The 57,671-nt window shown below is 65.6% G+C and carries 50 protein-coding genes and 1 tRNA gene (1 of these 51 running past the window's edge); 29 read left to right on the top strand and 22 right to left on the bottom strand.

Annotated elements, in window-relative coordinates; translation table 11 throughout:
* The 4 genes from AC1DYM_RS11165 to AC1DYM_RS11150 all read left to right on the top strand — a co-directional run.
* Positions 1 to 940, top strand: the 3' portion of a protein-coding gene (locus AC1DYM_RS11165) for a M20 family metallopeptidase (RefSeq protein WP_477338253.1). The gene continues 503 nt to the left of window position 1, outside the view; 940 of the gene's 1,443 nt are visible here — the last part of the coding sequence; its start codon lies beyond the left edge, outside the window; it ends in the stop codon at positions 938 to 940.
* Positions 937 to 1,641, top strand: a complete 705-nt coding sequence (locus AC1DYM_RS11160; RefSeq protein ID WP_477338251.1) for a YggS family pyridoxal phosphate-dependent enzyme — start codon at positions 937 to 939, stop codon at positions 1,639 to 1,641. The genes AC1DYM_RS11165 and AC1DYM_RS11160 overlap by 4 nt, the downstream gene beginning before the upstream one ends.
* A 266-nt stretch (positions 1,642 to 1,907) precedes the next feature.
* On the top strand, positions 1,908 to 2,630 hold the full coding sequence (locus AC1DYM_RS11155; RefSeq protein WP_477338249.1) for a C40 family peptidase: 723 nt from the start codon (positions 1,908 to 1,910) through the stop codon (positions 2,628 to 2,630).
* 77 nt (positions 2,631 to 2,707) lie between these two features.
* The gene (locus AC1DYM_RS11150; RefSeq protein WP_477338247.1) at positions 2,708 to 3,472 is read left to right on the top strand and encodes a pseudouridine synthase; all 765 of its coding nucleotides are present in this window, start codon (positions 2,708 to 2,710) and stop codon (positions 3,470 to 3,472) included.
* Between the two features lie 725 nt (positions 3,473 to 4,197).
* Here the strand turns inward: AC1DYM_RS11150 and kbl are convergent.
* The 3 genes from kbl to tdh all read right to left on the bottom strand — a co-directional run bounded on the left by kbl (position 4,198) and on the right by tdh (position 10,184).
* Positions 4,198 to 5,397, bottom strand: a complete 1,200-nt coding sequence (gene kbl / locus AC1DYM_RS11145; RefSeq protein WP_477338245.1) for a glycine C-acetyltransferase — start codon at positions 5,395 to 5,397, stop codon at positions 4,198 to 4,200.
* A gap of 79 nt (positions 5,398 to 5,476) precedes the next feature.
* The gene (locus tag AC1DYM_RS11140) at positions 5,477 to 9,064 is read right to left on the bottom strand and encodes a DUF748 domain-containing protein (protein WP_477338243.1); all 3,588 of its coding nucleotides are present in this window, start codon (positions 9,062 to 9,064) and stop codon (positions 5,477 to 5,479) included.
* An 85-nt stretch (positions 9,065 to 9,149) separates the two neighbouring features.
* Complete coding sequence (gene tdh / locus AC1DYM_RS11135) at positions 9,150 to 10,184, bottom strand: L-threonine 3-dehydrogenase (RefSeq protein WP_181016735.1); 1,035 nt, start codon at positions 10,182 to 10,184, stop codon at positions 9,150 to 9,152.
* A 160-nt stretch (positions 10,185 to 10,344) separates the two neighbouring features.
* Between tdh and AC1DYM_RS11130 the strand changes: the two genes are divergently transcribed.
* On the top strand, positions 10,345 to 12,495 hold the full coding sequence (locus tag AC1DYM_RS11130) for a S46 family peptidase (RefSeq protein WP_477338241.1): 2,151 nt from the start codon (positions 10,345 to 10,347) through the stop codon (positions 12,493 to 12,495).
* 133 nt (positions 12,496 to 12,628) lie between these two features.
* Here the strand turns inward: AC1DYM_RS11130 and AC1DYM_RS11125 are convergent, their stop codons facing one another.
* Complete coding sequence (locus AC1DYM_RS11125; RefSeq protein WP_477338239.1) at positions 12,629 to 12,994, bottom strand: hypothetical protein; 366 nt, start codon at positions 12,992 to 12,994, stop codon at positions 12,629 to 12,631.
* Between the two features lie 479 nt (positions 12,995 to 13,473).
* Here AC1DYM_RS11125 and miaA point away from each other — a divergent pair, with 479 nt between their 5' ends.
* The 11 genes from miaA (at position 13,474) to AC1DYM_RS11070 (ending at position 25,342) form a co-directional block, all read left to right on the top strand.
* The gene (gene miaA, locus AC1DYM_RS11120) at positions 13,474 to 14,454 is read left to right on the top strand and encodes a tRNA (adenosine(37)-N6)-dimethylallyltransferase MiaA (RefSeq protein ID WP_477338237.1); all 981 of its coding nucleotides are present in this window, start codon (positions 13,474 to 13,476) and stop codon (positions 14,452 to 14,454) included.
* 90 nt (positions 14,455 to 14,544) lie between these two features.
* Positions 14,545 to 14,805: an RNA chaperone Hfq gene (gene hfq, locus AC1DYM_RS11115; RefSeq protein ID WP_477338235.1), complete on the top strand. Its 261-nt coding sequence runs from the start codon at positions 14,545 to 14,547 to the stop codon at positions 14,803 to 14,805.
* Between the two features lie 91 nt (positions 14,806 to 14,896).
* Positions 14,897 to 16,204 (top strand): ribosome rescue GTPase HflX, encoded by a 1,308-nt coding sequence (hflX, locus tag AC1DYM_RS11110; protein ID WP_477338233.1) that lies wholly within the window; start codon positions 14,897 to 14,899, stop codon positions 16,202 to 16,204.
* Between the two features lie 125 nt (positions 16,205 to 16,329).
* Positions 16,330 to 17,460 (top strand): FtsH protease activity modulator HflK, encoded by a 1,131-nt coding sequence (gene hflK, locus AC1DYM_RS11105; protein WP_477338231.1) that lies wholly within the window; start codon positions 16,330 to 16,332, stop codon positions 17,458 to 17,460.
* Complete coding sequence (hflC, locus tag AC1DYM_RS11100) at positions 17,457 to 18,326, top strand: protease modulator HflC (protein ID WP_477338229.1); 870 nt, start codon at positions 17,457 to 17,459, stop codon at positions 18,324 to 18,326. The genes hflK and hflC overlap by 4 nt, the downstream gene beginning before the upstream one ends.
* Before the next feature lie 51 nt (positions 18,327 to 18,377).
* Positions 18,378 to 19,682 carry an adenylosuccinate synthase gene (locus tag AC1DYM_RS11095; RefSeq protein ID WP_477338227.1) on the top strand — a complete coding sequence of 435 codons (1,305 nt, stop codon included), beginning with the start codon at positions 18,378 to 18,380 and terminating at the stop codon, positions 19,680 to 19,682.
* 221 nt (positions 19,683 to 19,903) lie between these two features.
* Positions 19,904 to 21,175, top strand: coding sequence for a bifunctional tetrahydrofolate synthase/dihydrofolate synthase (gene folC / locus AC1DYM_RS11090; RefSeq protein WP_477338333.1), 1,272 nt, complete (start codon positions 19,904 to 19,906; stop codon positions 21,173 to 21,175).
* Between the two features lie 86 nt (positions 21,176 to 21,261).
* Positions 21,262 to 22,329: an SPOR domain-containing protein gene (locus AC1DYM_RS11085; protein ID WP_477338225.1), complete on the top strand. Its 1,068-nt coding sequence runs from the start codon at positions 21,262 to 21,264 to the stop codon at positions 22,327 to 22,329.
* 42 nt (positions 22,330 to 22,371) lie between these two features.
* Positions 22,372 to 23,007 (top strand): CvpA family protein, encoded by a 636-nt coding sequence (locus tag AC1DYM_RS11080; protein WP_477338223.1) that lies wholly within the window; start codon positions 22,372 to 22,374, stop codon positions 23,005 to 23,007.
* 12 nt (positions 23,008 to 23,019) lie between these two features.
* The gene (purF, locus tag AC1DYM_RS11075) at positions 23,020 to 24,498 is read left to right on the top strand and encodes an amidophosphoribosyltransferase (RefSeq protein ID WP_477338221.1); all 1,479 of its coding nucleotides are present in this window, start codon (positions 23,020 to 23,022) and stop codon (positions 24,496 to 24,498) included.
* Between the two features lie 43 nt (positions 24,499 to 24,541).
* Positions 24,542 to 25,342 carry a ferritin-like domain-containing protein gene (locus tag AC1DYM_RS11070; protein WP_477338219.1) on the top strand — a complete coding sequence of 267 codons (801 nt, stop codon included), beginning with the start codon at positions 24,542 to 24,544 and terminating at the stop codon, positions 25,340 to 25,342.
* 56 nt (positions 25,343 to 25,398) lie between these two features.
* Here the strand turns inward: AC1DYM_RS11070 and AC1DYM_RS11065 are convergent, their stop codons facing one another.
* The 9 genes from AC1DYM_RS11065 to AC1DYM_RS11025 form a co-directional block, all read right to left on the bottom strand.
* A complete protein-coding gene (locus AC1DYM_RS11065; protein WP_477338217.1) occupies positions 25,399 to 26,127 on the bottom strand; it encodes a UDP-2,3-diacylglucosamine diphosphatase in 729 nt (242 codons plus the stop codon).
* A complete protein-coding gene (locus tag AC1DYM_RS11060; protein ID WP_477338215.1) occupies positions 26,124 to 26,864 on the bottom strand; it encodes a peptidylprolyl isomerase in 741 nt (246 codons plus the stop codon). Before AC1DYM_RS11060 ends, AC1DYM_RS11065 begins: the two co-directional genes overlap by 4 nt.
* A gap of 65 nt (positions 26,865 to 26,929) precedes the next feature.
* Positions 26,930 to 28,447: a Ppx/GppA phosphatase family protein gene (locus AC1DYM_RS11055; RefSeq protein ID WP_477338213.1), complete on the bottom strand. Its 1,518-nt coding sequence runs from the start codon at positions 28,445 to 28,447 to the stop codon at positions 26,930 to 26,932.
* Positions 28,448 to 28,516: 69 nt separating this feature from the next.
* A complete protein-coding gene (locus AC1DYM_RS11050) occupies positions 28,517 to 29,020 on the bottom strand; it encodes a hypothetical protein (protein ID WP_477338212.1) in 504 nt (167 codons plus the stop codon).
* Positions 29,017 to 30,162 (bottom strand): MGDG synthase family glycosyltransferase, encoded by a 1,146-nt coding sequence (locus AC1DYM_RS11045; RefSeq protein WP_477338210.1) that lies wholly within the window; start codon positions 30,160 to 30,162, stop codon positions 29,017 to 29,019. The genes AC1DYM_RS11050 and AC1DYM_RS11045 overlap by 4 nt, the downstream gene beginning before the upstream one ends.
* Positions 30,159 to 32,255: a polyphosphate kinase 1 gene (ppk1, locus tag AC1DYM_RS11040; protein WP_477338209.1), complete on the bottom strand. Its 2,097-nt coding sequence runs from the start codon at positions 32,253 to 32,255 to the stop codon at positions 30,159 to 30,161. The genes AC1DYM_RS11045 and ppk1 overlap by 4 nt, the downstream gene beginning before the upstream one ends.
* Before the next feature lie 78 nt (positions 32,256 to 32,333).
* Positions 32,334 to 33,611 carry a phosphate regulon sensor histidine kinase PhoR gene (gene phoR / locus AC1DYM_RS11035; RefSeq protein ID WP_477338207.1) on the bottom strand — a complete coding sequence of 426 codons (1,278 nt, stop codon included), beginning with the start codon at positions 33,609 to 33,611 and terminating at the stop codon, positions 32,334 to 32,336.
* A gap of 34 nt (positions 33,612 to 33,645) precedes the next feature.
* Positions 33,646 to 34,335 (bottom strand): phosphate regulon transcriptional regulator PhoB, encoded by a 690-nt coding sequence (phoB, locus tag AC1DYM_RS11030; protein WP_046967346.1) that lies wholly within the window; start codon positions 34,333 to 34,335, stop codon positions 33,646 to 33,648.
* Between the two features lie 102 nt (positions 34,336 to 34,437).
* A complete protein-coding gene (locus tag AC1DYM_RS11025; RefSeq protein WP_477338204.1) occupies positions 34,438 to 36,054 on the bottom strand; it encodes a M48 family metalloprotease in 1,617 nt (538 codons plus the stop codon).
* A gap of 159 nt (positions 36,055 to 36,213) precedes the next feature.
* Between AC1DYM_RS11025 and grxC the strand changes: the two genes are divergently transcribed.
* From grxC to AC1DYM_RS11010, 3 genes are all read left to right on the top strand, one after another.
* On the top strand, positions 36,214 to 36,483 hold the full coding sequence (grxC, locus tag AC1DYM_RS11020) for a glutaredoxin 3 (protein WP_477338202.1): 270 nt from the start codon (positions 36,214 to 36,216) through the stop codon (positions 36,481 to 36,483).
* Entirely contained in the window at positions 36,483 to 36,872 is a 390-nt protein-coding gene (locus AC1DYM_RS11015) for a carboxymuconolactone decarboxylase family protein (RefSeq protein WP_046967343.1), read from the top strand. Before grxC ends, AC1DYM_RS11015 begins: the two co-directional genes overlap by 1 nt.
* 103 nt (positions 36,873 to 36,975) lie before the next feature.
* Positions 36,976 to 37,998, top strand: coding sequence for an isocitrate dehydrogenase (locus AC1DYM_RS11010; protein ID WP_477338200.1), 1,023 nt, complete (start codon positions 36,976 to 36,978; stop codon positions 37,996 to 37,998).
* 101 nt (positions 37,999 to 38,099) lie between these two features.
* Here the strand turns inward: AC1DYM_RS11010 and AC1DYM_RS11005 are convergent, their stop codons facing one another.
* The 5 genes from AC1DYM_RS11005 to AC1DYM_RS10985 all read right to left on the bottom strand — a co-directional run bounded on the left by AC1DYM_RS11005 (position 38,100) and on the right by AC1DYM_RS10985 (position 42,855).
* Positions 38,100 to 39,056, bottom strand: a complete 957-nt coding sequence (locus tag AC1DYM_RS11005; protein ID WP_477338198.1) for an aspartyl/asparaginyl beta-hydroxylase domain-containing protein — start codon at positions 39,054 to 39,056, stop codon at positions 38,100 to 38,102.
* A 76-nt stretch (positions 39,057 to 39,132) separates the two neighbouring features.
* The gene (gene thiD, locus AC1DYM_RS11000; protein WP_477338196.1) at positions 39,133 to 39,906 is read right to left on the bottom strand and encodes a bifunctional hydroxymethylpyrimidine kinase/phosphomethylpyrimidine kinase; all 774 of its coding nucleotides are present in this window, start codon (positions 39,904 to 39,906) and stop codon (positions 39,133 to 39,135) included.
* A 404-nt stretch (positions 39,907 to 40,310) separates the two neighbouring features.
* On the bottom strand, positions 40,311 to 41,699 hold the full coding sequence (locus AC1DYM_RS10995) for a PhoH family protein (protein ID WP_477338194.1): 1,389 nt from the start codon (positions 41,697 to 41,699) through the stop codon (positions 40,311 to 40,313).
* Between the two features lie 81 nt (positions 41,700 to 41,780).
* A complete protein-coding gene (locus AC1DYM_RS10990) occupies positions 41,781 to 42,242 on the bottom strand; it encodes a peroxiredoxin (RefSeq protein ID WP_477338192.1) in 462 nt (153 codons plus the stop codon).
* Between the two features lie 37 nt (positions 42,243 to 42,279).
* Positions 42,280 to 42,855: a glycine cleavage system transcriptional repressor gene (locus AC1DYM_RS10985; protein WP_046967334.1), complete on the bottom strand. Its 576-nt coding sequence runs from the start codon at positions 42,853 to 42,855 to the stop codon at positions 42,280 to 42,282.
* Between the two features lie 132 nt (positions 42,856 to 42,987).
* Here AC1DYM_RS10985 and dapA point away from each other — a divergent pair, with 132 nt between their 5' ends.
* Both dapA and AC1DYM_RS10975 read left to right on the top strand, forming a co-directional pair.
* The gene (dapA, locus tag AC1DYM_RS10980; RefSeq protein ID WP_477338190.1) at positions 42,988 to 43,914 is read left to right on the top strand and encodes a 4-hydroxy-tetrahydrodipicolinate synthase; all 927 of its coding nucleotides are present in this window, start codon (positions 42,988 to 42,990) and stop codon (positions 43,912 to 43,914) included.
* A 29-nt stretch (positions 43,915 to 43,943) separates the two neighbouring features.
* Positions 43,944 to 44,534, top strand: coding sequence for a hypothetical protein (locus AC1DYM_RS10975; RefSeq protein ID WP_477338188.1), 591 nt, complete (start codon positions 43,944 to 43,946; stop codon positions 44,532 to 44,534).
* 208 nt (positions 44,535 to 44,742) lie between these two features.
* On the opposite strand, the gene fdxA is transcribed toward AC1DYM_RS10975, so the two are convergent.
* Positions 44,743 to 45,066, bottom strand: coding sequence for a ferredoxin FdxA (gene fdxA / locus AC1DYM_RS10970; protein ID WP_477338186.1), 324 nt, complete (start codon positions 45,064 to 45,066; stop codon positions 44,743 to 44,745).
* A 28-nt stretch (positions 45,067 to 45,094) separates the two neighbouring features.
* A tRNA-Glu gene (locus tag AC1DYM_RS10965) sits at positions 45,095 to 45,170 on the bottom strand.
* 182 nt (positions 45,171 to 45,352) lie between these two features.
* Between AC1DYM_RS10965 and pcnB the strand changes: the two genes are divergently transcribed.
* From pcnB to pgi, 6 genes are all read left to right on the top strand, one after another.
* Positions 45,353 to 46,720 (top strand): polynucleotide adenylyltransferase PcnB, encoded by a 1,368-nt coding sequence (pcnB, locus tag AC1DYM_RS10960; protein WP_477338184.1) that lies wholly within the window; start codon positions 45,353 to 45,355, stop codon positions 46,718 to 46,720.
* Positions 46,720 to 47,202 carry a 2-amino-4-hydroxy-6-hydroxymethyldihydropteridine diphosphokinase gene (folK, locus tag AC1DYM_RS10955; protein ID WP_477338331.1) on the top strand — a complete coding sequence of 161 codons (483 nt, stop codon included), beginning with the start codon at positions 46,720 to 46,722 and terminating at the stop codon, positions 47,200 to 47,202. The genes pcnB and folK overlap by 1 nt, the downstream gene beginning before the upstream one ends.
* A 65-nt stretch (positions 47,203 to 47,267) precedes the next feature.
* Entirely contained in the window at positions 47,268 to 48,095 is an 828-nt protein-coding gene (gene panB, locus AC1DYM_RS10950) for a 3-methyl-2-oxobutanoate hydroxymethyltransferase (protein ID WP_477338182.1), read from the top strand.
* Positions 48,096 to 48,105: 10 nt separating this feature from the next.
* Positions 48,106 to 48,951, top strand: coding sequence for a pantoate--beta-alanine ligase (gene panC / locus AC1DYM_RS10945; protein ID WP_477338181.1), 846 nt, complete (start codon positions 48,106 to 48,108; stop codon positions 48,949 to 48,951).
* A gap of 138 nt (positions 48,952 to 49,089) precedes the next feature.
* Positions 49,090 to 49,470, top strand: a complete 381-nt coding sequence (gene panD, locus AC1DYM_RS10940; RefSeq protein ID WP_046967327.1) for an aspartate 1-decarboxylase — start codon at positions 49,090 to 49,092, stop codon at positions 49,468 to 49,470.
* Between the two features lie 286 nt (positions 49,471 to 49,756).
* Positions 49,757 to 51,391 carry a glucose-6-phosphate isomerase gene (pgi, locus tag AC1DYM_RS10935; RefSeq protein WP_477338179.1) on the top strand — a complete coding sequence of 545 codons (1,635 nt, stop codon included), beginning with the start codon at positions 49,757 to 49,759 and terminating at the stop codon, positions 51,389 to 51,391.
* A gap of 90 nt (positions 51,392 to 51,481) precedes the next feature.
* Here the strand turns inward: pgi and parE are convergent, their stop codons facing one another.
* Entirely contained in the window at positions 51,482 to 53,371 is a 1,890-nt protein-coding gene (gene parE / locus AC1DYM_RS10930) for a DNA topoisomerase IV subunit B (RefSeq protein WP_477338177.1), read from the bottom strand.
* 240 nt (positions 53,372 to 53,611) lie between these two features.
* On the bottom strand, positions 53,612 to 55,411 hold the full coding sequence (locus tag AC1DYM_RS10925; RefSeq protein WP_477338176.1) for an aminopeptidase P family protein: 1,800 nt from the start codon (positions 55,409 to 55,411) through the stop codon (positions 53,612 to 53,614).
* A gap of 104 nt (positions 55,412 to 55,515) precedes the next feature.
* Here AC1DYM_RS10925 and AC1DYM_RS10920 point away from each other — a divergent pair, with 104 nt between their 5' ends.
* Both AC1DYM_RS10920 and kdsA read left to right on the top strand, forming a co-directional pair.
* Positions 55,516 to 57,195 (top strand): CTP synthase, encoded by a 1,680-nt coding sequence (locus tag AC1DYM_RS10920; protein WP_477338175.1) that lies wholly within the window; start codon positions 55,516 to 55,518, stop codon positions 57,193 to 57,195.
* A partial coding sequence (kdsA, locus tag AC1DYM_RS10915; RefSeq protein WP_477338173.1) for a 3-deoxy-8-phosphooctulonate synthase occupies positions 57,192 to 57,671 on the top strand: 480 nt, incomplete at its 3' end. The genes AC1DYM_RS10920 and kdsA, both read left to right, overlap by 4 nt.

The raw sequence follows: 57,671 nt of genomic DNA, 5'->3' as shown, positions 1-57,671 counted from the left end.
CGAAGAATCCGGCAGCTACGACCTGCCGTACTACGTCGACCACCTTGCCGACCGCATCGGCAATCCGGCCCTGGTGGTCTGCCTGGACTCCGGTTGCGGCAACTACGACCAGCTGTGGCTGACCACCTCCTTGCGCGGCATGACCGGCGGCAACCTGACTGTCCAGGTGCTCGAAGAGGGCGTGCATTCGGGTGACGCGTCCGGTGTGGTGCCGTCCAGCTTCCGCATCCTGCGCGACCTGCTGAGCCGCCTGGAAAACCCGCAGACGGGTGCCATCGTGCCGCCCGAGCTGTACGTCGACATCCCGGCGCAGCGCGTCGACCAGGCGCGCCGTTCCGCCGAGGTGCTGGGCAATGACATTTACGACAAGTTCCCGTTTGTCGACGGCATGAAGCCGGTGACTGACGATCTCGCGGAGCTCGTGCTCAACCGCACCTGGCGTCCGCAGCTGGCCGTGACCGGCGTGGGCGGCATGCCTGCGCTGGACAGCGCGGGCAACGTGCTGCGCCCGAAGACGGCAGTGAAGCTCAGCCTGCGCGTGCCACCGACGCTGTCCGGCGCCGAAGCTGGCAAATTCCTCAAGCAGTTGCTCGAGAAGGACCCGCCGTACTGCGCCAAGGTCACTTTCGATCTCGAGAAGGACGGCAGCGGCTGGAATGCACCGGCGCTTTCGCCATGGCTCGAGGAAGCGGTGGCGAAAGCTTCGGAGCATTACTTCGGCGCGCCGGCAGCGTACATGGGCGAGGGCGGCAGCATCCCCTTCATGGGCATGCTTGGCGAGAAATTCCCCCAGGCGCAGTTCCTCATCACCGGTGTCCTTGGTCCGCACTCCAACGCCCATGGTCCTAACGAGTTCCTGCACATCCCCACGGGCAAGCGCGTGAGCATGGTGGTCGCCGACGTGGTGGCCCGCCACTTCCAGGAAGCCGCGAAGGCATGACCATCGATCCCGGCACGCTTGGCGGTCGTCTGGCGGCCGTACGCGCGGCGATCGGGGATGCCTGCGTACAGGCGGGACGCGATCCGGCGGAGGTCACCCTGCTGCCGGTGAGCAAGACGTTCGATGCCCAGGTGGTCCGCGAGGCGGTCGGCCTGGGCCTGCGCCGCTTTGGCGAGAACAAGGTGCAGGAGATCCAGGCCAAGTCCGCCGCGCTGGCCGACGAGGCGCTCGCGTGGGTGGTCATCGGCCACCTGCAGACGAACAAGGCCAAGGCGGTGGCGGCCATCGCGAGCGAGGTGCAGTCGCTCGACCGGCTCGACCTTGCCGTCGCCCTGGATAGAGCCCTGCAGGCCCAGGGCAGGGGCATCGATGTGCTGATCCAGCTGAAGACATCGCGCGAAGCCACCAAGTTTGGCCTCGATCCCGACGCCTTGCCCGCTTTCCTCGGGCAGATGAGCGCCTTTTCATCGTTGCGGGTACGCGGGCTCATGACCCTGGCCGAGGCGTCCGACGACGAGGCGGTCGTGCGGGGCTGTTTTCGGGCGCTGTATCAGTGGCGTAACAGGTGCCGCGAGGCCGGATTTCCGCTCGAACGATTGTCGATGGGCATGAGTGGCGATTTCGCCCTGGCGATTAGTGAGGGCAGTACCGAAGTGCGAATCGGCAGTGCCATCTTTGGGACAAGGACCTACAAGCCTTAGTGGTGTCCACCAAGGGCTATGACGGATTCGGCTGTCGTGACGACTCCCGGATCTGGTCACAAATGTGAAAGCAACTCCTTATATCCATTCAGAATTCCATCCCGCAGACCGCAGTTTCCTGCGACTTCTCTGAATATTTCCTAGGAATGGCATCTTTTAACTTTATGCCAACAACTATCCGGATGGGGTTTGCTAACTTCACTGCTCGTTCACGGTCGTCCCACACGTTGGCGGCTTAACTTTCCGATGAAAAGGCCTTCTCGCTCATGCTTTTAAAGCGACTGACCGCTCTCGCGTTAGCCACCACTTGTATCGCTGCCGTAACACCCGCCTTTGCCGATTCCGTCACGCCGTCACAAGGTCTCGACCAGTCCGCTTCGCTGTTGTTGACCGACCTGCCGGTGTTCGCCCCGGCCGCGGCGCTCGCCCAGTCCACGGTTCCCGACCTTGCTTCGCTGACCGCGCCGAAGGCGCCGGCTCCGGCCGCTGCCCAGGTCGCTTCCGCCCCCGGCGATGCCGACACCGATAACCAGGCCGACGACGATGACGACAGCCTCGTCGCCGCCGCCACCGCCAAGCTCGCCGGTCACGTCGACGGCCATGCCCGCGAGTCGCTCCTGGCCTTCGCCATGAAGCTCCGCGATATCCGTTACCACCGTGGTGGCCGTGCACCGTCCACGGGCTTCGATTGCAGCGGCTTCGTCCGCTACGTGTTCATGCACAGCATCGGCCTCGATCTTCCGACCAACTCCGCCAGCCAGTTCCTCGCCGGCCTGAAGGTCAAGCGCAACGAGATGAAGACGGGCGATCTGGTTTTCTTCCGCACTCGCGGCAAGGCCATCTCGCACGTCGGCATCTATATCGACAACGGTCAATTCATCCACTCCCCGTCCGCAGGCAAGACGGTGCGCGTGGATAGCCTCAACGAGGCCTACTGGGCCCAGCACTTCGTCGGCGCCAAGCGTCCCGAAGGCATCGCAAAGATCTGACGGAAGCCCTTCAACGACTATTTCCGAAACGGCGTGCTCCGGCATGCCGTTTTTTTTGTCTGCGATATCCTATGCCGATGTCTCGCCAGCCTCCCCGCGCGCCCGGTCCCCGGCTGCGCCGTCCCTCGACACCCGTCTTCGGTCTCGCCCGCGTGCTGTCCAAGCGTGGCATCTGCTCGCGCAGCCAGGGTGAAAAGCTGGCCCGCGAGGGCAGGGTCCGTGTGGATGGCAAGATCGTTCGCGATCCGGAGTTCCCCATCGCCGGCCACGAGCGCATCGAACTCGACGGTGCCGGGACGACGTCTGCCGCACCCGTCTATATCGCCATGAACAAGCCGCGTGGCGTGGTCGTCACGGCATCGGACGAGCAAGGGCGCGATACGGTTTACTCGTTGCTCGAGGGCGCGGGATTGCCCTGGCTGGGGCCGGTGGGTCGCCTCGACAAAGCGAGCGAAGGCCTGCTGTTGCTGAGCAACGACACGGTATGGGCCGCGGGCATCACCGAGCCTGCGACGCACGTGGCCAAGACCTATCACGTGCAGGTCGACGGCCGACCCGATGAGGGAACGGTTGCCGCCATGCTCGAGGGCGTTGTCGATGAGGGGGAGACCTTGCGCGCGACGGCGGTCTCGTTGCTCCGGCAGGGTCAGCGCAACGCCTGGCTTGAGGTGACGCTAGACGAAGGGCGCAACCGGCATATCCGCCGTCTGCTGGCCGCGCTGGGTTTCGAGGTTAGGCGACTGCTTCGTACGGCTATTGGCGATCTGGTATTGGGCGAACTGGCGAAGGGGCAATGGCGGCACCTGACGGAAGCCGAGGTTGCGGCGCTCCGTAGGCGGTGAGCTTGCGGTGTGTGGGAGCCGATTCATCGGCGATGCTCTTGGCAAATGACCGCCCGCTTCGCGAGCGCATGTTTTAAGCGGCAATTGCCGCATCACGCTCGTGCTGCCGGGGAAGTCGCGGTCGGGTTGGCCCTGGGGGCCGCCGGCGCAGCTCTTCGAGGCGGGCCGTAGTTACGCTTTCGCTTGCACGGAAACTGAGCGGCCCTCAGCTTATGCGGCCCCCAGGGCCAACCCGACCGCGACTATCGCGAACGAGGGATTGCGTCGCATTGTGCCGGCGGTTAACCGCTCGCCTCGTCACTGCAAGGCCTCACTCGCTTGCTCGATGCCCTGAGGGTTCGCCGATGAATCGGCTCCTACAGGAGACATCTGCGTTGCATGGGGGCGTGGCGTCGGTGCTCTCCTTTCAATCGACCTCAGGGTGAGGAAGAGCCGGCGGGTGCCAGCCTCGGGGGCGGTAGCGGAGGCGAGGGCTGCGGCTGGATCAGGCCCGTCAGGGGGCCGGCCAGGACGGCCGGCCTTTTCCGCGAGACAGGATGTCGAGTCGGAAAACCCCAGTCGACGCCCGGCCCGGCCCGTAGGGCAATAGATAAATGGCCGCGCTCGCGGCCCTCCTTGGCGGGACGCCGCAGCGTGGCCCCGAGGCTGGCACCCGCCGGCTCTTGCGACGTATTGCGAGCGCGAGGCCGAAGGCGAGCTCTCCCAGGAGATGCTCAAAGAGTTCTTCAGGCCTTCAACACGCCCAACGCCTTGCCCACCTTGGTAAACGCGGCAATCGCCTTGTCGATGTGCTCGCGTGTGTGTGCGGCGCTCATCTGCGTGCGGATGCGCGCCTTGCCCTGCGGCACGACCGGGAAGAAGAAGCCCGTCACATAGATGCCTTCCTCGAGCAGGGCGGTGGCCATCGCCTGGGCCTGCTTGGCGTCGTAGATCATCACCGGGACGATGGGATGCTGACCCGGACGGATGTCGAAGCCGGCCTCGGTCATCTTCTCGCGGAAGTAGCGGGTGTTCTCTTTGACCTTGTCACGCAGGTCGCCGGCGGCATCCAGCATGTCGAACACCTTGCTGCCGGCCGCGACGACGTGCGGCGGAAGCGAGTTCGAAAAGAGGTAAGGGCGCGAGCGCTGGCGCAGCAGCTCGATCACTTCGCGGCGGCCGGTGGTGAAGCCGCCGAGGGCGCCGCCAAGGGCCTTGCCGAGGGTGCCGGTGATGATGTCGATCTGGTCGAGTACGCCGTGGACTTCGGCGGAGCCGCGGCCGGTATCGCCGAGGAAGCCGGTGCAATGGCATTCGTCGATGTGGACGAGCGCGTTGTACTTCTTCGCCAGGGCCGTGATCTCGGCAAGCGGTGCTACGAAGCCGTCCATCGAGAAGGCGCCATCGGTGGTGATCAGCTTGGTGCGCGCGCCGGCGGCATCGGCCGCCTGCAGCTGGGCTTCCAGATCGGCCATGTCGCAGTTGGCGTAACGGAAGCGCTTGGCCTTGCACAGGCGGATGCCGTCGATGATCGACGCGTGGTTGAGCGCGTCGGAAATGACCGCGTCCTCTTCGCCGAGCAAGGGCTCGAACAGGCCGCCGTTCGCATCGAAACAGGCGGCGTAGAGAATGGTGTCTTCCTTGCCGAAGAAGCTGGCGATCTTCGCTTCCAGTTCCTTGTGCAGGTCCTGCGTGCCGCAGATGAAGCGCACGCTGGCCATGCCGAAGCCGTGGGTATCCAGCGCGTCCTTGGCTGCCTGGATCACCTCCGGATGATCCGCCAGGCCCAGGTAGTTGTTCGCGCAGAAGTTGAGCACCTTGCGGCCGCCTTCGAGCTGGATCTCGGCGGACTGCGGCGACACGATGATGCGCTCGCTCTTGAACAGACCCTGTTCGCGGATGGAGTCGAGTTCGCTGGCGAAGCGCGTCTGGCCCGGATAGGTCATGGTGGAAAGTCCGGTGGGAGGAATTCTCAATTGTGAGGCCTCCCGCCCGTTGAGAAAACCCGCCACTCCAGCGGCTGTGTCAGTGCAGGCCGAAATCCACGCGGGTGGTCTTCCCTGCGTCGTCGATCCCCTTCGGGTCGAGCTTCGGCGCCTGAACGAACAGCCGTTTGTCGTCGACCTTCCCCTGCAGCCATTGCCGGACCGCGTTGGCGCGCCGTTCGGCCAGGTGCCGCAAGGCATCCGCGTCCACGGGCATGTTCGTCTCCATCAAGGTGCGCATTTCCTCCGGCGGCTGCGACTTGGTCAGGCCGATCACGTTCTTCGGCTTGGGGAAGTCAGCGTGACGATATGCGCGCTCGAGATACTTATCCTGCTCGTCGGCGGTCGGTGCCGTGGTGTCGTCGCCCTTGGCGCTCACCTGCTCTTTGTGAATGAGATCTTCGACCATCACCTTGCGCAGGCCAGACTCATCCTTGCTCGGATCGATGCGTCCGATGATGTCCAGGCTGACCGACGGTTTGTCGCCCAGCACCTTGACGACTTGGCCGAGCTTGTCCTGGGCAGCGGCATCGAGCACGTCCGAGCCGGGGGCGAATTCCACGTAGCCGAGGTCCTCACGGCCGCCTCCGATGGAGGCCAGCAGCCGGAACGGCGAGGTCACCGCCTTGACGATGAGGTTGCCGATCGCACGCCAGACGAGTCCGCCCACACTGAAGTGCGGGTCGTCGAGCGAGCCGGATACGGGCACATGGACATCGATCCGTCCCTGGCTGTCCCTGAGCAGCGCCACGGCCAGCTTGACCGGCAGATGGCTGATGCCGGGCCCCTCGATGCGGTCGCCGAAGGTCAGCTGGTCGATGAAAATATGGTTGTCCGCGCTCAGTTTGCGTTGATCGAGCGTGTAGTGCACATCGACGTTGAGTCGCCCGCTGCTGATCGGGTAGCCGGCGTACTTGCCGGAGTAGGGCGAGAGATTGGTGAGCTGGATACCCTCGGCCTTGGCCGTGATGTCGAGGAAGGCGACCGGCGCGAGCGGGTTGATCGTGCCCTCGATGTCCACCGGCGCGTTGCCGTCCAACTGGCCCTGCAGGGTCAGGTCGGCGGGCGGCGCATTGCCGGCCGTGCCGAACGCGCCGATCTTGCCGGTGAGTTGGGTGACGTCGGCGGTGTAGTTCGGCTTGATGAAGTTGTCCGTGTAGTTCAGCTGGCCACGGCTCAGGGTGATCTGTCCGATGCGTATGTCGGCGTCGGGACCGCTGGCCGCGGGGACGGCGGCCGGTGCGACGGCTGGCGCAGGATTGGCCTGCGCCTGGGTGACCGACACGGCGCCCGGCGCCTCCGGACTGGCGACCACATCCTGCAGGTTGAGACGTCCCGTCGCATTGATGATGACGCGGGCGTAGAAATCGTCGAGCGCCAGGCCGCCGATCGCCACGCGGGGCACACCCTGGCCGAGGTCGACCACCATGTTGCTGGCGCTGAGCGAGGTCCAGCGCAGGAAGTCGTCGTTGGTCACCTTATCGAGCACGCGGACACGACCCAGCGTGGCGCGTCCGCGATAGCCAATGCGCGCCGTGTCCTTCTGCGCGGCGTAACGCACCTGGCCGTCGAGACTGAGCAGGCCGCTGCCCACACGTACGTTGAGGGGGACGGTCACCAGGTTCTGCAGCGGTGCCACATCGATGCGGGTGGTCTGGATCTTCAGGTCCGCGTCGAGGGGATCGGGCCTGACCGTGCCGGTGACGGCGAAGGCGCCGTCGCCGAGCGAGCCCTTGAGGTCGAGCTTGAGCGGTTGCTGCAGGTTGTCGGACAGGCCGTCGATGCCGAACGCAGTCGCGTTCATCGTCACGGTGTTGCGCTTGCCCGGCGCTTTCGCGTCGCGCAAGGTGAGCTTGCCGTCGTTCAGACCGAGGTGGGCGACGCTCCAGTGCCAGTCCGAGCCGGCGGGGTGCGCGGCCGATGCCGAAGGGGGCATCACGCTCGCCAGGTCGACATCGCCGTTCGCCAGTCGTTGCACGTCCAGACCCAGGCCGCCCAGGAGGAGTTCGTCGACGCGCGCTTCGCGCGTGGTGAGATCGACCAGGGCGATGCCCGCCGACAGGGATGTCCAGGTGACGGGTGATGCGCGGGCACCACGCGGCACGAGCGTAAAGCCATCCAGGCGCGCCTTGGTGTTGGTGAGGCGCAGCGTCATGCCCGCATGCCAGCCCAGTGCCAGCGTGCCTTCCGCGTCGATGGTGCCGCCGGTGATATCGGCATTGAGAAGCGGCGGTGCCAGCGGCATCAAGGCGGGCAGGGACACCTCCTTGAGGGCGAGCTTGCCGGTGTAGGTGCTGGCCGGGAGATCGACGCTGCCCTGCGTGGACACGGAACCACCCGCCATCCGCGCCGACACATCCAGCGTGGCCGCGCGTGCCTTTACCGTGCTGAGTCCACGCAAGGTGCCTTGCATATGCTCGAGCTCAAGGCGCGCCGGCGACGACGCGGTGAGGTCCGCGTACGCGATATGCGAATCCTTCAGGGTGAGGCTGTCGATGCGCACGTCCATCGGCGTGGCCTTCGCATCGGCAGGAGGCGCGTTATCCGTTGGCGCCGTTGCCGTCAATGCATCGAAGTTGCTCTTGCCTCCTGGCAGAAGCGCATAGCGCACCGACGCGCGTTCGAGCGTCACCGCGCCAAGTCGATACCGGGAGGTGAGTGGTTCGAGCACGGTCAGGTCGGCCTCGCCATGGCCCAGGTCGAGCAGGGCCGAGCCATCCTTGCCAGTCACTTTGAGGTCGTCCAGCGCCAGCCGTCCGTTGAGGCGGATGCTGGGGTGAGCTTCGGCCATGACGAAATGCAGGGCCAGTACGCCGGTCAGCTTGCCGCTGGGTACGGCGACGGGCAGCGGGGTGGGCGCAAAACCGACGTAGCGGGCAAGGTCCAGGCGATCGAAGCGGAAGGTGATCGAGGATTCGCGGCTGCTGGCGAAGGGCTTCGTTTGTCCCTGGGCTTTCAGYGGACTACCGTCGACGTTCATCGCCAGGAGTGGCTGCACGAAGATGTCGGTGTCGCTCGGCAGGCTGGCGATGAAGGGGATGCCCAATTCGAGGTGATCGATACGGTGCGTCGCGTCGAGCACGCGGTCGTCGAAATCGATCTGGCCGCCGTGCAGGGCGATGTTCGACACGGCAAAGCGAGCGGGGCCGGTGTCCGGCGCCGCCGGCTTGCTCGCCAGGCGTTCGAGGATGTCGGTGAAGTTGAAGCGCTGCGGCGCAGTCCGCTGGATGCGTACGCGCGGACTTTCGATGCGAAGCTCGTCGAGGATCGGAGCCGCCCGGAACAGCGACGCCCACGACGCGTTCGCGGTCAGTCGGTCCATATCCACGAAGGACGTCCGGCCGTCTGTTTCGCCGATGTGCAGGCGTTCGATAGTGAGTTTGAGTGTAAACGGATTGAGGCTGACGTCGCCGACGGTGACGGGCCGTCCCAGTGCCGTGCTGGCGCGCGAGGCGATCTGCGAACGAAGGAGCGAGGGCGCCGCCAGGAAGCCCAGCAGGCCGAACACGACGATGGCGATGAGGATGCCGAGTCCGACGCGCCGCCCGCGGCGTGACCGATAGACGGCCAGGGCCTGATCGCGGCCCTTGTCCCAGCGGATGTTCCGCCACGCCTTGCGAGTGTCCATACTTCCGCCCCTTCACCGCGTTGCCCCCGACGCAAAGTGTACTCGTCGGAGGCACGCGTGGGCGGGGGTCAATGACCCCGGTGACTCAGGTCCAGGAGCAGACGACCTTGCCGCACTGGCCGGCGTCCATCAGGTCGAAGCCCTTCTGGAAGTCGTCGATGGCGATCTGGTGCGTGAGCACCTTCTGCAGCGGGAATCCGGTCAGCACCATCTGGGTCATCTTGTACCAGGTCTCGTACATGCGACGGCCGTAGATGCCCTGCAACGTGAGGCCCTTGAAGATGACCTTGTCCCAGTCGATGCCGGCACCGCGCGGCATGATGCCGAGCATGGCGATCTTGCCGCCGTGGTACATGCAGTCGAGCATGTCGCCGAAGGCACGCGGGTTGCCGCTCATCTCCAGGCCGACATCGAAGCCTTCGATATGAAGGTCCTTGACGACATCCTTGAGCGACTGGTTAGCCACGTTGACCACGCGCGTAGCGCCCATGTCGGCGGCCAGCTTCAGGCGATAGTCGTTGACGTCGGTCACCACGACGTTGCGCGCGCCGATGTGCTTGGCGATACCCGCGGCGATGATGCCGATCGGGCCCGCGCCGGTGATCAGCACGTCTTCACCGATGAGGTCGAATTCCAGTGCGCAATGCGCGGCATTGCCGTACGGGTCGAAGAAGGCGGCGAGCTCGGACGGGATCTGGTCCGGAATCGGCCAGAGGTTCGAGGCAGGCATCGTCATGTATTCGGCGAAGGCGCCGTTACGGTTCACGCCGATGCCGACGGTGTTCGGGCACAGGTGCTGGCGGCCGGCGCGGCAGTTGCGGCAATGGCCGCAGACGATATGGCCTTCCGCGGAGACGCGGTCGCCGATCTTGTAACCGGTGACGCCGGGGCCCATGTCGACGACGCGGCCGACGAACTCGTGGCCGATGGTCAGGCCGGGCGTGATCGTGCGCTGGGACCACTCGTCCCACTTGTAGATGTGCAGGTCGGTACCGCAGATGGCGGTTTTCTCGACCTTGATCAGGACTTCGTTCGGGCCGACTTGCGGTACCGGCACTTCTTCCATCCAGATGCCCTGTTCGGGCTTGCGCTTGACCAGCGCCCTCATCGTCTGCTGCATGGTTATCCAGGATTGTCGTGGGGACGGCCCGCGGCGCGGACCCAAACCGGCATTATAGTCCCGCAAGGCTCCCAAGGCTTGTGCGGCGCGGCATTGCCAGCTCCGGACCGGAGCCTCTATGGTCGGGCGTACTGCACGGCCGACAGGGGCAACGAACGACATGCGAATCCGTATGATGATGCTGGGAGCAGCCATGGCGCTGGCGCTGGACGCGAAGGCTGATGAGGGCATGTGGTTGCCGTCACAGCTGCCCGGAATTGCGAAGAATCTCAAAGATGCAGGCTTCCGCGGCGACCCGAAGGATCTTGCCGACCTCACCCGGGCACCGCTGAACGCCGTGGTCCGCATCGGCGGCGGCACCGGTTCCTTCGTGTCGGCCGATGGCCTGGTGGTGACCAACCACCACGTCGCCTTCGGCGTCATCCAGTACAACTCGAAGCCGGACCGCGACCTGATCACCGAGGGCTACGTGGCCGCGGATCGCGCGGGCGAGCTTCCGGCCAACCCCGACTACCGCCTTCGCGTCACGGTCGGCTTCGACAAAGTCACCGACCAGGTGCTAGCCGGCGCCCGCGGCAAGACGGGCAGGGCGTATTTCGATGCGGTGGACGCCGCCAGCAAGGCCCTCGTCGCTGCGTGCGAGAAGGACGGGATCAAGTGCAGTGTCGCCAACATGTTCTACGGGCGGGACTTTTACCTGGTCCGCCAGCTCGAGCTGCGCGATATCCGCCTGGTTTACGCGCCGCCGCGTGCGATCGGCAACTATGGCGATGAGGTCGATAATTTCGTCTGGCCGCGTCACGCCGGCGACTTCACCATCCTGCGTGCCTACGTCGGCAAGGACGGCAAGCCGGCGGACTACTCGCCGGACAACGTGCCCTACCATCCGCCGTCGCATCTTCAGATCGCCACGGAAGGTGTCGCCGAGGGCGATTTCGTCATGCTGGCCGGCTATCCGGGTATCACCTACCGGCACCGCACGGCCGCCGAGTTCGCCGACCAGATCGAGTGGCGCCTGCCGACGTCGGTAGCCGTGCTGAAAGCCTTGCAGGACGTGATCGAGTCCGAGGGCAAGGCCGACAAGGAGGCCGGCATCCGCTACGCCTCGCAGCTGCAGACCTTGAAGAACGGTATCAAGCGATTCAGTGGCGAACTCGAAGGTCTCGAGCGCAGCGACGCCGTGACGGTTCGCCGTGAGGATGAGGCCGCCATGCTGGCGTGGCTCGCGACGCAGCCTGATGCAAAGGCGCTGAAGCCGCAGATCGACCAGGCCATGGCGCTCATCGCGCAGGGCAAGGACGTGCGCGAACGCGATCTTCTCGTCGGCTTGCTGTCAAGCCAGACCCAGCTGATGCGTGGGGCGCTGTCGATCGATCGTCTGGCCATCGAGCGTCCCAGGCCTGACGCGGAGCGCGAGTCCGGTTACCAGAAGCGCGACGAGGAGCTGATCCAGAGCCAACTGAAGCAGATCCAGCGTCGTTACGGTGCGCGCGTGGAAAAAGCCCTTGTCACGTCGCTGATGACGCGCTACCAGAAGCTGCCGGATGCGCAACGCCTGCCTGAAGTCGATAAGGTGTTCGGACGGACGCCGGCCGATCTCGCCAGGGCGCTCGATCACATCTATGGCGCGACGAAGTTCGGCGATGAGCCTGAGCGCACGCGCCTGTTCGGGGCGGCGCCAGCCGAGATCGAAAAGAGTAACGATGCCCTGCTGGTTGCGGCCCGCGCCCTGCGGCCTGCGCTGCTGCGCATCGAGGACGAACGCAAAGCGCGTGAAGGCGACCTCCTGCGTCTGCGTCCTTCCTATATGCAGGCACTGATCGCGTATCGGGAGAAGCAGGGCAAGGCGGTCTATCCGGACGCCAACTCCACGCTGCGTGTCAGCTACGGCAAGGTCACGCCGCTGAAGGCGCGGGACGCGGTGACTTATGCGCCGCTGACCACCGTCCAGGGTATCGTCGAGAAGAACACGGGTGTCGCGCCGTTCGACGCGCCCAAGCCCTTGCTGGACGCGATTCACAAGGCGGACTTCAAGGGCTATGCGGATCCGAAGACGGGAGCCATGCCGGTCGACTTCCTCAGCAACCTGGATACGACGGGTGGCAACTCGGGTTCGCCGGTGCTCAATGCGAAGGGCGAGCTGGTCGGCCTCAACTTCGACAGCAACTGGGAAGCCGTCAGCGCAAGCTGGATGTACGACCCGCGCTACAAGCGCGCGATCCACGTCGACATGCGCTACATGCGTTGGTTGATGGACAAGGTGTATCCGTCACCGGCGTTGCTCAAGGAGCTGGGTGTTCCGGCGAAATAGGGCGCGTTGTTACGAGTCGGGCGTTATCCACACGGATTGTGGATACGACCTGCATAACCGTGTGGATAAGTCGGAATGCGCTTTCGCAGGCAAGGGCTTGCGTTGCGGTGGTCAGTGAGTGATCACGAGCGCGTCACTTGTCGCCAACGGGTAGCAACTTGATCAGGGCAATGACGAACGCAGCACCGGCACTAAACCATGCCAGGGCGATGGAGTCGCTGACGACGCGGGTATACCAGCGGACCTCCAGCTGGGTCTTTACCGTGTCCATGGCGAGTTTTTTCGCCTCGGCTTCAGCCTTATCCCTCTCGGCGTGCATCTTCATCGATTCATCGATGGATCGAGATGATTCCAGGTTGAGCTTCCTCATCTTCGCGTAGAGCTTCTCGGTCTCGGTCTCGGTCTCGGCGCGAGTGCGGTTGAGGTCGGCGTAGAACGTCTCGCGTTCCGTGGATTCGACGCCGGCGTGATCGGTCGGGTGCGCTTGCGCGGTCGTCATCGAGAGAACTCCATTGTCGTGGGCAGTGGGATATCCACAGCACGTGTGGACAGGGCTTGCATAAGCATGTGCATAAGTCGGATAGCGGCTTGCCTGGCAAGCACTTGCGTTGCGATGGTCAGTAAGTGAGCAGTCGTCTCCGGAAGCGTAGCGCAGCATGCGAAAAGTGCGAGGTCAGCCGTCCCTGATTCTCACGCGCGTGATATCCACAGCGAATGTGGATACCGCCTGCATAACCATGTGCATAAGTCGGATTCGGCCTTCATCGCCATGCACTTGCGTTGTGCTGCTTACTTACTGACCACACCGCGACATCTTCCTTCGCGATATCCACAGGCGATGTGGACAGACCTTGCATAACCATGTGCATAAGTCCCCTTCGCCCTTACGCAGCACGCACTTGCGTTGCGCTGCTTATTCCTTGACCGCTTGCTGCGACACATGGGCTAACCTTGCGCTTGTTTGATTGCGGCCCGCGCATGAGTCTCGACACCCGCCCCCTTGCCATCTTCCTGATGGGCCCGACCGCGTCGGGCAAGACAGCGCTCGCCTGCGCGCTGGCGGATCGCTATCCCGTCGGGCTGATCAGCGTCGACTCGGCGCTGGTCTATCGCGGGCTCGACATCGGTTCGGCCAAGCCGGATGCCGCGACACTGGCGCGGTATCCGCACGAGCTCGTCGATATCCGCGATCCGGCCCAGCCTTATTCGGCGGCGGATTTCCGCAACGATGCGCTGGCGGCAATGGCCCGGGTGGGGGAAGCGGGCAAGGTTCCCCTCCTGGTCGGCGGCACGGGCCTGTACTTCCGGGCGCTCCAGCGTGGCCTGTCCGACCTCCCGGAAGCCGATCCGGTCTTTCGCGAGCGCCTGGGGGCGGAAGCGGCAACCGTCGGTTGGGGAGCGATGCACGCGCGCATGGCGGCGATGGATCCGGTTGCGGGCGAGCGAATTCGGCCAGGCGACGCCCAGCGCATCCAGCGCGCGCTCGAGGTCATGGCGCTCACGGGCCAGCGCCTGACCGATCTGCAGAAGCAGGCCACGGGTGACCGCCTGCCCTGGCGGGTGCTCAAGCTCGCCCTGTTGCCGGACGACCGCAAGGCGCTGCACGCGCGGATCGCCACCCGCTTCGAGACCATGCTGGCCGAGGGGTTTCTCGACGAAGTGAGGGCGCTGAAGGCCCGCGGCGACCTGCATGCCGACCTCCCGGCGATCCGCGCCGTGGGCTATCGGCAGGCCTGGGAGTACCTCGACGGGCAGGGCGACGCCACGAACCTGCGCGACCGTGGTATCTATGCAACGCGGCAACTCGCGAAACGGCAGATCACCTGGCTGCGAAGCGAGCTCGACGCACGCACGTTCGACCCGGACCGGGGGGATCCGTTGCCGGAAGTGGACAAAGCGCTCGGGCAGTTCCTGAGAATGCCGAAGTCGTCACGTCCGGCGCTTCCTGCTGGCGTTTAAAAGCAGTTAAGATTCAAGACACTTGGGCTGGGGCGCCGTTTGGCGTTTTTTTACCCGGACCCGTACGAAAGGCGTAGGGGAGAAGAAGAAATGTCCAAAGGGCAGTCGTTGCAGGATCCGTTTTTGAATGCGCTTCGCCGTGAGCGTGTGCCGGTCGCCATTTACCTGGTGAACGGTATCAAGCTGCAGGGCACGATCGAGTCGTTCGACCAGTTCGTGGTTCTGCTGCGTAATCAGGTGAGCCAGATGGTTTACAAGCACGCCATCTCGACGGTCGTGCCGAGCCGCAATGTGCGGGTCGGTGGCCACGAGAACCACCCGGAATCGGGTACGGGCGACGCCGAGGGTTGAGGGGCTCCGGCGGCAACCCATATGTAAAGGAACGGGTGCGCGTATGCTTTGGCATCGCGCGCCCCTTCTTCTCATGAGGTCATCCCCCTAAGTGTTCGATAGGCAAAAGAAAGGCGAGCGGGCCGTGCTGGTCCTGCCGCATTCGCGTGGCGAAGGCGACGCGATCCGCCGTGGCGAGGAATTCGCCGAACTGGTCGCTTCGGCAGGCGCCGACGTCCTGGCCAGCATCCCGGCCCGGGTGGCGACCCCCAATCCCCGTTTCTATATCGGTAGTGGCAAGGCCGACGAGGTCGCCGAAGCCGTGCGCGCGCTTGAGGCCGACCTGGTCCTCGTCGATCACGAGCTGACGCCGGTGCAGGAGCGCAACCTCGAGAAGCACCTGGGGACGCGCGTCGTCGACCGCGCCGGGCTGATTCTCGACATTTTTGCCCAGCGGGCCCGTTCCCACGAGGGCAAGCTCGAAGTCGAGCTGGCCCAGCTCAAGCACGTTGCGACCCGCCTGGTTCGTGGCTGGACCCATCTGGACGCCCAGCGCGGCGGTGCCATCGGCAACCGCGGCCCGGGTGAAACCCAGCTGGAGACCGACCGCCGCCTGCTTGCCGAGCGCGTGAAGATGCTGAGCAAGCGCCTGGAGAAGGTGCAGACCCAGCGCGACCAGCAGCGTCGCTCGCGTCTGCGTAACACCGTGCCCCGCGTGGCCCTGGTCGGTTATACCAACGCAGGCAAGTCGACCTTGTTCAATGCGCTGACCACCGGCGGCGTGTATGTCGCCGACCAGCTGTTCGCGACCCTGGATCCCACGGTGCGCAAGATCGACGGCCTGGCGTGTGGCCCCGCGGTCATCGCCGACACGGTCGGTTTCATCCGTGAGCTGCCGCACGATCTGGTCGCGGCGTTCCGCGCCACGCTGGCCGAGGCCCGCGATGCCGATCTGCTCATTCATGTCAGCGATGCCGCCGACGAGGAACGCGAGATCCTCCGCAAGGTGGTCAACGAGGTGCTCGAGGAAATCGGTGCCGGCGACGTCCCCCAGCTGTCGGTGATGAACAAGGTGGACCTGATCGACGCCGAACCGCGCGTCGACCGCGGCGACGACGGCAAGCCGCGTCAGGTCTGGCTCTCCGCGGCCAGTGGTGCCGGCCTGGATGGCTTGCGTGATGCGCTGGGCGAGTTGCTTGGTGGTGACCGCATCCGTGCGGGTCTTGAGCTTCCTCTCACGGCCGGGCGTCTGCATGCTCGCCTGAAGGCGGCCGGCGCCATCGCTGGCGAGGCGATCGACGAGCACGGCTGGCACCTGGACATCGACGCTCCGCGCTCGGTCCTGGCGCCGCTTATCGGCGACGATGTCCACGGCAGGCCGCTCCGCGACCTGATCGATCCCCCTCACGCGGAGTTCTGATCGGTCGCGATCGAGCACCGATCCGCACCCGTCTGCTAGAATTCACAACGTTTGCGTGCCCATTTGGGTTCACCTGAAGGCTTGCCAGCCGCCCACCCTCCGGTCCCCCAAGGAGACTGTCGCTCATGGCTTGGAACGAACCCGGTAACGGCCAGAAGGATCCCTGGAACCGCAACCGGTCGAGCGGGCAAAAGCCCGATCTCGACGGCATGCTCAAAAGCCTGAAGGCTCGCTTCGGCAAGTTCGGCGCGGGAAGCGGTGGCGTACTCGCCATCGTGCTCGTCTTCATCGTGGCCTGGCTGCTGGTCAGCAGCTATACGGTGATCGACGCCCGGCAGGTCGGCGTGGTGCTGCGCTTCGGCCAGTTCTCGCGCGTGCTGCCGCCCGGCTTCCACCTGAAGGCGCCGAGCCCGGTCGAGACGGTGACCAAGGTCGAGATGACCCAGGTCCGCTCGATTTCGGACAACGTGTCGATGCTCACTCGCGACGAAAACATCATCGCGATCGACTTCAACGTGCAGTACCAGGTGTCCGACGCACGCAAGTTCCTGTATTCGAACAACGACATCGAAAACGGCACGATGAAGAACGCCTCGGAAGCGGCTGTCCGCTCCGTCGTCGGCGCCAACATCATGGACAACATCCTGACCACGCCGGGCGTCGACACGCCGACGCCGGCGCAGGCGTCTGCCGCAGGCGTCGCACCCGCAGCCAAGGAAACGCTGCAACAGCAGACGCGCGACATTCTCCAGGCGACGCTCGACAAGTACGACGCCGGCATCCTGGTCACGGGCGTCAGCTTCCAGAACGTTTCGCCGCCGAAAGAAGTGAAGGACGCCTTCGACGACGTCAACGCGGCGCGCGAAGACAAGCAGAGCGAAGAGAACAAGGCCCGCGCTTACGAGAGCCAGGTCGTTCCGGTGGCGCGTGGCGATGCCTCGCGCATCGCCGCCGAGGCCCAGGGTGAGCGCGTCGAGCGTATCGCCCGTGCCAACGGTGACGTCGATCGTTTCAATGCGCTTCTGAAGGAATACCGCGCCGCGCCCGAAGTCACGCGTCGTCGCCTGTGGCTGGAGACGGTCGAGGAAGTCATGGCCGGCAATCCCAAGGTCGTCGACGGGACCAACGGCAAGAACATCATCCAGCTTCCGGTCGAGTCGAACGGCGGCACGGTTCGCAACGTGCCGGGTGTGGGTCCGGTCATCCAGTCGGCGACGACCGATGCGAACCCCAATCCGCAGGGGAATGCACAGTGAAATACATTTCCGGCCTCATCGTCGTCATCGTCGTCCTGCTGGGTTTCAACAGCGCGTTCGTCGTCAAGGAAGGCGAGAATGCCCTCCTGCTTCAGTTCGGCCGCATCGTGCGGGCGGACTACCAGCCGGGCCTGCACTTCAAGATCCCGGTCGTGCAGCAGGTGATGCGTTTCGACAACCGCATCCTCGGCCTGGATGCGCAGCCCGAGCGCTATTTCACGCTCGAGAAGAAAAGCGTCAACGTCGACTTCTACGTGAAATGGCGCATCGCCGATAACGCCGCGTATTACCGCGCCACGTCGGGCGAGCAGACCCAGGCCATCCAGCGCCTCACGCCGATCGTGAAGGATGCCCTGCGCCACGAGTTCAACTCGCGCAAGCTCGAGGACCTGATCGCCGGCGGCCGTGAAGACATCACCGGCCAGGTGCGCAAGGACACCGATCTCGCAGCACGCAAGAACCTCGGCATCGCCATCGTCGACGTGCGCATCAAGCGGATCGACCTGCCTGACGAAGTCAGTGGCTCGGTCTACAAGCGCATGCGCAACGAGCGCCTGCAGCTGGCCAACGAACTGCGCTACACCGGCCAGGAAAGCGCCGAGAAGATCCGCGCCGACGCCGATCGCCAGAAGGTCGTCCTGCTTGCAGACGCCAATCGCGAGGCGACCAAGGTCAAGGGCGACGGCGACGCCCAGGCGGCCGCCATCTACGCCCAGGCGTACAGCCAGGACCCCGAGTTCTTCTCGTTCTATCGAAGCCTCGCGGCGTACCGTAAGTCCTTCGCCGACGGCAAGGGCGTGCTGGTGCTCAAGCCCGATTCCGAATTCCTGCGCTATCTCAATGACGGCCCCGGCCGCGCGCGCTAAACAAGATCCACATCGCCCTCGCGGGCAACGCAACTAAAGAGAGTCGTCAAAATGGGTAAGTCAGTCGTTATTCTGGGCGCGCAATGGGGCGACGAGGGCAAGGGCAAGATCGTCGATCTTCTCACTGAGCGCGTCGGTGCCGTCGCTCGATTCCAGGGTGGCCATAACGCCGGCCATACGCTGGTCATCAAGGGCAAGAAGACCGTCCTGCACCTGATTCCCTCGGGCATCCTGCGCGACGACGCGCTCTGCCTGATCGGCAACGGTGTGGTCCTGTCGCCGGCCGCCCTGATGAGCGAGATCGCCGAGCTCGAGGCCCAGGGCGTCGACGTCCGTCCGCGCCTGAAGATCTCGCCGGCCACGCCGCTGATCATGCCGTACCACATCGCCGTCGATAAGGCGCGCGAGGTTGCCTCCGGCGCCAAGGCGATCGGCACCACCGGTCGCGGTATCGGTCCGGCCTACGAAGACAAGGTGGCGCGTCGCTCCATCCGCGTCGCCGACCTCATGTATCCGCATGAGCTGCCCGAGAAAGTTCAGGCCGCCGTCGAGTACCACAACTTCGTGCTCACCCAGTGGCTGAAGGCCGAGCCGGTCGACTACCAGACCGTGCTCGACGAAGCCCTCACCTGGGGCGAGTACCTGCGCCCGATGGTCGACGACGTCGCCACGATTCTTCACGACGTGCGCAAGGAAGGCGGCAACATCCTGTTCGAGGGTGCGCAGGGCGCGCTGCTCGATATCGATCACGGCACCTATCCGTACGTCACCTCGTCGAACACCACGGTGGGCGGTGCACTCGCCGGCACCGGCGTGGGCGCGCGTGACATCGACTACGTGCTGGGCATCTGCAAGGCTTATGCGACCCGCGTCGGCGGCGGTCCGTTCCCGACCGAACTGAACGACGAGATGGGCGAGCTGCTGCGCAAGAAGGGCAACGAGTTCGGCGCCAGCACGGGTCGTCCGCGTCGCTGCGGCTGGATCGACCTCGTCGCACTGAAGCGCGCCGTGCAGATCAACGGCATCGACGGCCTGGCCATCACCAAGCTCGACGTGCTCGACGGCCTGGAGACCATCAAGGTCTGCATCGCCTACGAATACCGCGGCAAGCGTCGTGAACTGGCCCCGCTGGATGCGGACGGCTGGGCCGAGTGCAAGCCGGTCTACCTCGAGTTCCCGGGTTGGGAAGAGTCGACCGCCGGCATTCGCGACTGGAACAAGCTGCCCCCGGCCGCGCGTGCCTACCTGCGTGCCGTCGAAGAACTGTCGGGCTGCAAGCTGGCGCTGGTCGCCACCGGTGCGGACCGTGATGACACGATCATCCTCGACGACCCGTTCGGCGGCGACGACTGCTGATCGGTAGCGATCGGTTGTCGTGAGTGATCCGTCGTTTTGAGAACGCCAGCCTCCGGGCTGGCGTTTTCGTTCCAATGACCTTCGCGCTTCGGTAGGAGCCGATTCATCGGCGATGGGTGCTTGCCCCAGTCTGGCCCGCTGCCGCGGGATCGCCGATGAATCGGCTCCTACAAGGGCGCGCGGCGGTTTAAGATTTACCGCTTTCCCAAAGGGCATCGATCATCATGCGCACGCTTGCCGAGTGGCTCTCCTATCAGGAGCGCACGCACCCGCGCGATATCGAGCTGGGTCTCGACCGGGTGAGTGCGGTATGGGAAGCGATGGGCGCGCCACGCCCCGCGCCCATCGTCATCACCGTCGGCGGCACCAACGGCAAGGGCTCCACGGTCGCCTTGCTCGAAGGCATGCTGCGCGCAGCGGGTTACCGTGTCGGCTGCTACACCTCGCCGCACCTGCTCCGCTACAACGAGCGCATCCGCCTTGAAGGCGAGGATGCGTCCGACGACGCTCTCATCGCCTCGTTCGAGCGCATCGAAGCCGCGCGTGGACCCATTCCCCAGACGTACTTCGAGTTCGGCACACTGGCCGCGTTCGACCTGATGGCGCGCGCCTCGTTGGACGTCGCCGTGATCGAGGTCGGTCTCGGTGGCCGGCTGGATGCCGTGAACATCGTCGATCCCGATGTCGCCGTTATCACCACCATCGACCTGGATCACCAGGACTGGCTGGGTGGCGACCGCGACAGCATCGGTCGCGAGAAGGCCGGGATCGCCAGGGCCAGCCGTCCCGCCATCATCGGCGAGCGGCAACCGCCGGTTGGCCTGCTGGATGCCCTGCGCGGCATCGGCGCTGACATACAGGCCCGTGGCGAGGCGTTTTCGGCCAGCCGTGAGGAGGGTGAGGCCGGCTGGCGCTGGTCGCATCGTGACGGCAGCGTGCTCGATCTGCCGCGCCCGCGCCTGGATGCGCCCGTACAGATCGACAATGCGGCGACCGCGATCGCCGCGATCCATGCCCTGGGTTCGCGCGTCGACGTGCCGCCGGCAGCGATCCGCCAGGCGCTGGAGGGCGTTTGCGTCCCGGGTCGCCTGCAGAGCATCGCCGAGCGCCCGCTGACCCTGGTCGACGTCGGTCATAACCCGCAGGCCGCCCGCGCTCTGGCTGCGTGGCTGGAAGCGACGCCTCGCCGGGGGCAGGTGAGGGCGGTATACGGCGCGCTGGCGGATAAGGACGTTGGCGGTGTCATCGAAGCCCTCGTCGATCACGTCGACCACTGGTACCTCGCTGGTCTGGAACGCGAAACCGCGCGCGGTCTTCCCGCAGGCGCCCTTGCCGCTACGCTGGCGGCGGTCCGTCCGACGGCCGCCGGCCGGTCTTTCGACGATGTCGCCTCGGCCTGGAAGGCGGCCCGGTTGGACGCAGGCGAGGAGGATGTCGTCCTGCTGTTCGGTTCGTTTTTCGTGGCGGCTGCCGCGCTGTCCCACCGGACGTGAACGCCGGGCCCTGAGCGACGGCGGGGCCGTCGATTGCCGGTTATAATCGCCGCGATTCGCATTGCGTCGGTCGTATGGAGCTTTCCTTGAAAACACGTCTGCTGGGTGCCGCCGTCCTGGTTGCTCTGTTGGTTCTTTTCGTCCCGATGATGTTCTCCAACACGCCGCCCAAGAGCGACGCCGACCAGACGGTCAGCCTCGAGATTCCGCCGGCGCCGGACCGCGAACTGCAGACGCGCACGCTCGACGTGACACCCAATGGCTCGCCGGCATCGGTCAGCGGTCCGCAGGCCGCCGGTGGCCCCGTGCATCCTGCCTCGGCGCCCGTCGCGCCGACGGCGCCTGCCGCCACGGTCACCCCGGGCAGCGGCAGCAAGCTGGCCTCGGTCGACATCGCCTCGCGCAAGCCCGTCGACGCCCTGCCGGAAGATTTCGCTAACGCGCCGGCCAGCACCAAACCCGCCGCCACCCCTGTGGCGCCTGCCGTGACGACGAAGCCGGTCAAGGCCGCCGCCACGCCGGCCCCCTTGCCGGTCGCCGCGACGCCGCCCGCCGCCGCGCTGCCGGTCGGCACCGCCGCGCGTGGCAGCTTCACGATCAACCTCAGCGCCTACGCCGATCACAGCAAGGCCGATGCGCTGGTGCAGAAGGTTCGGGCGCTGGGCTACCCGGTCACCACGGCGGCGACCAACCAGGCGGGCAAGTCGCTGACCCGCGTGACCGCCGGTCCGTTCGAATCCCGCGCCGCCGCCGAAGCGGCCCGCCTGAAGATCACCGCCGCCGCACCGGGCGCGCCGGCCACGCTCTCGTCGAAGGCTGAGACGCAGACGGCCGACGTGCCCGCGCCGCCGAAGGCCGTCGCGGCGCCTGCGCCTGCCGCCGCGACCGCCACGGTGCCGGCCGCCCCGCCGCGCGCCGGCGGCTTCGCCGTCCAGGTCGCTGCCGTAAGCAGTGAAGCCGAGGCGACGCGTCTGCGCGACAAGCTGCGCGGCGCGGGGATCGCCGGTTATGTCGACAGCGTCGCATCGAGCGCGGGGGCCAAGCTCTGGCGCGTGCGCGCCGGGCCGCAGACCCAGCGCGACGATGCGGTGCGCCTGAAAGACCAGATCAAGGCCAAGGTCGGCCTGGACGGCGTGGTCGTTTCGGCGCCGTAAGGCGCCGCGACCCGCCCTCAACGTGACTTCGGGGACTCCCACGTGAACTGGATCGACTGCGTCATCCTGGGGATCCTGTTCATCTCGGTCTTGATCGGCCTGATGCGCGGCCTCATTTCCGAAGTGCTGTCATTGGTTATCTGGGTGGCCGCCTTCTGGGTCGCCTGGACGTATGGTCCCTCGCTGGCGCATTACTTCGAAAGCAGTGTGTCCCTGCCTTCGGCGCGCGTGGCGATCGGGTATGGCTTGTGTTTCATCGCCGTGCTTCTGGTCGGCGGGCTGATCCGTTTCCTGATCTCGCGCCTGGTCGCGAGTACGGGACTGGGCGGTACCGATCGGTTGTTCGGCATGCTGTTCGGCCTGGCGCGCGGTGTGCTCATCGTGGCGCTGGTGGTGTTCGTCGTCGGCTTCACGCCGCTGGCCAACGCGCCCATGTGGCGCGAGTCCGCGATGATGCCGCAGTTCCGTGGTGCGGCCGAATGGCTGGGTCAGCAGGTGCCGGAGAATGTGCGCGGATACATGCATCCGCCTGCCGCTCTGGAAAACCTGAAGATGCCGGACGTGCAGCTGCCCAGCAAGGACGACCTCATGAGGTTGCGCGACAAGGTGTCCCCTGGCGCGCAACCGACCAAAGATAACGTTCACCCTGCCGCCGCGACCACGGCGGCCACTTCGTAGAAGGCAACACCCATGTGCGGAATCATCGGCATCGTCGGCACCACGGAAGTGGCGTCGGCCCTGTATGACGGCCTGACCGTCCTGCAACATCGCGGGCAGGATGCCGCCGGTATCGCCACCGTGGATGGCGCGCGCCTGCGCCTGCACAAGGGCAACGGGCTGGTCCGTGACGTCTTCAACTCGGCGGGCGTCAGCAAGCTGCGTGGCCGCATCGGTATCGGCCATTGCCGCTATCCGACCGCCGGCTCGGAAGGCACGGACGAAGCACAGCCGTTCTACGTGAACTCGCCTTACGGCATTGCCTTTGCGCACAACGGCAACCTCGTCAACACCGAGGCCCTGCGCAAGGAGATGTTCGAGGACGACCGTCGTCACATCGACACGGACTCCGATTCCGAAGTGCTGCTCAACGTGCTCGCCCACGAGCTCCAGGTGGACGACCGCGGCGACCTCACGCCTGAGCACGTCTTCAAGGCCATTGCCGGCGTGCACGCGCGTGCACGCGGCGGTTATGCCTGCATCGCGCTGGTCCTCGGCTACGGTCTGATCGCCTTCCGCGATCCGAACGGCATTCGCCCGCTGGTGCTTGGTGAGCGCATCACGGCCGAAGGCCATGAGTACGCGATCGCCTCCGAATCCGTCGCCTTCGACGTACTCGGTTTCAAGCGCATCCRCGACATCGAACCCGGTGAAGCCGTCATCGTCACCGAAGGCGGCGAACTGCATACGCAGCGCTGCGCGGAAGGTGCGGTGCATGCGCCGTGCATCTTCGAATACGTGTATCTCGCCCGCCCGGACTCGATGATCGAGGACGTCTCGGTGTACAAGGCGCGCCTGCGCATGGGTGAGAAGCTGGCCGAGAAGATCCTTCGCGAACGCGGTCCGGATCATGGCATCGATGCCGTCATTCCCATCCCCGACACCTCGCGCACGGCGGCCAGCTCGCTGGCCCAGGCGCTCGGCGTACCGATGCGCGAAGGCCTGGTCAAGAACCACTACATCGGCCGCACGTTCATCATGCCGGGGCAGGGCGAGCGCGTGAAATCCGTGCGCCGCAAGCTCAACGCGATCGAGCTGGAATTCCGCAAGAAGAACGTGTTGCTGGTCGACGATTCCATCGTGCGTGGCACCACCTCGCGCCAGATCATCCAGATGGCCCGCGATGCCGGTGCGAAGAACGTCTACTTCGCCTCCGCCGCGCCGCCGGTGCGTTACCCGAACATCTACGGCATCGACATGCCGGCCGCCTCGGAACTGGTGGCCGCCGGTCGTACCGTGGAAGAAGTCGAGAAGGCGCTCGGTGCCGACTGGCTGGTTTACCAGGATCTGGAAGACCTGATCCAGGCGGTGGCCGACGGCAACGAGGAGCTGACGCACTTCGATACCTCGTGCTTCTCCGGTGAATACGTGACGGGTGTCGATGCCGGCTTCCTCGAACAGCAGGAAGCGATGCGTTCGGATTCGGCCAAGAACGAACGCCGTAGCGCCTGAGCGATCGGCGGCGCGCTCCGGCGCGTCGCCACGCCGACCCGCGATGCACGATCTCCACGCCGCCGCGCGCCGTTGCCTCGAGGCGACCGATCCCGCCGAGAAGATTCGCCTGAGTTTCGCCACCTGGGCGGCGCTGGGCGAGGGCGCACTTGGACCCGACCCGGCCTCGCCGGCGCCCTTGCCGATCGGTCTACCCGGACGACCCGAGCGTCCGCGGCTGGTGTCGTCACGTGATCTGGCTCAGCGCGGCCTCGGCACGCCGGAAGGGCGTGCCGCCCTGGTGCATGCCATCGCGCACATCGAATTCAACGCGATCGATCTTGCCTGGGATGCGGTGTACCGGTTTCGCGGAAAACCCGACGCGTATTACCGCGACTGGGCGTCCTGCGCCAACGATGAGGCGCGCCATTTCACGCTGCTTTCGGGGCGACTCGCCGAGCTGGGCTACGCCTACGGTGATTTCGATGCCCATAACGGCTTATGGGAGATGGCGGAGAAAACCGCGCACAGCGATACGGCGCGCATGGCCCTGGTGCCACGCGTGCTCGAGGCGCGGGGACTGGACGTGACGCCGGGGATGATGGAGCGACTGCGCCGGCAGAACGACGAGCGCACCGTGGGCATCCTCGAGGTGATCCTGCGCGAGGAGGTGGCCCACGTGGCCGCCGGCACGCGCTGGTTTCACTGGTGTTGCGAACGCGATGGCATCGAGCCGGAAGCGACCTTCGCCACCTTGCTCAACGACTACATGAATGGGTCGTTGAGGGGGCCGTTCAATCTGGATGCGCGGCGCGAGGCCGGGTTTTCCGAGAGTGAGCTGGTGTGGTTGCAGACCCTCGGGTGAGGTGATCGTTCGCCGGTCGCTGCGCAGGGATCGCCGATGAATCGGCTCCTACGGGGTCAGACCTGCCAGATGCCGCGAAGGTCCAGCCGCTCGCCATCGATCGCCAACACCGACCCATGGTCGTACCAGTCGCCCAGCACGATGCGTTCCGCATTCGCGCCATCGAACGCGAACGGATGAATCGCCGGCCGATGCGTATGCCCGTGGATCAACCGATGCACACCGGCGTGGCGCAGGGCCGCTTCGACCGCACCCTGATTCACGTCCATGATCGTCTCGTCGATCCGGCCCGTGCGTGATTTGCTGTCGCTGCGCGCCTTGGCCGCGAACGCGCGACGGGCTTCCAGTGGCATCGACAGGATCTGCTGCTTCCAGGCGTCGGTACGCACCTGCGCACGCACGGCCTGGTATTCCACGTCGTCGGTGCAGAGCACGTCGCCGTGCATCAACAGGGTCGGAGTACCTTCGATATCGTGCACCGCACCGTCGTCGAGGAGCGTCATCCCCGCACGCTCGGCGAAGCGTTCCCCAAGCAGGAAGTCGCGGTTGCCGGCCATGAAGTACACCGGTACGCCGCTGTCGCGCAGGGCGCGAGTCGCCGTGGCGATCCGGGTGGGCAGTTCCGCGTCGTCGTCGTCGCCGATCCACGCCTCGACGAGGTCGCCGAGGATGTAGAAGGCGGTGGCGGAGCGTGCCTCGTCCGACGCAAGGAAGCGTTCGAACAGGGCGGTGATATCGGGCCGCGCCTCGTCGAGGTGCAGGTCGGCGATGAACAGGGTGCTCATGCGGCCTTCGGTGCGCTGGTCTTCTTCTCGCCCTTTTTCGGTGCCGCCGGCTTGGTCGACTCCGGCGCGACCTTGGCCGGCGCTGCCGGGTTGCCGGCGGTGCTCGCCGATGCCGGGCGGGCGCGTTCTTCGCCGACGACATTGGCCGAATCGATGATCACCATCGGGTTAGGCACGTCACCGACGAAGGGGCCCTGCGCGCGGGTCGGCAGCGAGGCGATCTTGTCGACCACGTCCATGCCGGAGACGACCTTGCCGAACACCGCGAAGCCCCAGGTCAGGCCGCTCTGGTTGCTGACGTAATCGAGGCGGCGATTGTCGACCAGGTTGACGAAGAACTGGGCCGTGCCGGAGTTCGGATCGCCGCCGCGGGCGACGGCAAGCGTGCCGCGCAGGTTCGACAGTCCGTTGTCGGCTTCGCTGGGAATGGCGGCCCGCGTGCGGCGCTGGGTGAGGTCACGGCTGTAAAGACCGCCCTGGACCATGTAGCCGTTGACCACGCGGTGGAACACCGTGCCGTCATAGAAGCCGTCGCGCACGTACTGCAGGAAGTTGGCCACGCTCTTCGGTGCCTTGTCCGGAAACAGCTCGAACGTGACATCGCCCTGGGTGGTGTGCATGACCACGCGCGGATGGTCGACGGACGCCGGCGCTGGTGCTGCCGGCTTGGTCGTCTGCTGCGCCATGGCAACGGCGGGCAGGGCGAGTAAGAGGCTGGCGAAGACGGCTCTGAGCATGGGTTACCGGTCGTGACGGTGAAACAATCGCGCCATGATACGCCCGTTTGACGGGCGGATCGCGGTCATTCGGTGACGATCTCGAGTTCCAGGCCGAGTTCGGCCAGCGGCTCGCGCTCCTGCTCGAGGTCGGCTTCGGTCAGCGGGTGCTGGTCCAGCCAGTCCGCTGGAAGCGACAGCCGCAGGCGCTGACGAGAGGCGCTCACGCGGATGCGGGGCAGGGCTTCGGCGCGGCGTGCGCGACGGAACAGCACGCCCAGGCGCAGGATCGCGGTGATGTGGCGGGCCAGGGCGCGATAGCGCACGGGCAGGGCCGAAATCACCGATTTTTCCGGCTTGCGGCGATGGCATTCGACGATCGCGGCGAGCAATTGCTGTTCCTGCCGTGAAAAGCCGGCCAGATCCGCATGGCGGAGGATGTAACCGCCGTGGCGCTGATGCTGGCTGTGCGCGATGGCCAGGCCGAGTTCGTGCACGCGCGCCGCCCACGACAACCACTCACGCCCGTCGTCGTCCAGCTTCCAGGGTTTGCCGAGCTGGTCGAACAGGCTCAGCGCGGTCGTCTCGACGCGGCGCGCCTGGGCCCGGTCGACACCGTAGCGGCTGGCCAGCGAATCGATGCTGGCCATGCGCGGGTCGGTACCGGCGGAACGGCCGATCAGGTCCCAGAGCAGGCCCTCGCGCATCGAGCTTTCCGAGACCCGAAGGCGTTCGATGCCCAGGGCTTCGAACGCGGCTTCGAAAATCGCCACGCCACCGGCAAAGACCTCGGCGCGATCGTCGCCCAGCCCCGGTAGCTTCAGCGTCCCCGACGCGCCCTGTTCGATCAGCGCTTCGCGGATGGTCGCCAGCGACTCGGGCGTGATGCCGTCGTCGGAGAGCTTCATCGCGCGGACGACCGAGCCGATGGACTTGGCCGTGCCGGACGAGCCGTAGGCGTCGGCCCAGCCCGCTTCGCGATACTCCTCGGAGAACTGCTGGAGCAGCACGCCGATCTCGCGGCGGGCCTTCTGCCAGCGTTTGCGGGTGATCTTTCCGCCCGGGAAGAAGCGCAGCGTGGAGGCGATGCAGCCCACCTGGACGCTTTCGGTCAGCAGGGGCGAGGTGCCGCGACCGATGATGAATTCGGTGCTGCCACCGCCGATGTCGATGACTAGCCGGTGGTCGCGTGACGCCGGCAGATCGTGCGAGGAGCCGAGGAAGATCAGGCGGCCTTCTTCACGGCCCGAAACGATTTCCACCGGATGCCCCAGCGCGGCTTCCGCCGCGGACAGGAAGGCATGCGGCGAAGCGAGGCGGCGCACGGTATTGGTCGCGACGGCGCGCACGTGCAGGGCCGGGATGCCGGCGATGCGCTGACCGAACCGGGCCAGGCTGGCCAGTGCCGCCGCGCGGTGGGCCGTGTCGAGCGTCCCGTCCGGGCGCAGGCCCACGGCCATTCGCACGGAGTCGCGCAGGCGGTCGATGACGCGCGGTTCGCCGTGTTCGTAGCGAGCCACCACCATATGAAAGCTGTTGGAGCCGAGGTCGACGGCGGCGAGGAATTCACCGTCATTGATCTGCGATTTAGCTGAGGTCGCCAAGAGATATGTCCGCAGCGGCGTATCGGGGGATTCTGGCATGGTGCCGGGGCTTGCATGCAACGCCTGTTGTCAGGCTGGCTTTGCGATGCGGCTTTTGGGCAAGGCGGAAAGAATGAACAAAACGATGCAAAGGAAGCCGAACACCCAGTAATCGGCGGGCGCCGGGCCCCACCAATGCCGATGCCAGGGCACGTTCACCGGGTCGAAGCGTGCCAGGCCGAAGGCGGGATTGAGGATGAACCAGAGGCCATCCTCGGCGACCCAGAACAGCATCACGCAGGCAATGACGCGAACCTGCGCGCGCCAGCTCCAGAAGCCCTGGAAGACCATGGGGAAGTGGAAGAACGCGGCGATGAAGGGGAAGGCCCAGGCGTGGTAACCGGTCATCGGCCGGCCGCCCCAGAGCAGATCGAGCAGCCAGTGGTTCTCGACGCGCCAGGTGGGGAGGCTGGTGGCCCAGCCATGCGGACCTTCGATCTCGACTTCCACATGGGCGAACATGAAGGCAAGCAGGAACGTGAAGGCCGCCGTCGCCAAGGCAGCGACGACGCGGCGGCGCGGCGAATGACTCATCGGCTGTCCAGCAGGGCGAGCACGGTATCGACGACGTCCCGTGCCGCGTGCGGACGGCCGATGGCGCGCGCACGGGTGGCCATGTCGGCCAACGTCGCCGGCTGCGCCTGCAAGTGACGAATGCGCCATGACAGGGCGACGGCGTCGATGGCTTTCCACGCGGCGCCCTGTTCGAGCAGGTAATCCGCGTTGCGTTCTTCCTGACCGGGGATCGGCGCGTTAACGATCATCGGCAGACCCACCGCCAGGCACTCCGACGTGGTCAGCCCACCGGGTTTGGTGATCGCCAGATCGCAGCAGGCCATCAGCCGTTCCACGTGCTGCGTGAAGCCCTGCGGGAACAGTCGTCCCGCATGGCGTGTGCGCGCCAGCGTGTGCAGGCGTTCGAGCATGTCCTTGTTACGCCCGGCCAGAACCACGAGCTGGAAATCGCCGTCACCCGAAAGCAGGGCATCGGCCAGTTCGTCGAGCGCACCGACACCGGCGCCGCCGCCCATGACGAGATAGGCCGGACGATCCGGGTCCATGCCCAGCTCCGCGCGCAACGCGCGGCGATTGTGCTCTTGCGCGAATGCGGGCATCACCGGAATACCGGTCACGTGGACGCGTTCGGCGGGCAGGCCGACGGCGCGCATGCGGTGGGCGATTTCGGGATTGGCGGCGAAATAGCCCGTCATCCCCGGGATCACCCACATGCGATGCAGATCGAAATCCGTCACCTGCAGGTAGACCGGGGCGGTGACACGGCCTTTGCGGATCTGCCGCATCAGCATCTCGGCCGGCAGGAAGTGCGTGCAGATGATGGCATCCGGCGCGAAATCGTTGATCGCCGCGCGCAGCCGCCGGGTGTTCAGTCGTTCGATGGTACGGCGCATGCGCTGCGTCACGGCTTCCGGGCGCGCGTCGTCCGTGATCCGGTAAAGCATGCCCCACAGGCGCGGGTAGTGCGTGATCAGGCCGAGGTAGAAATCGGCGTAGATGCGGCGGAAGCTCGATGGCACGAAGTCCATCACGTCGAGATGGCGTGCCTCGACGTCGAGGCCGTCCGCGGCCAGCGTGGCGATCGTCGCATCGAGGGCATCCGCTGCGCGCACGTGGCCCGCGCCGGCGGAGACCGACAGGAGCAGGATGCGCCGCGTCACGCGCAGTAATCGGCCAGCAGCGACTGCTGCGCGCTGTAAGGCGCCTCGCCGGTGGCCGGGATGCGACGCGTATAGCGCCCGTCGTCACCGAGCATCCAGGCTTGCGTGTTGTCGCGCAGGTAGTTGTCGAGGGTTTCGTTGTACACGCGTTTGGCCAGTTCGGGATCGAGGATGGGCACGCCCACTTCGATGCGGCGCATGAGGTTGCGCTCCATCCAGTCGGCGCTCGCGCAGAACAGTTCCGGCTCGCCGTCGTTGCCGAACCAGTAGACACGACTGTGTTCGAGGAAGCGGCCGATGATCGAGCGCACCCGGATGTTTTCCGACACGCCCGGAATGCCTGGTCGCAAGGTGCACGCGCCACGGATAATCAGGTCGATCTGGACGCCAGCTGCCGAGGCGCGGTAGAGCGCTTCGACCACGTGTGCCTCGTTCAGCGCATTGAGCTTGGCGACGATGCGCCCGGGCCGACCATTGCGCGCATGCTCGATCTCGCGCTCGATCCGCGCCATGACACCGCTGTAGAGCGTGAACGGCGAATGCAGCAAGCGCTTGAGCTGGATCATCGGACCCAGGCCGGACAGCTGCTGGAAGACCTTGTGGATGTCTTCGCCGATTTCCGGGTGCGACGTCATCAGGCCGATATCGGTGTAGCCGCGGCTGTTGCCCTGGTGGTAGTTGCCCGTGGAAAGGTGCACGTAGCGGCGTAGCCCGCTGCCCTCGCGGCGAACGATGAGCAGCATCTTCGCGTGCGTCTTGTAACCCACCACGCCGTAGACCACCTGCACACCGGCTTCCTGCAGCCGGTTGGCCAGGCCGATGTTGGCTTCTTCGTCGAACCGCGCGCGCAGCTCGATCACCACCGTGACGTCCTTGCCGTTGCGCGCGGCCTCCACCAGCAGATCCACCAGCGGCGAATCCTTGCCGGCGCGGTAGAGCGTCTGCTTGATGGCCAGCACGCCGGGATCCTGCGAGGCACGCCGCAGCAGTTCGACCACCGAGGCGAAGGATTCGTACGGATGGTGGAGCAAGACGTCGCGCACCCCGAGCACGTCGAACTCGTTCACGCCCTTGTCGAAGGCGGGCGACAGGCGCGGCGTGAAACGCGGGAACTTCAGTTCGGGCCGGTCGACCTGGTCATAGATCAGGCTGGCGCGGATGATGTTGACCGGGCCATCGCAACGGTAGACATCGGCCTCTTCGAGCTGGAAATTCGCGATCAGCATGTCGGTGATCGCGCGTGGACAATCCGCGCCGACCTCCAGGCGCACCGGTCGCGCATAACCGCGTCCAACGAGCTCTTCGCTGAGGGCGCGCGCGAGGTTCTCGACCTCGGCTTCCTCGACGACCAGCTCGCTGTTGCGGGTCACCCGGAACTGGTAAGAGGCACAGACGTCGAAACCGGGGAAGATCTCGTCCGCGAAGGCCTGCAGCACTTCGGCCAGGAAGACGAAATCGCCATCGCCTTCGGAGACTTCCGCTGGCAGCTTGATGATGCGCGGCAGCGAACGCGGCGCACGCACCAGGGCCATATGGCCTTCGCGCCCGAACGCGTCACGTCCCTTGAGCACCACCGCCAGGTTCAGCGTCTTGTTGAGGATGCGCGGGAAGGGGTGCGAGGGATCGAGGCCCAGCGGCGACAGCACCGGCTGGATCTCGTTCTGGAAGTAGCCGAGCAGCCAGCGCTTCTGCTTGTCGGTCCACTGGTCGCGCGTGAGATAGCGAATGCCTTCCGCGCCCAGAGCCGGCCCGAGCTCGTCGTGCCAGATCGCATAGATTTCCGCGACCAGCTCGAGCGTGCGCTGGCGGATGCGCGCCAGGATCTCGCTGGACGAAAGACCATCGGCACCGGGTGTCGCCGCACCGAGCGCATGTTTGTGCTTGAGCACCGCGACGCGCACCTCGAAATACTCATCGAGGTTGTTGCTGACGATGGTCAGGTAACGCAGCCGCTCGAGGACGGGCACATCCGGGTCGCGCGCCTGGGCGAGCACACGGAAGTTGAATTCCAGTGCCGCCAGTTCGCGGTTCATGTACAGCGCGGGCGCGCCGAGGTCGACAGACTCGCTCATGCGTTTGACGGATCCTTTCATGACGTCCGATGGTGGCTTATCGGTCATCATGCCGGAAAGCGGCATCGCAGCAACCCGGCGGCGCGTTCCTGCCATCGATCAGAGGTGCAGGCCGGCCGCTTCCTGCAGCCGGGCGCCGTCGAGCAGGCGGTCGCTGCCGAATACGCAGGCAAAGGTCGAGCCCTTGCCCGGTTCGCTCTCGATCACCAGGCGGGCCTGGTGAAGGTTGAGCACGTGCTTGACGATGGACAGGCCCAGGCCGGTACCGCCCGAATCGCGTGAGCGGCTGGAGGACACGCGGTAGAAGCGTTCGGTCAGCCGTGCGATGTGCGTGGCCGGAATGCCGAAGCCCGAATCCTGCACGGAGAACTTCGCGCCACCGTCGGTTTCGGCCCAGCGGATGGCGATGCGGCCTCCCGTCGGCGTGTAGCGCACGGCGTTGCTGACCAGGTTGGAGAACGCGCTGTGCAGGTCCTTCGGTGAGCCGAGCACATCGAACGGCGTGGCCATGTCGAGCGATACGGTATGCCGACCCTGGCTCAGCGCCTCGGCCTCCTTGCGCAGGCTGGCCAGCAACGGGGCCATCTGCACGTGTTCGTCGGCGACGTGGTCCTGGGTTTCCAGGCGCGACAGGGTGAGCAGGTCTTCGACGATCTGTCCCATGCGCTTGGACTGCGCACGCATTTCGTCCAGGACCGGCGCCAGCTCGGGGACGTCTTCGGGATCGAGCAGTTCGAGATAGCCATGGATCACGGTCAGCGGCGTGCGCAGTTCGTGCGACACGTTGGCGACGAAATCGCGGCGGATCTGCTCCAGGCGCGTCAGGTGACTGGTGTCGCGCGCCAGCAGGAGACGCTGCCGGCTGCCGAAGGGCAAGAGCGTGGCGGTGACATGGCGGTTCGGGTGACCCGGTGCGGTGACATCGTTGAGCGGTTCGCGGGCGCCCTCGGAAAGCCATTCGGCCAACTCCGAGTTGCGCAATACCTCGACGAGGAGGCGGCCGCGATCGCGCGGCCTCTTGAGGCCGAGCAGTTCTTCCGCCGCATGGTTGAACCAGCGGACGTGCTGCGAGTGGTCCAGGAGGACCACGGCATCGGGAAGGGTCCCGGCCGCGCTGCGCAAATCACGCAGGCGGGAAGCGATACGGCGGGTGCGAGTCATTAGACGGTCATACTCGGGGCGGGGCGTTGCGGACGATTGCAACATTGGCCCCGACTTGTGACGGAACAGCGACAGCAGTACGACGATTTCCGTCAGCGCGACAACGGTCACACCGGCCCACGTCGCACCGACGAGCGCGCCAACGACGCCGCCCACGACAAGGAGGGCGGCGCACGCGGCTGGCAGTCGCCAGGAAGTAAGGATGCGAGGTGGCATGGCGCTCACGATAGCGCGGCTACCCCGCGCTAGCCTAGGTATTCGCGGAGAAGCGGTATCCCGCGCCGCGAACGGTCTGCACCATGTCGTCGAGCTTCCACGGTTCCAGCGTCTTGCGCAGGCGGCGGATGTGCACGTCTACCGTGCGCTCCTCCACATAGACGCTGCCACCCCAGACATGGTCGAGCAGCTGGGCGCGCGAGTAGACGCGCTCCGGGTGGGTCATGAAGAAGAACAGCAGCCGGTACTCGGTCGGCCCGATGGGCACGGCATCTTCGCCGGCGAACACGCGATGGGCAGGCCCATCGATGCGCAGGCCGCCCAGCTCGACGATGCCGGAGCCGTCGTCGCCCTGGCTGCGGCGGAGCACCGCCTTGATCCGCGCGATCAGCTCGCGGGTGGAGAAGGGCTTGATGACATAGTCGTCGACGCCGGCTTCCAGGCCGTTCACCCGATCCATCTCCTCACCGCGGGCGGTGAGCATGATGATCGGGATTTCCCGGGAGAGCTCCTCGCGGCGCAGCCGGCGGGCGAGTTCGAGTCCGCTGGTGCCCGGGAGCATCCAGTCGAGCAGGATCAGGTCCGGGACGCGCTCGGAGATGGCCATCTGTGCGGCGCGGGCGTCGGCGGCGTGAGCCGCGTCCATACCCGCCTTGCGAAGCGCGAAAGCGACCATGTCGCGAATCGATGCTTCGTCTTCCACGATGAGAATGCGTTTATGCACGCGTAAGGCCGCTCGTTGGCTGTGACGGTCATATTGCAGCCATGCTGTGTTACACGGCAATGACAATTGTCACGAAAGTCCACCGGATCTTGCGAGTCCGGGTTACTGACTACGCCCGTCCGGGTTGTCATCCGTGGTCACGCGCTTCTTGCGCAACTCCAGCAGGAGCGGGGTCAGGTCGCTGATCCGGGCCTGGATCCGGGAGCGCTGGTAGTAGTCCAGGTCGTCACGTTTGAGCAGGCGGCGCAGCTGCTCCATCGCGTCGAACGGCCGCCCGGCGAGGTACGCACTATCGGCATAAGCCTCTGCTGCGCGCACCGAATCGCCCGACCGCTCGCTGGCGCGGGCGAAGGTACGGAAGATTTCCGGGTCATCGCTGTCGTCGAGCATGGGCCTGAGCAGGGTCGCCGCCGTACGGGACTCGTCGGCCCGGCCGGTATCGGTCAGGGCCCGGGCGTAGCCCAGGGTGACGGCGCCGTTGCGCGGCGAATTCTCGTGCAGGGTCTTGTAGATCGCCATGGCGTCGCCATGCCGCCCCGCTTCCACATAGGCATCGGCCAGGGCCAGGCGCAGCACGACGCTGGCCGGCTGGCTGACCAGGAGCGGCTGGATCTGCTCCACCGCCTGCATGCCGTGACCGCTACGGATCAGGGCGATGGCGTAGCCGTAATGGTTCGCCGCCGTGTCGAAATCCTTGCGCTTGAGGTTGGTGGCGTAGACGTCGGCGAGCTTGCGGGCGTCGCCGGACAGCACGCGGATGCGTTCGCGCATCAGCGCATAGGTGTCGCCAGCGCTGTCGGGAGCGATCTTGCTGCGATTCGGCGCCAGTTGCGTGTTGTCCTTGACGTAAAGGACGGGCGCGGTGCTCTTCTCCCAGCTGGCCTTGTCCAGGGTGGGCTGGCGCGGCTTGCCGGCGTTGCGTTCGGTGATGACCCGGGCGCGCGCCTTGGCGTCGCTGATGCGCTCCAGGGTGACCGGGTGGGTCAGCAGCAGGGACGGCGCCGCCTCTTCGTCCTCACCGACGCGCAAGGTGTCCTGCATCCGGCCGAAGAACTCGGCCATGGCCTCCGGGTCGTAGCCGGCATTGGCCAGGGTCTGGATGCCGGTGCGATCGGCCTCGATCTCGTCCTTGCGGGTGAAATTGATCTGCCGCTGCATGATCAGGCCCTGGCCACCCATGAGCACCGCCGGGGCCGCATCGCCGGCGCCGCCCCCAGCACCCGCAGCGATCGCGCCGAGCAGGACCAGGGCCATGAGCGGGGCGTTCTTCTTGGAATCCTCGAAAGCGCGGTACAGGTGGTTCTGGGTGATATGGCCGATTTCGTGCGCGATGACGCCGGCCAGCTCGCTTTCGCTGGTGGTGATATCGATCAGGCCGGCGTTCACGCCGATATAGCCGCCGGGCGCCGCAAAGGCGTTGATCTGGCTGTCGTTGACGATGAAGAACTGGAAATGGTCCTTCGGCCGGTCACTGGCCGCGACCAGCCGGTAGCCGAGGTCGTTGATGTACTGGTCGACCAGGGCGTCATCCACGGTCAGGTTGAGCGTATGCATCTGGCGGAGCATCTGCGCGCCGTACTCGTTGGCCTCGCGTGGGCTGAGCAGGCCGGCAGCGGAGCTGCCCAGGTCGGGCAGGCGCACGTTGTCCTGGGCGCCCGCGGCGAACGTGGCGAGGGTAATGGCGGCGAGCAGGGCGAGTCGGGGCAACGGTTTGCGCATAGGTCGGGGACGATACCATCACCAAACGAATAGATAACTTCCACGGCCGTGGTAGTCCGATCGCCTTTGACCGCAGGGCCGGGCCGAGGTTCGTCCGTCTTGCAAAATTCGCCCTGCGACGCCATCTTTTGGCCATTCGCTTCCGGAGCATCCCCTCCCATGTCCACCCCCGATATCACCATCTATTCGACAGCGGTCTGCCCGTACTGCGTCGCCGCCAAGAACCTGCTCAAGGCCAAGGGGCTGGGCTGGAACGAGGTCCGCATCGACATGGATCCGGCCCAGCGCGATCTCATGCTCGCCAAGAGCGGTGGTCGCCGGACCGTGCCGCAGATTTTCATCAACGGCACGCACCTCGGTGGGTTCGACGATCTGGCAGCCGCCGACCGTAGCGGCCGGCTGGCCGAAATCCTCGAGGCGACACACTGATGGGCGACAAGCGCGTCGAAGAGTTCACCGCCTTCCGCCAGCGCATGAACGAGCGCATCCTCGGTGAGGACAACCAGGTCGTCCGGCGCTTTTTCGCGCTGGATACCCAGACCTATCGTGCCGGCGCCCTGGACGTGAAGACCAAGGAGATGCTCGGCCTGGTCGCCTCGATGGTCCTGCGCTGCGACGACTGCATCAGCTATCACGTGGCCCAATGCAAGGAAGCCGGGGTCAATCGCGATGAATTCTTCGAGGTCTTCAGCGTCGGCCTCGTGGTCGGCGGCTCGATCGTGATCCCTCATCTGCGCCGTGCGGTCGATTTCCTCGACTCGCTGGAAGGCGAGGCATCGACGGACGCGGAAGCCTGCGCGGACCACCCGGCCGCCTGATCGACCGGCCGTGCCGCCCCGATCGGGGCGGCAACCTTGAAGGAAGAGGGCAGGATCGCCGATAATTGGGCGATTTTTTCGCTTCCCTTCAGGAGTTATCCCCATGAGCAAGACGATTGCCGTGATCCCCGGCGACGGCATCGGCCCCGAGATCATGGACGCGACCATTCGCGTTCTCGACGCCCTCGACTGCGGTCTGGCCTACGACTACGTCGACGCGGGCGTGGTTGCCCTCGAGAAGCACGGCGATCTCCTGCCGCAGCACACGATCGACAGGATCGCCGAGCACAAGGTGGCGCTGAAGGGCCCGCTGACCACCCCGATCGGCGGTGGCTTCACCTCGATCAACGTGACCCTGCGTCGCAAGTTCGACCTCTACTCCAACGTGCGTCCGGCGATCAGCTTCCCGGGCACCAAGGCACGCTACGAGAACATCGACATCATCACGGTGCGTGAAAACACCGAGGGCGCGTACCTGGCCGAAGGCCAGACCACCACGGGTGAGGGCGACAACGAAGTTGCCGTCTCGATGATCCGCAACACCCGCCCGGGCATGCAGCGCATCTGCAAGTACGCCTTCGAAATGGCCCGCAAGAAGGGTCGCAAGAAGGTCACGGCCGTGCACAAGGCCAACATCATGAAGACCTCGTCGGGCCTGTTCCTGACGGTGGCGCGTGAAGTCGCGAAGGACTACCCGGATATCGAGTTCGGCGAGATGATCGTCGACAACGCCTGCATGCAGCTGGTGATGAACCCGTACCAGTTCGACGTGATCGTCACCACGAACCTCTTCGGTGACATCCTCTCCGACCTCTGCGCCGGTCTCGTCGGCGGCCTGGGCCTTGCCCCGGGTGCCAACATCGGCAAGGACGCGGCGATCTTCGAAGCCGTCCACGGTTCCGCGCCGGACATCGCCGGCCAGAAGAAGGCCAACCCGTGCGCGCTGCTGCTCGCCGCGGCCGACATGCTCGATCACCTCGACATGGTCGCCAAGGCGACGCGCCTGCGCGCCGCCATCCGCGATGTGATGGAAGCCCGCGACCGGACCACCCCGGACGTCGGCGGCACCGGTACCACGGACACCTTCGGCGACGCGATCGTCGAGCGGATCCGCGCTACGGCGTAAGTTGTTCGCACTGTGACAACAAAAAACCCCGCAGAAATGCGGGGTTTTTTGTTGGCTCTTTGTAGGAGCCGATTCATCGGCGATAACCAGCGTGCATCAACCTAGCTGTTTCCGCGAAAGAACGGATAAGGCGCCAGAAAGACCAGCCAGATCATCAGCACGATGCCGATGTACTTGATCACGCGGAACAGCTTCGGATTGGCCTTCTTGAACTTGCGTGTGCGTGCGCGGCCGCGGTTGTTCAGCGCGAACATGCGATTGACGAAGCCGACCTGCTCGCTGCTCTCGTCGTCGTTCGGCGAGGCGGTGATCGATCCCATGAAGGCGCCGACGCGCTTGTTGATGCCGGTCATCAGGCGGCTCTTCAGCGGGCGCTCGACATCGGCGAAGAGGATGACGCGGGTCTGGTCCGTGCGGTTCTCGGCCCAGTGCACGTAGGTTTCGTCGAAGACCACGTCCTTGCCGTCGCGCCACGCGTGCATTTCACCGTCGACGAAGATCCGGCAGTCATCGGAGTTCGGGGTGATCAGGCCGAGGTGGTAACGCAGCGAGCCGGCGAACGGGTCGCGGTGTGGGTTGAGCTTGCTGCCTGGCGGGAGCAGGGCGAACATTGCCGCCTTCACGCTCGGAATCGAATTCAGCAGCTTGACCGTTTCCGGGCAGAGCGCCTCGGCCGAGGCCAGCGGCTCGCCGTACCACTTCAGGTAAAAGCGCTTCCAGCCCTGCTTGAAGAACGAGTTGAAGCTCGCGTCGCTGTGCTTTTCGGCGGAGCGGATAAAGCCTTCGTCGAACAGGTGCATCGCTTCTTCGCGAATCTTCTCCCAGTTGCCCTGGAGCAGGTCCAGCTGTGGGAATCCCGCACGATCGAGGATCGGCCGCGCCGGCACGGCGGAGAAGGCATACATCAGCAGGTTGTACGGTGCGAAGATGGCCGAATGATCGACCAGCTGGCGATCGAAGCGCAGGCGTGAACGCCCGCGCAGGTGCACCAGCAACACGCAGAGCGTGAACAGGATCAGCACATACAGGACGATGAAGCGGGGCCCGAGGAAATTCATGGGGTGGACTCGACCAGGGCAAGCGATACCTAGGGCCGCGAGTGGCCTGTATCAACGCGCCTAGGATACTCCGGCCTCAGTGCCCGAGCACGTAGACCGAGCCGCCGCCGGGCCGCCAAGCGCGCTGGAAGGCCTTGTTAACCCACGCGATCGCCTCCCGGGCGGCCACGTGCGGCGATTTGCCCCGAGCCAGCCCCGCCGCCACGGCCGAAGCCAGCGTGCACCCACTGCCGTGGCCTTCAAAGGGCAGGCGAGGGTGACGAACTTCGGTGACACCGCTCGCATCGTAAAAACGATCGATCACCTCGCGCCCCTTCCCGTGCCCGCCCTTCAGAAGCACGCCGCGCGCGCCCAGGGCGAGCAGGTCGGCACCGACAGCGTCCATGTCGCGGCCCAAGGGCTTACCGAGCAGTGCTTCGGCTTCGGGCAGGTTGGGCGTGAGGACGTCGGCTAAGGGAATCAACCGAGTAGCCATCGCCTCAAGCGCATCGTCGTCGAGCAAGCGTGCGCCGCTTGTCGCGATCATCACCGGATCGACGACCAGCCAGGCTGGCTTTCGCAGGCGCATTTCTTTCGCGACCAACCGCGTTACGGCCGCACTGCCGAGCATGCCGGTCTTTACCGCAGCTACCGGGAAGTCGTCGAACACGGCCTCGATCTGGCTGCGGATGTGAGAGAGGGGCAGCGTATGAACCGCTGTTACGCCACGCGTGTTCTGTGAGGTCACTGCCGTGATGGCGGTCAGCCCATGCGTGCCGCGTGCGTGGAAAGTCTTCAGGTCGGCCTGAATGCCGGCACCGCCGCCGGAGTCTGAGCCTGCGATGGTGAGGGTGTTTGGTTTTGCCGTCATGGCGTAGAGGATAGCGGGTGATGGTTCGCGTCATCGGACGGTGTTCGCCGATGAATCGGCTCCTACGAGAGCAGCACTGCAGCCTGGGGGGCGGTGGGCTCGACCAGACGCGACCTCAACGTTCGGTGCTGCGAGGGGTAAGGCCCTTGGCGCCGCATGAGCTGAGGGCGGCCCCGACCGGCTGACGGAGCGAGCGTGCAGCTACCGCCCGCCTCGACGAGCTGCGCCGGCGGCGCCAAGGGTCTTACCCCTCGCGGCTTCCTCGGCCTTCGTGGCTGTTATGGCCCTCGCGATTCTCGCAGGGCATCGCCGATGAATCGGCTCCTACATTGAGAGCATGAGCTCGCGCAGCGAGCTATCCGAAAAAAAAGCGCGGACATCGCTGTCCGCGCTTTTGCTCTTGCTTACAACGCTTCGGACGCGAAATCGGCCAGTCTCGACCGCTCGCCACGTTTGAGGGTGATGTGCCCCGAGTGGGCCCACATCTTGAAGCGGTCCACCGCGTAAGTGAGGCCCGATGTGGTTTCCGTCAGGTAAGGCGTGTCGATCTGCTCCACGTTGCCCAGGCAGACAATCTTCGTGCCCGGACCGGCACGCGTGATCAGGGTCTTCATCTGCTTCGGGGTGAGGTTCTGCGCCTCGTCGATGATGAGGTAGCGGCTAAGGAAGGTGCGGCCGCGCATGAAGTTCAGCGAGCGGATCTTCACGCGTGAGGCAAGCAGGTCGTTGGTGGCCTGACGGCCCCATGATCCGCCTTCTTCCGGGTTGGCCAGCACCTCGAGGTTATCGGTGAGGGCGCCCATCCACGGCGTCATCTTCTCTTCCTCCGTACCCGGCAGGAAGCCGATGTCCTCGCCGACCGAGACCGTTGCACGGGTCATGATGATCTCGCGGTAACGCTGCTGGTCCATCACCTGCGCCAGGCCCGCGGCGAGGGCGAGCAGCGTCTTGCCCGTACCGGCCGTGCCGAGCAGGGTGACGAAATCGACGTCGGGATCCATCAGCAGGTTCATCGCGAAGTTCTGCTCGCGATTGCGCGCCGCGATGCCCCAGACGCCGTGCGCCGCGTGCGTGTGGTCGTCGAGCAGGACGAGCTTGGCCTTGCGGTTGTCCTCGTCGCCACGTATCTCCAGTACGCGTAGCTCGACATCGTTCTCGCCGGGCATGTACAGGCATTCGTTGGCGTACCAGTTCTCGTCCTCGTGCATGTCCATTTCGTAGAACGTGCGGCCACGCTCGTTCCACGAGCGCAGTTCCGGATGCCGTGTCCAGAAGTCCTCGGGCAGGGCGTCCGAGCCGGTAAAGAGCAGGGCGAAGTCGTCCAGCGCGCGGTCGTTCTCGTAGTCTTCGGCGGTGATGCCGTAGATCGACGCCTTGATCCGCAAGTTGATGTCTTTGGAGACCAGGATGACCGGCCGGTCCGGAAACTGGTCACGCAGGTCGATGACGGCGGCCAGGATCTGGTTGTCGGCCTTGCCGTTGCCATGGCCCGTGCGCTGCTGGAAGAACAGCCGGCCCACGGCGCCGCGATTGAGCTTGATGCCCTGCGGGTTGATCAGCTCCACGCCGTTGCGGATGCCATCGCCGCCGCCGCGTTCGATCAGTTCATTGAGGAAACGGCTTACCTGGCGGCCGTTGCGCGAGACTTCCGAGCCGCCTTTCTTCTTGTCGTCCAGTTCCTCCAGCACCGTCATCGGTATGAAGACGTCGTGCTCCTCGAAGCGGAACAGCGACGTCGGGTCGTGCAGCAGCACGTTGGTGTCGAGGGCGTAGATGCGCTTGCTTCCGGTCATACGGAAGTGACCTCTTGCAGAGGTTGCAAAACCGGCCGCACGGCGACGGCCGGGGGGAGGAGCCGCATGACGCGGTATCCGTCACGCGGTGGGAACACTCTCGAGCACCGCTCGCGCATGGCCGGGGATCTTGATCCCGCGCCATTCCGCGGCGAGCTTGCCGTTGGGGTCGATCAGGAACGTACTCCGGACCACGCCGAGGTAGCGCTTGCCGTAGAGGACTTTTTCATGGATGACGTCGAACGCCTGGGACCAGGCTTCGTCGGCGTCGGAGACGAGCGGAAAGGGCAGTTCGTGTTTGCTCGCGAAGTTCGCGTGCGAGCGCACGGAATCGCGGGAGACACCGATGACCTCGGCGTTCACCGCCTGGAATTCGCCGTAAAGATCGCGGAAATCCTTTGCCTCGTTCGTGCAACCCGGCGTGTTGTCCTTCGGGTAGAAGAAAACGACGACCCACTTGCCGTGGAGGGAGGCCAGCGACAGGCGGGTGCCATCGCCCAGGGCGCCTTCGAGTTTGGGTAGCTTCTTGCCCTTGCCGATCATGCGTAGGTCTGTCTTCCCTTGGGTTGGAACGTATGGGTCAGAACTTCACGGGGTCCATGATGGCATCGAGATTGAGGCCATCGCACAGTTCGAGGAAATCGTCGCGCAGCGCGGCGATATGCGTTTCCGACGGGATGCCGATGGTGATCTGCGCCTGGAACATTTCGGCGCCGGTCTGCATGGCCTGGTAACGCATGGAGGTGAGTTGCTCGACGCTGATGTCGCGGCGCGAAAAGAACTCGATGATCTTGACCAGGATGCCCGGACGGTCGGCGGCGATCACCTCGACCAGATAAGGCAGCAGGTGCGACGTCGGCTCGCGCGGCGTGGTGCGGTAATGGACGATCTGCAATTCTTCGTCGCGGGCCAGCTTGCCCAGCGCGGTTTCCAGCTTCGCCACCGCATCCCAGGCGCCCGAGGCGAGCAGCATCACCGAAGTGTCGTTGCCGATCGTGGAGACGCGGGCGTCGGCCATGTTGCAGCCGGAGTCGGCGATGCGCTTGGCCAACGCGAGGATCGGGGCGCGATGCGCCGGCGACAGCGTCGAAATGAGCAGCTGGTTATCGGCGGTGGTGCTACGTACTGCAGAACGATTCAAGGCTCGACTACCGATGGCGCGACCCGCGGGGCGCAGGGCGTCGCTACGGGCCCGAGCTTACTTGGCTGTGTCGCACGCAAGCAAGACACTCCGCATGGAATGATGGACGCACACCCCGAATGGACTCGCCGCAGGTGCCCCGGTAACATGCGAACGGCTGGTAACTCAACGGGTTTCACCTTGGACATCTCCGGAAGCATCACCGCGCTGGCGACGCCGTTCGCCGCCGACGGCTCTCTCGATCTCGACGCGTTCGGCCGACTGCTCGACCAGCAGATCGCCGGTGGCACCCAGGGCGTCGTCGTCGCCGGGTCGACGGGCGAGTCCCATTTCCTCGAGCACGATGAATTCGAGCGCCTGCTCGCCTTTGCCGTGAAACACGTGAATCACCGTATTCCTGTCATCGCCGGCACCGGCGAGGCAGGCACTGCCAAAACCATCGCCACCACCCGCCTTGCCAAGTCCCTTGGCGCGGACGCGGCCCTGGTCGTGGCGCCGTTCTACGTCCGTCCGACCCAGGAGGGCATGCGCAGGCATTTCCTCGCCGTGGCCGACGAGGGCGGCCTCCCGGTCATCCTCTATAACGTGCCGCCGCGGACCGGCACCGATATCGCGACGGAAACCGTGGCGGTCCTTCGCGACCATCCGGGCATCATCGGCATCAAGGAAGCCCGGGGCGATGCCGAGCGCATTCGTGCCCTGGCGGAACTTATTCGTCCGGATTTCGTCTACCTCAGCGGCGACGACGGCTCGGCCCACCAGGCCATGCTGGCGGGCGCTGCCGGAACCATTTCGGTCGTGGCCAATCTCGTGCCCGAAGCCTTCCGCGCCTTCTGCGACGCCGCCCGTTCGGGCGACCCGGAGCGGGCCGCGAGGGAGACGGCACGCCTGGCTCCGCTGATCGACGCGCTCAATTGCGCGCCGAACCCGATCGCGGTGAAGGCCGGTCTGGCCGCGCTGGGGCTCGGTTCGGCCGCTCCGCGGCTGCCCCTGGTCGAGCTGGAAGCGGGCCCGGCGCTGGTCAGAGTGCGCGAAACGCTCGCCGCTCTGGCACCATTGTCGTCCGCTGCCTGAAGCAACCCTATTCAACGGAACCCGAGTTCATGAAGAAAACCTCGTACGCGCTGGTCGTCCCGGCATTGATTCTTTCCGCCCTGCTGGTGTCCGGTTGCGGTGCGTTCCGCTCGAAGAAGGACTGGGATCGTGCCCAGCAGGAAGCTCCACTCGAGATCCCTCCGGGCCTCGATACGCCGTCGACGAGCGCCGCCCTGGTCATTCCCGAGGTGGGTTCGGGCGCCGCAGCCGCCAATGCTGCTGCGACCAATGCCGCGCCCGTGTCGGATGGCTTCGTCCTGGCCGACGATGTCGAGACCGCTTACAAGCGTATCGGCGAGCAGCTGAGCCAGGGTGACCTGGGCAACGTGATCGCTCACGACGACACCAATCACACCTACCAGATCGCCGCCAAGCCGGGCCGTCCGGAAGCCCGTCCGGGCCTGTTCCGCCGCATGTTCGGCGGTGGCAAGGACAACCAGGATGCCAAGGACGCACCGGCCTCGGCCCAGGGCGCAAGCCACACGGTCGTGCTGACGGTCAACCCGAGCGGCACCGGCAGCGAAATCCGTGCCCAGGGCGACGCCGATGGCGTCCGTCGCGTGGTCGACTCGCTGAAGTCGCGGATGGGCAGCAAGTAAGTCCACCCGCCGCACGAAAAAACGCCGCCCTCGAGGCGGCGTTTTTTTTGGCTTGGAAGCGCAACGCAGATCTCGGTAGGAGCCGATTCATCGGCGAACCCGCGGCAGCGGGCCAGATGCAGCAACAAGCCAGATGGCCAGCCGGGTTTTAGGCAAGCACCCATCGCCGATGAATCGGCTCCTACAACAACAGCTAGGGGTGGCTCGATCAGCGCTCGAGCAGGTCGATCTTGTCCGGCTTGCCTTCCCAGTCCTTGGCGTCCGGGAGGCCGTCCTTGCGCTCGGTGATGACCGGCCATGCCTTGGCAAGCTCGGCATTCAGCGCGACGAACACCTCTTGACCCGCGGGGACGTCGTCCTCGGGGTAGATGGCGTTGATCGGGCATTCCGGCTCGCACAGGGTGCAGTCGATGCACTCGTCCGGATTGATCACCAGGAAGTTCGGGCCTTGGTGAAAGGCGTCGACCGGGCAAACCTCGACGCAGTCCGTGTACTTGCACTTGATGCAGTTGTCGGTAACGACAAAGGTCATGCGAAGAAGGGCGCCGAAAGAGGAAAAGTGGTGCTCCCTACGAGGTTCGAACTCGTGTTCCCGCCTTGAGAGGGCAGTGTCCTAGACCACTAGACGAAGGGAGCAGGTCGTACGTGGGGTACGAAGCGCGCTAGTATAGCGAAATCCCGGAGCCGGGCAACGCTTTTTTGCATGCTCGTCGGCCGGGGTCTAATTCGCTACATTGTGTCTCATTCATCCCGACACCGGCCGCCGGTGGGGGCAGCCACTTGAAGGACGCATCCGCGCCCGCCAGGACCACGACCGCTTGAATCCCGAAACCAGGAATGAGGTTGCGCCGACGCTCCGCGTCATCCCGCGCGAACAGCACTCCATTTCCCGCAAGAACATCAGCAAGGCCGCCTTGCGCGTCCTCTACCGTCTGCACGACGCGGGGTTCGCTGCCTATCTGGTCGGCGGTGCCGTGCGCGACCTCTTGCTCGGTGGTCACCCGAAAGACTTCGATGTGGCGACCAATGCGACGCCGGACGAGGTCAAGGGGCTGTTTCGCAATTGCCGCCTGATCGGCCGGCGCTTCCGCCTGGCCCATGTGGTCTTCGGGCCCGAGATCATCGAGGTCGCCACCTTCCGTGGCACCGGCGAGGACGGCACGGGCGGTGAGGGCGACCGACACATCGTCGACGGCCGGATCGTCCGGGACAACATCTGGGGCACGATCGAGGAAGACGCCGTCCGCCGCGACTTCCGTGTCAACGCGCTCTACTACGACATCTCCGATTTCAGCGTGCGCGACTACGTCGGCGGCATGCAGGACCTCGAAGACAAGACCATGCGGCTGATCGGCGACCCCGACCAGCGCTATCGCGAAGACCCGGTGCGCATGCTTCGTGCCGCCCGTCTCGCGGCGAAGCTCGGCTTTACCATCGACAGGGAAGCCCAGGCGCCGTTCGCCACGCTGGGTCACCTCCTCGGAGAAGCCGCGCCGGCACGCCTGTTCGACGAATCGCTGAAGTTGTTCCTTGCCGGTCACGGCCTGAAGAGCTTCAAGATGCTTGAAGCCTGCGGCCTGCTGAAATTCCTTTTCCCGGCGACTGCTCGTGCTCTCGAGCGCGGTGACCAGGCGCTGCGTGCGCTGGTCGAGCAGGGCCTGGCCAACACGGATGCACGCATCGCCGAGGGCAAGTCGGTAACGCCGGCCTTCCTGTACGCCGTCCTCCTGTGGGGCGAAGTACGTGACCAGGCACACGGCTGGATCGCCCAGGGTTTCGATATCAACGAAGCCTGGCAGCGCGCCGCGGTGCACGTGGTCGGCGAGCAGTGCCAGCGCGTCGCCATTCCGCGCCGTTTTACCTTCACGATGGAAGAGATCTGGTCGCTGCAGCCGCGGTTCGAGCAGATCCATCGCAAGCGCGTGTTCCGGCTGATGTCCCATCCGCGTTTCCGCGCGGCGTTCGACTTCCTGCTGTTGCGCGCCCACGAATCCGAGAGCATGCGTGAGCTCGGCGAATGGTGGGCACACGCGCAGCAGTTGCCGCCGGAGATGCTCGCTGCCGCACTCGGTGGCGGTGGCGTGCCGGTGCACGAGGCGACCGTGTCGGCCACGGCGCCTGCGCGCAAGCGCCGTCGTCGGCGCAAGCCCGGTGGTCGCGGCAAGGGCGATTCGGGCGGCGCGTGATCGTTCGCGCCCTGATCGGACTCGGCGGCAACCTGGGTGAGGTGCGTGAACGGCTCGATGCCGCGATCGCCGCCCTGGATGCCTTGCCCGGTGTCGCCGTCGTGGCACGGTCGCGGTTCTACCGTACGCCGCCCTGGGGGCATGTCGAGCAGCCCGACTTCGTCAACGCGGCTATCGCCGTCGATACGAGCTTGCCCCCCTTGGCATTGCTGGATGCCTTGCTGGCGACCGAGCGTGCATTTGGCCGCGTTCGCGATGGTGAGCGTTGGGGCCCTCGCACGATCGACCTCGACCTGCTGGCCTATGGCGATGACGTGATCGACGACGAGCGCCTGACCGTGCCGCATCCGCGGATCGCCGAGCGCGCCTTCGTGCTATTGCCCCTGGCGGATATCGCCGCTGACGCCGTCTTGCCCGGTGTGGGGCGCGTCGACGACCTGCTGGCGAGGATCGACGCGCGGGCCTGCACACCGCTTTCCTGAGCCTTGGTTGAGCTAGCGCTCGGCAAGGCGGACAATTCCGGTTTCACCCAACGAGGCGACACAGCGTGTACGTGGAAAAAACGAGCGCGCCGGCGCGTAAGCCGGTGACCGTGCCGGGCCTGAAGGCGATGAAAGCCGAAGGCCGGAAGATCGTGATGCTCACCGCCTACGACGCGAGTTTCGCTGCCCAACTGGAATCCGCCGGGGTCGATGTCGCCCTGGTCGGCGATTCGCTGGGCATGGTGGTGCAAGGGCGTTCGAGCACCTTGCCGGTCACGGTCGACGACATGGTCTATCACACCGCCGCCACGGCGCGCGGCCTGTCGGCCACGTTGCTGGTCGCCGACCTGCCGTTCATGAGCGATCGCGATGTCCCCACCGCGATGGAGGCCGCCGCACGGTTGGTCGGGCAGGGCGGTGCCGCGATGGTCAAGATCGAAGGTGCCGGTCGCATCTGCGAGGTCATCGCGGCACTGGCCGAGCGCGACATACCGGTATGCAGCCACCTCGGCCTGACGCCGCAGTCGGTGAACAAATTCGGTGGCTACAAGGTGCAGGGCAAGACCCAGGATGCCGCCGACAAGCTGTTCGCCGACGCGAAGGCGGTCGAGGCCGCCGGTGCCGACCTGCTCGTACTGGAGTGCGTGCCTTCGGCGCTTGCCGCGCGCATCACGGCAGAGCTGTCGATTCCGGTCATCGGCATCGGCGCAGGCGTCGACTGCGACGGCCAGGTCCTGGTCGTTTACGACCTGCTCGGCCTCACGCCGGGCAAGCGACCGAAGTTTTCCAAGGATTTCCTCGCGGGACGCGATTCCATCCAGGGCGCCATCGGTGCCTACGTCGCGGACGTGCGTGAACAGCGCTTCCCCGGCGTCGAACACAGTTTCAGCTGAGGGTTCCACCATGCAAACCGTTACCGATGCCGCCGCCCTCCGCGCTACCGTTCGCGGGTGGCGCAACGCTGGCCAGAACGTCGGCTTCGTGCCGACGATGGGCAACCTGCACGCCGGGCATCACTCCTTGCTGAAGCTCGCCCGCGCGCGCGCCGACCGCGTGATCGCCAGTGTCTTCGTCAACCCGACCCAGTTCGGACCGGGTGAGGATTTCGAGCGCTATCCGCGCACCCTCGCGCAGGATCAGGCGGGGCTGGCCGAGGCCGGTTGCGACATCCTGTTCGCGCCCGAGGTCTCGACGCTGTATCCGTTCGGCGCCGCGTCCAGCGTGAGCATCCATGTGCCCGACCTGACCGAAACCCTCGAAGGCGCCCATCGCCCGGGCCATTTCGACGGCGTGGCCACGGTGGTCGCAAAGTTGTTCAGCCTGGTCCAGCCGGACCTCGCGGTCTTCGGCCAGAAGGACTTCCAGCAGCTCAAGGTGATCGAGCGGATGGTCCGTGACCTGTCCCTGCCGGTGAAGGTCATGTCGGGCGCTACCCTGCGCGACGAGGATGGCCTGGCCATGAGCTCGCGCAACCAGTACCTGACGACCCAGGAGCGCGCACGGGCGCCGCAGATCTATTCGACCCTGCAGCAGACCCGTGAGCTTTTCCGCCAGGGCCACAGCTGGCAGGCATTGGAGCAGGCCGCCAAGGCCCGCCTGGAGCGCGCCGGGTTCGTTCCGGACTACGTGGCGATACGCCGCGCCGAGGACCTGGCCGAGCCGGGTCCGGACGAGCGGGAAGGGCTGGTGGCGCTGGTGGCCGCCCGCCTGGGCGCCACCCGTCTGATCGATAACCTGCCTTTCGACTGAATCCCTTCACGAACGGGGACTTGCGTTTCCAGGCGCCGTCCCCCATAAAGCGCTCCGACAGAGGAAGCCCATGCGACGGAGCGGGCAACCCTCCGTTAGAATGGGCGTTTTTGTAACCGCCAAACTCCAGAGACCGCCATGCACCTCAACATGCTCAAGTGCAAGATCCACCGGGCCACGGTGACTCACGCCGAGCTGAACTACGAAGGTTCGATCGCCATCGACGGCAACCTGCTCGACGCTGCGGGTATCCGCGAGTACGAGCAGATCCACGCCTGGAACATCAGCAACGGCGAACGCTTCGTCACGTACGCGCTGCGTGCGGAAGAGGGCTCGGGCATCATCTCCGTGAACGGTAGCGCCGCGCGCCGCGTGTCCACCGGTGACCTGGTGATCATCGCCGCCTTCGTCGGCCTGTCCGAGGCTGAGATGGCCAAGTACCAGCCGGACCTGGTTTACGTCGACGCGAACAACCGTATTACACACACGAATCATTCGATTCCCAAGCAGGCTGCGTAAGCAGCCTGCGTTGTAGGAGCGGACTTCGTCCGCGAACCCTCAGGCTTACCCAGGCACCGAATGAGGCTTTGAACCTCATCGGTGCGAGCGGTCCTCACCTACGAAGCCAACAGCCGCTCCGTAAGCTGGGAAAGCCGGCCAGTTGCCATGCAAGGCCTCATTCGCAAAATCACCGCTGAGGGTTCGCGGACAAAGTCCGCTCCTACATTGTTTGATTTTGCAATCCACCTACGCTGCACTGCGGTAAGATCGGGATTCCCCTCTCCGTCGCCGCCAAGTGGAAGCCATGGAATCAAAGCACGACCGTCTGCCCTCCTTCGAGGAGCACGCCTCCCGTCTCGCCGCCACCAATCTCCGCGCCCTCGTCCAGGACGAAGCCCGCGGTGAGCGCCTGCGTCGACGCATGGGTCCGATCCTTCTCGACGCATCCCGTCAGAAGCTCGACATCGCGGCGCTCGACGCCGTCGGTGAGTACATCGAAAGCACCGGCTGGAAAGCCGCGCGCGACGCGATGTTCGAAGGCAAGCACATCAACACATCCGAAGACCGCGCGGTGCTGCATACCGCGTTGCGCGGTGGTGCCTCGCGCCACCCGGCCGCACCGGCCGACGTCCGCAAGGAAGTCGCCGACGCGCTGGACAAGATGGAAACCCTCGTCAACGCCGTGCACAAGGGCGAAGGCGAGTCGGTCGGCCTGATCGGTCGTGTCACCGACGTGGTCAATATCGGCATCGGTGGTTCGGATCTCGGTCCGCGCCTGGCCGTGCATGCGCTCGAGCAGTTCCACGTCGATGGCATCAACAGTCACTTCCTCACCAACGTCGACGGCCAGGCCGCGACGGACCTGATGAAGAAGCTGGACCCGGCACGCACGCTGGTCATCCTGGTGTCCAAGAGCTTCAACACGCAGGAAACGCTGCTCAATGGCGGCGTGTTCCGCAACTGGATCCTGAAGGCCGAAGGCGGCGACGAGGCCAAGGCGTCGAAGCATTTCATCGCCGTGAGCTCCAACGACGAAGCCGTCCACAAGTGGGGGGCTTCGCAGGTTCTTCCGATGTGGGATTACGTCGGCGGTCGCTACTCGCTGTGGTCGGCGGTGGGCGCGTCGATCGCGTTCGCCATCGGGATGAAGGGCTTCCGTGACCTGCTCGCCGGTGCCGCCGAGACGGACGATCATTTCCGCAGCGCGGAGTGGAAGGACAACCTTCCGGTCCTGCTGGCCATCGCCGAGATCTGGAACCGCAACATCCTCGGCACCACCAGCCGCGCCGTGATTCCCTATGTGGATGCGCTGGTCGATCTGCCGTCTTACCTCCAGCAGCTGGAGATGGAAAGCCTCGGCAAGCACGTGCATCCGAGCGACGGCACGGAAGTGAAGCAGGCCAGCGTCCCGGTCGTCTGGGGCAGCATCGGCACCAATGCGCAGCACGCTTACTTCCAGGCGCTGCACCAGGGTACGGATATCGTGCCGCTGGAATTCATCGGCCTGGTCAAGCCGGCGCATCCGTTGCGCGAGAACCAGGACGTGCTGACTTCGAACCTGCTCGCGCAGGCGGCTGCGCTGTCGCTGGGCAAGACCTACGAGGAAGCGCTCGCCGAAGCCAAGACGGGTACCGAGGAAGAGCGCCACGCGCTCGCCGCGCAGCGCACGTTCAAGGGTGACCGCCCGAGCACGGTGTTCATGCTCGACTCGCTCACCCCGCATTCGCTGGGTGCGCTGATCGCGCTGTACGAGCACAAGGTGTTCCTGCTCGGTCACCTGTGGGGCATCAACGCGTTCGACCAGTGGGGCGTGGAGCTGGGCAAGACCATCGCCAAGCAGATCTATCCCTCGCTCGCGAATGACAAGGACGCTGGCGACCTGTCGCAGTTCGATGGCGCCACGCGTGCGTTGATCCAGGCGATTCGCTCGCGTCGCTGAGCGCATCGCCGCTGAAGCGGCTCCCACAAGGAGCCGCTGACAAGAAAAAACCGGCTTGCGCCGGTTTTTTTTTTCCACAACAACTCGTCCTTAGACCTCCAGGGTGGCCARGTCGCCCTTGTCTTCCAGCCACTGCTTGCGATCGCTCGCACGTTTCTTCGCCAGCAGCATGTCCATCAGCTTGTTGGTGCCGTCGTCCACTTCGATCGTGAGCTGCACCAGGCGGCGCGTGTCCGGGTGGACGGTGGATTCGCGCAGCTGCGCCGGGTTCATCTCGCCCAGGCCCTTGAAGCGCGTGACACTCACCGCACCCTTCATCTTCTCGCGCTCGACCTTCTCCAGCATCAGGCGCTTCTCTTCCTCGTCGAGGCAATAGAACACCTGCTTGCCCACGTCCACGCGGAACAGGGGCGGCATGGCGACGAAGACGTGACCCTGGCTGACCAGGGTGGGGAAGTGTTTCAGGAACAGCGCGGAGAGCAGAGTGGCGATGTGCAGGCCGTCGGAGTCCGCGTCGGCGAGGATCACGACCTTGCCGTAGCGCAAACCGCTGAGGTCGTCCTTGCCGGGATCGCAGCCGATCGCGACGGCGAGGTCGTGCACTTCCTGCGAGGCGAGCACGGCGTTCGAATCGACTTCCCAGGTGTTCAGGATCTTGCCGCGCAACGGCATGATCGCCTGGAAATCCTTGTCGCGTGCCTGCTTGGCGGAGCCGCCTGCCGAATCGCCCTCGACGAGGAAGATTTCGGTGCGGCTGAGGTCGGTCGACGCGCAGTCGGCGAGCTTGCCGGGCAGGGCAGGGCCCGAGGTGATCTTCTTGCGGACGACCTGCTTGGCGGCCTTCAGGCGTGCGCTGGCGCGTTCGATCGCGAGCTGGGCGATCTTCTCGCCGGTTTCCACATGCTGGTTCAACCACAGGCTGAAAGCGTCGTGCACCACGCCCTCGACGATGCCGGCGGCAGCGCGCGAGGACAGGCGCTCTTTGGTCTGGCCAGCGAACTGGGCATCCTGCAGCTTGACGCTGAGCACGAAGGCCAGGCGCTCCCAGACATCTTCCGGGGCCAGCTTCACGCCACGCGGCAGCAGGTTGCGCAGGTCGCAGAACTCGCGAATGGCATTGGTGAGGCCGGAGCGCAGGCCGTTCACGTGAGTGCCGCCCTGCGCGGTGGGGATCAGGTTGACGTAGCTTTCCTGCACCAGGTCGCCTTCCGGCAACCAGGCGAGCGCGACGTCGAGCGCGTCGGTTTCGCGGGCGAAGTGCTTGACGAAAAGACCCGACGGCAGCGCCTCGGCGCCCTGCAGTTCACCGCGCAGGTAGTCGGGCAGGCCATCCTCGAAGTACCACTCGGTGGTTTCGCCGGAGGCTTCGTCGAGCAGGCGCACGGTCAGGCCCGCGCAGAGCACGGCCTTGGCGCGGAGCAGATGCTTGAGCTTGGAAACGAGGATCTTCGGGGTGTCGAAATACTTCGCATCCGGCCAGAAGCGCAGCGTGGTGCCGGTCTTCTTCTTCGGCACGGTGCCGATGACTTCGAGCTCGCTGGCGCGATCGCCGTTGGCGAAGCTCATGCGGTATTCCTGGCCATCGCGGCGGATGGTCACGTCCACCCGGTGCGACAGCGCATTCACCACGGACACGCCGACGCCGTGCAGGCCGCCGGAGAAGGCGTAGTTCTTGTTCGAGAACTTGCCGCCCGCGTGCAGGCGCGTGAGGATCAGCTCGATACCGGGCACGCCTTCTTCGGGATGGATATCCACGGGCATGCCGCGACCATCATCGGTGACTTCCACCGAGCCGTCGTTGAACACGGTGACGTCGATGGTCTTCGCGTGGCCGGCGAGGGCTTCGTCGACCGAGTTATCGATGACTTCCTGCGCCAGGTGGTTGGGTCGCGAGGTGTCGGTGTACATGCCAGGGCGGCGCTTGACGGGGTCAAGGCCGCTGAGGACTTCGATGTCTGCAGCGTTGTAGCGAGTATTCATTAGGTATCGAGGCCGTTCGTAGCCGGGCAGGATGGGGTGAGCCGCACAAGGCGGTCAAGTCTTGCAGGCCGGGATGTCACCCGGTGAGATCGTTAGCCCCGGCTTGGGTAGGAGCCGATTCATCGGCGATGGGTGCTCGCGACACCCTGGCGAGGGGTGCTTGCGACACCCTGGCCCCGCTGCCGCGGGATCGCCGATCAATCGGCTCCTACCGAGCCGTGGGGAGGCTAGCTCTGGCCTTCAGAGCGGCGCGCAGTGCCATTCGAGCCATTCGCGGTCGGCGCCGTCGAGCAAGGGTGACAGAGCGGCGCGTACCGTCGCGTGATAGTCGTCCAGCCAGGCGCGCTCGGACGGCTCGAGCAGGCGGGGCTCGAGGCCCCTGCGGTCGAACGGGCACAGGGTGAGGGTCTCGAAGGCGAAGAAGTCGCCGAACTCGGTGCTGTCGGCCTGGGTCACCACGGCCAGGTTTTCATGGCGGATGCCGTAGCGGCCGGGCTTGTAGAGGCCGGGTTCGATCGAGGTGATCATGCCGGTCTCCAGCGGGACCAGCGCGACGCCTGCCCGGGGCGCCCGGATGCCATGCGGGCCTTCATGGACGTTGAGGAAATAGCCCACGCCGTGGCCGGTGCCGTGGCCATAGTCCATGCCGGCGGCCCAGAGCGGGGCACGGGCCAGCGCGTCGAGTTGCGGACCGCTGGCGCCCTTGGGGAAACGCGCCCGCGAGAGCGCGATCATTCCCTTGAGCACGAGGGTCGAGTCGCGGCGTTGCTCGTCGGTGACCGGACCCAGGGCGAGCACACGGGTGATGTCGGTGGTGCCCCCGAGGTACTGGCCGCCCGAGTCGATCAGGAGCAGGCCTTTGGCCGCCAGCGGGCTGAAGTGCGCTTCGGTGGCCCGGTAATGGGGGAGGGCGCCGTTGGCCTGGTAGGCGGCGATCGTCGAGAAGCTCTCGCCGACGAAGCCGGATTGGGCACTACGGGCCTCACGGACGAGGGTGTCGACGTCGAGCTCGGTCAGCGGTTCGCCAGCGGTGACGGTGGCTTCGATGCGGCGGAACGCATGGGCGAGCGCGGCGCCGTCACGACGCATGACGTCGCGGACGTGGTCGAGCTCCTCGGTCGTCTTGCGCGCCTTCTGCATCGTCGACGGGTGGGCGGCGCGAACCTGTCGCACCGAAGGCGACAAGCCTTCGAGGATGGATACGACCACATGGCCGGGATCCAGCATGAGCACGGCATCGTCCGGCAGGGCTGCGATCGCCGAGGCGGCGGTGCTGTAGTCGGCGAGGCCGATGCCATCCGCCGCCAATGCCTGCCTGATCTCGGCGGGAACCTTGGCGGCATCGATGAACAGCGTGGTCTTGCTGTCGTCGATCAGCAGGTGGGCCAGGAAGACCGGGTTGTACTCGACATCCGCGCCACGCAGGTTGGTCAGCCAGGCGATGTCGTCGAGGCTCGACAGCAAGTGATGGGTGGCGCCGGCCCGGCGCATGGCCGTGCGCACGTGACGCAGCTTGTCGGCACGGTCGACGGCGGCGAACGGCGCCGCGTGGGCGAACACCGGGGCATCCGGTCGGCCCGGGCGGTCGGGCCAGATGGCGGCGGGCAGGTCGAGGTCGGTGCGCAAGGTGGCGCCGGCCGCTTCGAGGCGCCGTGCAAGGGTCTCGGCGCCGGAAACGTCCAGGCTGTCACCCGCTGCCGCGACGACGTCGCCCGGACGGAGCTGCTCGGCAAGCCACGCGATGTGCTCGGGCGTATGCGCCACGTTCAGCCGCATCAGGGGCAGGCCGCTTCCGGCAAGTTCCTGTTCTGCCTGGGAGAAATAGCGTGAATCGGTCCACAGGCCGCCACCGGCGGTCGTTACGACCAGGGTGCCGGATGAACCGGTGAAGCCGGAAAGCCATTCCCGGGCCTGCCAGCGCGGCGGCAGGTACTCGGACAGGTGGGGGTCGGCGGAGGGGACGACGACGGCGGCGACGCCTTCGCGGGCCATGGCGGCGCGAAGGGCTTCAAGACGGACGGGGATGGGCTGGGCGGTCATTCCCCGATGGTAAAACGACCGCTCCGATTCGGCACGTTCAGTCTGCCCCTCGCGAGTGAGGGCGCGCCCGTGTAAAATACCGATTTCCAGCACTGGCTGCTCGCATGACTCCCCTGATTTTCGTCACCGGCGGTGTGGTGTCTTCCCTCGGGAAGGGCATCGCAGCGGCGTCGCTCGCCTCCATTCTCGAGGCGCGCGGTCTCTCCGTCACCATGATGAAGCTCGATCCGTACATCAACGTGGATCCGGGCACCATGAGTCCCTTCCAGCACGGTGAGGTCTACGTCACCGACGATGGTGCCGAGACCGACCTGGACCTGGGCCATTACGAGCGCTTCGTCCGCACGCGCCTCACCGGCAAGAATTCGATCACCGCCGGCAAGATCTATGAGTCGGTCATCCGCAAGGAGCGCCGCGGCGACTACCTTGGTGCGACCGTGCAGGTCATCCCGCACATCACCGACGAGATCAAGCATTCCATCCACGAGGCGACGCGCGGTTACGACGTGGCGCTGGTGGAAGTGGGCGGCACCGTGGGCGATATCGAATCGCTGCCCTTCCTCGAAGCCATCCGTCAGCTGCGCATCGAGCACGGTGCGGAGAAGTGCATGTTCGTGCACCTCACCCTTGTCCCGTATATCAAGGCCGCCGGCGAGATCAAGACCAAGCCGACCCAGCATTCGGTCAAGGAACTGCGGTCCATCGGTATCCAGGCCGACGTCCTGCTGTGCCGCTGCGAAGAACCGTTGCCGGATGCCGAGCGTCATAAGATCGCGCTGTTCACCAACGTGCCGAAGAACGCCGTCATCAGCACGATCGATGTCGATGTCATCTACAAGCTGCCGATGTGGCTGCACGAGCAGGGCCTGGACGATCTCGTCATCAAGCGCCTGGGTCTCGATGCCGGTCCGGCCGATCTTTCCAGCTGGATTCGCACGGTCGAAGCCGTCGAGCATCCGCGCGACGAAGTGAATGTCGCCATCGTCGGCAAGTACGTCGAACACAAGGATGCCTACAAGTCGCTCGCGGAAGCGCTGCGTCATGGCGGTATCAACCAGTCGGCCCGTGTGAACCTGCACTGGGTGGATTCCGAAGACGTCGAAGCGCGCGGTGCGCGCGCGGTGCTCGGCGACTCCGATGCCATCCTCGTGCCGGGCGGCTTCGGCAAGCGTGGTTTCGAAGGCAAGATCCTCGCGGCGCAGTTCGCCCGTGAGACCGGCATTCCGTACTTCGGCATCTGCTACGGCATGCATGCCGCGGTGGTCGAGTTCGCACGCAACACGGCCGGCCTCAAGCAGGCGGACTCGAGCGAGAACGATCGCAACACGCCGGACCCGGTCATCGCCCTGATCACCGAATGGACCACGGCCGCCGGCGAGACCGAGCAGCGCAGCGAGCGTTCCGATCTCGGCGGCACCATGCGCCTGGGCGCGCAGGAGTGCCGTCTCAAGGCCGGCACGCTGGCGCGTGAGCTCTACGGCGAAGACGTGGTGCGCGAGCGTCATCGTCATCGCTACGAGTTCAACAACCGCTATCGCCAGTCGTTCGAAGATCTCGGCATGGTCATCTCGGGCAAGTCGATGGACGACCTCCTCGTCGAGATCGTCGAGCTGCCGCGTCACGTGCATCCGTGGTTCCTCGGCTGCCAGGCGCACCCGGAATTCACCTCGACGCCGCGCGAGGGCCACCCGCTCTTCATCGGCTTCGTTCGTGCCGCCCGCGAGTACAAGGCCGTCCGTGACGGTGAAAAGCTCGCCATCCGTTCCCAGGAGTCCGCGGCATGAAGCTCTGTGGTTTTGAGGTCGGTCTCGACCAGCCGCTGTTCCTGATCGCCGGTCCCTGCGTCATCGAGTCGATGCAGCTCCAGCTCGATGTCGCCGGCAAGCTGAAAGAGATCACCGATCGTCTCGGCATCAACTTCATTTTCAAGTCGAGCTTCGACAAGGCAAATCGCTCTTCCGGCGGCAGCTTCCGCGGCCCCGGCCTCGAAGAAGGCCTGAAGGTGCTTGACGCGGTGAAGAAGCAGATCGGCGTGCCGGTCATCACCGACGTGCACGAATACACGCCGATGAACGAGGTCGCCGCCGTCGTCGACGTGCTGCAGACCCCGGCATTTCTCTGCCGCCAGACCGACTTCATCCAGAACGTCGCGAAGGCCGGCAAGCCGGTGAACATCAAGAAGGGCCAGTTCCTCGCCCCGTGGGACATGAAGAACGTGGTCCAGAAGGCGTTCGATGTCGGCAACCACGACATCCTGGTC

The sequence above is a fragment of the Luteibacter sp. P1_D3 genome, assembly GCF_056406135.1.
This window is presented reverse-complemented; position numbering and strand designations above follow the sequence as displayed.

Bases quoted from the DNA above. Each gene is read 5' to 3' on its own strand.
- AC1DYM_RS11160 (WP_477338251.1), top strand. From the start codon at position 937: ATGACCATCGATCCCGGCACGCTTGGCGGTCGTCTGGCGGCCGTACGC.
- AC1DYM_RS11155 (WP_477338249.1), top strand. From the start codon at position 1,908: ATGCTTTTAAAGCGACTGACCGCTCTCGCGTTAGCCACCACTTGTATC.
- AC1DYM_RS11150 (WP_477338247.1), top strand. From the start codon at position 2,708: ATGTCTCGCCAGCCTCCCCGCGCGCCCGGTCCCCGGCTGCGCCGTCCC.
- kbl (WP_477338245.1), bottom strand. From the start codon at position 5,397: ATGACCTATCCGGGCCAGACGCGCTTCGCCAGCGAACTCGACTCCATC.
- tdh (WP_181016735.1), bottom strand. From the start codon at position 10,184: ATGCAGCAGACGATGAGGGCGCTGGTCAAGCGCAAGCCCGAACAGGGC.
- AC1DYM_RS11130 (WP_477338241.1), top strand. From the start codon at position 10,345: ATGCGAATCCGTATGATGATGCTGGGAGCAGCCATGGCGCTGGCGCTG.
- AC1DYM_RS11125 (WP_477338239.1), bottom strand. From the start codon at position 12,994: ATGACGACCGCGCAAGCGCACCCGACCGATCACGCCGGCGTCGAATCC.
- miaA (WP_477338237.1), top strand. From the start codon at position 13,474: ATGAGTCTCGACACCCGCCCCCTTGCCATCTTCCTGATGGGCCCGACC.
- hfq (WP_477338235.1), top strand. From the start codon at position 14,545: ATGTCCAAAGGGCAGTCGTTGCAGGATCCGTTTTTGAATGCGCTTCGC.
- hflK (WP_477338231.1), top strand. From the start codon at position 16,330: ATGGCTTGGAACGAACCCGGTAACGGCCAGAAGGATCCCTGGAACCGC.
- AC1DYM_RS11095 (WP_477338227.1), top strand. From the start codon at position 18,378: ATGGGTAAGTCAGTCGTTATTCTGGGCGCGCAATGGGGCGACGAGGGC.
- AC1DYM_RS11070 (WP_477338219.1), top strand. From the start codon at position 24,542: ATGCACGATCTCCACGCCGCCGCGCGCCGTTGCCTCGAGGCGACCGAT.
- AC1DYM_RS11065 (WP_477338217.1), bottom strand. From the start codon at position 26,127: ATGAGCACCCTGTTCATCGCCGACCTGCACCTCGACGAGGCGCGGCCC.
- AC1DYM_RS11060 (WP_477338215.1), bottom strand. From the start codon at position 26,864: ATGCTCAGAGCCGTCTTCGCCAGCCTCTTACTCGCCCTGCCCGCCGTT.
- AC1DYM_RS11050 (WP_477338212.1), bottom strand. From the start codon at position 29,020: ATGAGTCATTCGCCGCGCCGCCGCGTCGTCGCTGCCTTGGCGACGGCG.
- ppk1 (WP_477338209.1), bottom strand. From the start codon at position 32,255: ATGAAAGGATCCGTCAAACGCATGAGCGAGTCTGTCGACCTCGGCGCG.
- phoR (WP_477338207.1), bottom strand. From the start codon at position 33,611: ATGCCACCTCGCATCCTTACTTCCTGGCGACTGCCAGCCGCGTGCGCC.
- AC1DYM_RS11025 (WP_477338204.1), bottom strand. From the start codon at position 36,054: ATGCGCAAACCGTTGCCCCGACTCGCCCTGCTCGCCGCCATTACCCTC.
- grxC (WP_477338202.1), top strand. From the start codon at position 36,214: ATGTCCACCCCCGATATCACCATCTATTCGACAGCGGTCTGCCCGTAC.
- AC1DYM_RS11015 (WP_046967343.1), top strand. From the start codon at position 36,483: ATGGGCGACAAGCGCGTCGAAGAGTTCACCGCCTTCCGCCAGCGCATG.
- AC1DYM_RS11010 (WP_477338200.1), top strand. From the start codon at position 36,976: ATGAGCAAGACGATTGCCGTGATCCCCGGCGACGGCATCGGCCCCGAG.
- AC1DYM_RS11005 (WP_477338198.1), bottom strand. From the start codon at position 39,056: ATGAATTTCCTCGGGCCCCGCTTCATCGTCCTGTATGTGCTGATCCTG.
- thiD (WP_477338196.1), bottom strand. From the start codon at position 39,906: ATGACGGCAAAACCAAACACCCTCACCATCGCAGGCTCAGACTCCGGC.
- AC1DYM_RS10995 (WP_477338194.1), bottom strand. From the start codon at position 41,699: ATGACCGGAAGCAAGCGCATCTACGCCCTCGACACCAACGTGCTGCTG.
- AC1DYM_RS10990 (WP_477338192.1), bottom strand. From the start codon at position 42,242: ATGATCGGCAAGGGCAAGAAGCTACCCAAACTCGAAGGCGCCCTGGGC.
- dapA (WP_477338190.1), top strand. From the start codon at position 42,988: ATGCGAACGGCTGGTAACTCAACGGGTTTCACCTTGGACATCTCCGGA.
- AC1DYM_RS10975 (WP_477338188.1), top strand. From the start codon at position 43,944: ATGAAGAAAACCTCGTACGCGCTGGTCGTCCCGGCATTGATTCTTTCC.
- fdxA (WP_477338186.1), bottom strand. From the start codon at position 45,066: ATGACCTTTGTCGTTACCGACAACTGCATCAAGTGCAAGTACACGGAC.
- panC (WP_477338181.1), top strand. From the start codon at position 48,106: ATGCAAACCGTTACCGATGCCGCCGCCCTCCGCGCTACCGTTCGCGGG.
- panD (WP_046967327.1), top strand. From the start codon at position 49,090: ATGCACCTCAACATGCTCAAGTGCAAGATCCACCGGGCCACGGTGACT.
- pgi (WP_477338179.1), top strand. From the start codon at position 49,757: ATGGAATCAAAGCACGACCGTCTGCCCTCCTTCGAGGAGCACGCCTCC.
- AC1DYM_RS10925 (WP_477338176.1), bottom strand. From the start codon at position 55,411: ATGACCGCCCAGCCCATCCCCGTCCGTCTTGAAGCCCTTCGCGCCGCC.
- AC1DYM_RS10920 (WP_477338175.1), top strand. From the start codon at position 55,516: ATGACTCCCCTGATTTTCGTCACCGGCGGTGTGGTGTCTTCCCTCGGG.